Source organism: Arthrobacter sp. ok909 (assembly GCF_900104405.1).
Lineage (GTDB): Bacteria > Actinomycetota > Actinomycetes > Actinomycetales > Micrococcaceae > Arthrobacter > Arthrobacter humicola.
On record NZ_FNJS01000040.1, the window covers coordinates 1 to 40,781 of the forward strand.

Annotated in this window: 38 protein-coding genes, 1 pseudogene and 1 riboswitch; of the genes and pseudogenes, 24 read left to right on the plus strand and 15 right to left on the minus strand. The window is 67.4% G+C overall.

Translation table 11 applies throughout. The features are described from left to right. Both BLR03_RS25040 and ftsY read left to right on the plus strand, forming a co-directional pair. The coding region (locus tag BLR03_RS25040; protein WP_254788636.1) for an HNH endonuclease signature motif containing protein at window positions 1-502 on the plus strand (502 nt) is incomplete at its 5' end. A 109-nt stretch (window positions 503-611) separates the two neighbouring features. Next, window positions 612-1,820: a signal recognition particle-docking protein FtsY gene (gene ftsY / locus BLR03_RS21160; protein ID WP_091256268.1), complete on the plus strand. Its 1,209-nt coding sequence runs from the start codon at window positions 612-614 to the stop codon at window positions 1,818-1,820. An 88-nt stretch (window positions 1,821-1,908) separates the two neighbouring features. Here the strand turns inward: ftsY and BLR03_RS21165 are convergent, their stop codons facing one another. Both BLR03_RS21165 and BLR03_RS21170 read right to left on the minus strand, forming a co-directional pair. Continuing rightward, window positions 1,909-3,540, minus strand: a complete 1,632-nt coding sequence (locus tag BLR03_RS21165) for a hypothetical protein (protein WP_254788637.1) — start codon at window positions 3,538-3,540, stop codon at window positions 1,909-1,911. A 240-nt stretch (window positions 3,541-3,780) separates the two neighbouring features. Further along, entirely contained in the window at window positions 3,781-5,031 is a 1,251-nt protein-coding gene (locus BLR03_RS21170) for an MFS transporter (protein ID WP_091256269.1), read from the minus strand. A gap of 249 nt (window positions 5,032-5,280) precedes the next feature. Here BLR03_RS21170 and BLR03_RS21175 point away from each other — a divergent pair, with 249 nt between their 5' ends. Together BLR03_RS21175 and BLR03_RS21180 are read left to right on the plus strand one after the other, a co-directional pair. Then, window positions 5,281-6,645 (plus strand): ammonium transporter, encoded by a 1,365-nt coding sequence (locus BLR03_RS21175; RefSeq protein ID WP_091256270.1) that lies wholly within the window; start codon window positions 5,281-5,283, stop codon window positions 6,643-6,645. Beyond that, window positions 6,642-6,980: a P-II family nitrogen regulator gene (locus BLR03_RS21180; protein WP_018773460.1), complete on the plus strand. Its 339-nt coding sequence runs from the start codon at window positions 6,642-6,644 to the stop codon at window positions 6,978-6,980. Before BLR03_RS21175 ends, BLR03_RS21180 begins: the two co-directional genes overlap by 4 nt. A 151-nt stretch (window positions 6,981-7,131) precedes the next feature. Here BLR03_RS21180 and BLR03_RS21185 read toward each other — a convergent pair whose 3' ends face one another. Then, entirely contained in the window at window positions 7,132-8,520 is a 1,389-nt protein-coding gene (locus BLR03_RS21185) for a glucose-6-phosphate dehydrogenase (RefSeq protein ID WP_091256271.1), read from the minus strand. Between the two features lie 152 nt (window positions 8,521-8,672). Between BLR03_RS21185 and ffh the strand changes: the two genes are divergently transcribed. Together ffh and BLR03_RS21195 are read left to right on the plus strand one after the other, a co-directional pair. Beyond that, window positions 8,673-10,262, plus strand: a complete 1,590-nt coding sequence (gene ffh, locus BLR03_RS21190) for a signal recognition particle protein (RefSeq protein WP_091256272.1) — start codon at window positions 8,673-8,675, stop codon at window positions 10,260-10,262. Window positions 10,263-10,333: 71 nt separating this feature from the next. Next, window positions 10,334-11,068 carry an alpha/beta fold hydrolase gene (locus BLR03_RS21195; RefSeq protein WP_091256273.1) on the plus strand — a complete coding sequence of 245 codons (735 nt, stop codon included), beginning with the start codon at window positions 10,334-10,336 and terminating at the stop codon, window positions 11,066-11,068. Between the two features lie 50 nt (window positions 11,069-11,118). Here BLR03_RS21195 and BLR03_RS21200 read toward each other — a convergent pair whose 3' ends face one another. The 4 genes from BLR03_RS21200 to BLR03_RS21215 all read right to left on the minus strand — a co-directional run bounded on the left by BLR03_RS21200 (window position 11,119) and on the right by BLR03_RS21215 (window position 14,845). Then, complete coding sequence (locus BLR03_RS21200; protein WP_091256274.1) at window positions 11,119-11,877, minus strand: phosphotransferase; 759 nt, start codon at window positions 11,875-11,877, stop codon at window positions 11,119-11,121. A gap of 245 nt (window positions 11,878-12,122) precedes the next feature. After that, on the minus strand, window positions 12,123-12,566 hold the full coding sequence (locus tag BLR03_RS21205; protein ID WP_368086993.1) for an MBL fold metallo-hydrolase: 444 nt from the start codon (window positions 12,564-12,566) through the stop codon (window positions 12,123-12,125). A gap of 26 nt (window positions 12,567-12,592) precedes the next feature. Next, on the minus strand, window positions 12,593-13,582 hold the full coding sequence (locus BLR03_RS21210; protein ID WP_091256275.1) for a patatin-like phospholipase family protein: 990 nt from the start codon (window positions 13,580-13,582) through the stop codon (window positions 12,593-12,595). Window positions 13,583-13,789: 207 nt separating this feature from the next. Beyond that, window positions 13,790-14,845, minus strand: a complete 1,056-nt coding sequence (locus tag BLR03_RS21215; protein WP_091256276.1) for a DNA polymerase IV — start codon at window positions 14,843-14,845, stop codon at window positions 13,790-13,792. Between the two features lie 322 nt (window positions 14,846-15,167). Between BLR03_RS21215 and BLR03_RS21220 the strand changes: the two genes are divergently transcribed. Then, complete coding sequence (locus tag BLR03_RS21220) at window positions 15,168-16,304, plus strand: hypothetical protein (protein ID WP_139184632.1); 1,137 nt, start codon at window positions 15,168-15,170, stop codon at window positions 16,302-16,304. Window positions 16,305-16,421: 117 nt separating this feature from the next. On the opposite strand, the gene thiC is transcribed toward BLR03_RS21220, so the two are convergent. After that, window positions 16,422-18,254 (minus strand): phosphomethylpyrimidine synthase ThiC, encoded by a 1,833-nt coding sequence (gene thiC / locus BLR03_RS21225; protein ID WP_091256278.1) that lies wholly within the window; start codon window positions 18,252-18,254, stop codon window positions 16,422-16,424. Then, a riboswitch (TPP riboswitch) is annotated at window positions 18,251-18,358 on the minus strand. Its footprint overlaps the gene before it by 4 nt. A gap of 79 nt (window positions 18,359-18,437) precedes the next feature. Here thiC and BLR03_RS21230 point away from each other — a divergent pair. From BLR03_RS21230 to BLR03_RS21285, 12 genes are all read left to right on the plus strand, one after another. Continuing rightward, window positions 18,438-19,523 (plus strand): amidohydrolase family protein, encoded by a 1,086-nt coding sequence (locus BLR03_RS21230; protein WP_091256279.1) that lies wholly within the window; start codon window positions 18,438-18,440, stop codon window positions 19,521-19,523. Window positions 19,524-19,606: 83 nt separating this feature from the next. Beyond that, window positions 19,607-20,482 carry a VOC family protein gene (locus tag BLR03_RS21235; protein ID WP_091256280.1) on the plus strand — a complete coding sequence of 292 codons (876 nt, stop codon included), beginning with the start codon at window positions 19,607-19,609 and terminating at the stop codon, window positions 20,480-20,482. Window positions 20,483-20,806: 324 nt separating this feature from the next. After that, window positions 20,807-21,244, plus strand: a complete 438-nt coding sequence (locus BLR03_RS21240) for a hypothetical protein (RefSeq protein ID WP_091256281.1) — start codon at window positions 20,807-20,809, stop codon at window positions 21,242-21,244. 186 nt (window positions 21,245-21,430) lie between these two features. Continuing rightward, window positions 21,431-21,856 carry a 30S ribosomal protein S16 gene (gene rpsP / locus BLR03_RS21245; protein WP_091256308.1) on the plus strand — a complete coding sequence of 142 codons (426 nt, stop codon included), beginning with the start codon at window positions 21,431-21,433 and terminating at the stop codon, window positions 21,854-21,856. A 1-nt stretch (window position 21,857) separates the two neighbouring features. Then, window positions 21,858-22,100 carry an RNA-binding protein gene (locus BLR03_RS21250; protein ID WP_018773450.1) on the plus strand — a complete coding sequence of 81 codons (243 nt, stop codon included), beginning with the start codon at window positions 21,858-21,860 and terminating at the stop codon, window positions 22,098-22,100. A gap of 120 nt (window positions 22,101-22,220) precedes the next feature. Continuing rightward, window positions 22,221-22,808, plus strand: a complete 588-nt coding sequence (gene rimM / locus BLR03_RS21255; protein WP_091256282.1) for a ribosome maturation factor RimM — start codon at window positions 22,221-22,223, stop codon at window positions 22,806-22,808. Continuing rightward, window positions 22,809-23,630: a tRNA (guanosine(37)-N1)-methyltransferase TrmD gene (gene trmD, locus BLR03_RS21260; protein ID WP_091256283.1), complete on the plus strand. Its 822-nt coding sequence runs from the start codon at window positions 22,809-22,811 to the stop codon at window positions 23,628-23,630. A 236-nt stretch (window positions 23,631-23,866) separates the two neighbouring features. After that, window positions 23,867-24,226: a 50S ribosomal protein L19 gene (gene rplS, locus BLR03_RS21265; protein ID WP_091256284.1), complete on the plus strand. Its 360-nt coding sequence runs from the start codon at window positions 23,867-23,869 to the stop codon at window positions 24,224-24,226. Window positions 24,227-24,343: 117 nt separating this feature from the next. Beyond that, window positions 24,344-25,018, plus strand: coding sequence for a signal peptidase I (gene lepB, locus BLR03_RS21270; RefSeq protein ID WP_091256285.1), 675 nt, complete (start codon window positions 24,344-24,346; stop codon window positions 25,016-25,018). After that, a complete protein-coding gene (lepB, locus tag BLR03_RS21275) occupies window positions 25,019-25,978 on the plus strand; it encodes a signal peptidase I (RefSeq protein WP_254788638.1) in 960 nt (319 codons plus the stop codon). Between the two features lie 10 nt (window positions 25,979-25,988). Next, the gene (locus BLR03_RS21280; protein ID WP_091256286.1) at window positions 25,989-26,654 is read left to right on the plus strand and encodes a ribonuclease HII; all 666 of its coding nucleotides are present in this window, start codon (window positions 25,989-25,991) and stop codon (window positions 26,652-26,654) included. A 92-nt stretch (window positions 26,655-26,746) separates the two neighbouring features. Further along, window positions 26,747-27,073, plus strand: coding sequence for a DUF2469 domain-containing protein (locus BLR03_RS21285; protein WP_018773443.1), 327 nt, complete (start codon window positions 26,747-26,749; stop codon window positions 27,071-27,073). A 166-nt stretch (window positions 27,074-27,239) separates the two neighbouring features. Here the strand turns inward: BLR03_RS21285 and BLR03_RS21290 are convergent, their stop codons facing one another. Next, on the minus strand, window positions 27,240-28,844 hold the full coding sequence (locus BLR03_RS21290) for a hypothetical protein (protein ID WP_139184633.1): 1,605 nt from the start codon (window positions 28,842-28,844) through the stop codon (window positions 27,240-27,242). 349 nt (window positions 28,845-29,193) lie between these two features. On the opposite strand from BLR03_RS21290, the gene BLR03_RS21295 reads away from it, so the two are divergent. From BLR03_RS21295 to BLR03_RS21315, 5 genes are all read left to right on the plus strand, one after another. Then, a complete protein-coding gene (locus BLR03_RS21295; RefSeq protein ID WP_091256289.1) occupies window positions 29,194-29,550 on the plus strand; it encodes a YraN family protein in 357 nt (118 codons plus the stop codon). Then, the gene (locus tag BLR03_RS21300; protein WP_091256290.1) at window positions 29,551-31,098 is read left to right on the plus strand and encodes a YifB family Mg chelatase-like AAA ATPase; all 1,548 of its coding nucleotides are present in this window, start codon (window positions 29,551-29,553) and stop codon (window positions 31,096-31,098) included. Between the two features lie 47 nt (window positions 31,099-31,145). Then, complete coding sequence (gene dprA, locus BLR03_RS21305; protein ID WP_091256292.1) at window positions 31,146-32,333, plus strand: DNA-processing protein DprA; 1,188 nt, start codon at window positions 31,146-31,148, stop codon at window positions 32,331-32,333. Window positions 32,334-32,426: 93 nt separating this feature from the next. After that, entirely contained in the window at window positions 32,427-33,353 is a 927-nt protein-coding gene (locus tag BLR03_RS21310) for a tyrosine recombinase XerC (RefSeq protein WP_091256293.1), read from the plus strand. 415 nt (window positions 33,354-33,768) lie between these two features. Beyond that, window positions 33,769-34,272, plus strand: coding sequence for a DUF3145 domain-containing protein (locus tag BLR03_RS21315; protein ID WP_091256295.1), 504 nt, complete (start codon window positions 33,769-33,771; stop codon window positions 34,270-34,272). 152 nt (window positions 34,273-34,424) lie between these two features. Here BLR03_RS21315 and fabF read toward each other — a convergent pair whose 3' ends face one another. The 6 genes and pseudogenes from fabF to BLR03_RS21345 all read right to left on the minus strand — a co-directional run. After that, window positions 34,425-35,660, minus strand: coding sequence for a beta-ketoacyl-ACP synthase II (gene fabF, locus BLR03_RS21320; RefSeq protein WP_091256297.1), 1,236 nt, complete (start codon window positions 35,658-35,660; stop codon window positions 34,425-34,427). A gap of 177 nt (window positions 35,661-35,837) precedes the next feature. Then, a complete protein-coding gene (locus tag BLR03_RS21325; protein WP_091256299.1) occupies window positions 35,838-36,083 on the minus strand; it encodes an acyl carrier protein in 246 nt (81 codons plus the stop codon). Between the two features lie 197 nt (window positions 36,084-36,280). After that, window positions 36,281-37,342 carry a beta-ketoacyl-ACP synthase III gene (locus BLR03_RS21330; RefSeq protein WP_091256300.1) on the minus strand — a complete coding sequence of 354 codons (1,062 nt, stop codon included), beginning with the start codon at window positions 37,340-37,342 and terminating at the stop codon, window positions 36,281-36,283. Further along, window positions 37,339-38,268, minus strand: coding sequence for an ACP S-malonyltransferase (locus BLR03_RS21335; RefSeq protein ID WP_091256302.1), 930 nt, complete (start codon window positions 38,266-38,268; stop codon window positions 37,339-37,341). The genes BLR03_RS21330 and BLR03_RS21335 overlap by 4 nt, the downstream gene beginning before the upstream one ends. Before the next feature lie 87 nt (window positions 38,269-38,355). After that, complete coding sequence (locus BLR03_RS21340) at window positions 38,356-39,600, minus strand: PucR family transcriptional regulator (RefSeq protein WP_091256304.1); 1,245 nt, start codon at window positions 39,598-39,600, stop codon at window positions 38,356-38,358. A 221-nt stretch (window positions 39,601-39,821) separates the two neighbouring features. Continuing rightward, window positions 39,822-40,781: pseudogene (locus BLR03_RS21345) on the minus strand (pyruvate dehydrogenase (acetyl-transferring), homodimeric type); the annotation flags it as partial.

Here is a 40,781-nt window from a genome sequence, read left to right on the forward strand (position 1 = left end):
TAACAACCATTCCCTGGACAACGAGGCGGACCACCTCCTGGCCTGGGCCGACGGCGGCACCACCGGGATCGCCAACCTGGGCCAGCCGTGCCGGAAACATCACCGCCTCAAACACTCCTCGGCCTGGACACCGAGCGGGGCCTCCACATCCAGCCCGCCGGGCTGGATTTCACCGGCACGGCGCTACTACCCGGCCGAGCACCAGGACTGGGAACCGACCCGCTGGCCGGACCACATCCCGATCACGGCCACAAACACAAACCCACGGGCGGAGCGAGCCGTGCCCACACATCCGGAACATCATCCGGGCCCGGGCCCCACTAGTCGCCCCGGCCAGGATCCCGGCCATCCTCCCGAACCGGAACTGCCCCCGGATCCCTTCCCCGACTGGCACCACTTCACGGCCGGGCACCCATTCCCCGCCGCAAACACCGACGACCCCGGCTGGCCGGCACCCCTCGACGACCCCATCCCGGAAGACCTCCTGTTTCCATTTCTGTGATCGGCTACCTCACGTCTCCGGGCGGTGTCGACGTCTGAGCAGCTCAGAGGTCCAAGCAGAACGAAATCGCTGGCCACGGCCCATTTAGGGTTTGTGAGAAGCTAGGGGAGTGAACGACATCCTCCCCATTATTCTGCCCATTCTCGCTGTGCTGGTGGTCCTCGGCGCGCTGATCCCGGTGCTCATGAAGACCCGGAAGAACGTCAAGAACTATCCCGGCACGCGCGACGCAAACGACCCCGTGCAGGCCCCGGGAGCCGGGACCCTTGTGGAGGACCGTCCGGCGCCGGCGCCTGAACGGAAGGCGCCGGACGGCGTCGAGGTCGAAGGACTCGAAACGGTCGAGGTGCCGGACAACGCGGCCGGCTTGGAAACCGTGCCGGTGGAAACCCCGCTGCCGGTGGCCGGGCGCCTCATCCGGCTGCGCGAGCGGCTGGTCAAATCCAACAACATCCTGGGCAAGGGGCTCCTGGCCCTGCTCTCGGCGGACAAGATCGATGAAAACGTCTGGGACGAGGTCGAGGAAACCCTCCTGCTGGCCGACCTCGGCACCGAACCGACCATGCAGCTCGTGGATGCGCTCCGCGAACGTGTCAAGGTGATCGGCACGCGGGACCCCGAGCACGTCAAGGCCCTGCTCCGCGAGGAACTCATCAAGCTCGTGGACCCCACCATGGACCGCACCCTGCACGTGGAGCGCCACGCCGACAAACCTGCCGTCATGATGGTGGTCGGCGTCAACGGCGTCGGCAAGACCACCACCGTGGGCAAGCTGGCCCGCGTGCTCGTCGCCGAAGACAAGGATGTGCTGCTGGGCGCAGCCGACACCTTCCGTGCGGCCGCCGCCGAGCAGCTGGCCACGTGGGGCCAGCGCGTGGGTGTCCCCACCGTGAAGTCGGACATCGACGGCGCTGACCCCGCCTCGGTGGCCTACGAGGCCGTCAAAGCGGGCATCGACCAGGAAGTCGACGTCGTCATGATCGACACCGCGGGGCGGCTGCAGAACAAGGTCGGCCTCATGGACGAGCTCAGCAAGGTCAAGCGGGTCATCGAAAAGCTTGCCGAGGTGGACGAGGTCCTGCTGGTCCTGGATGCCACCACCGGCCAGAACGGGCTCAACCAGGCCCGGGTATTCTCCGAGGTGGTCAACATCACCGGAATCGTCCTGACCAAGCTCGACGGCACCGCCAAGGGCGGAATCGTCGTCGCCATCCAGAAGTCCCTGGGCGTGCCGGTCAAGCTGATCGGCCTGGGCGAAGGCGCCGATGATCTCGCGCCGTTCGACGCCGAAGCGTTCGTGGACGCGTTGCTGAACTAATCACGCACGGCAAAAAGTGCCCCGGTCCGCAGAGGACCGGGGCACTTTTTTGCTGCTGGTTGTGCTGCGCGAAGTCAGCGGGATGTGGCTAGTACGTGAAGTGCAGCACCGTCACGGTTCCGGCCGTCAGCTTGAACTGCTGCGTCCCAGACTTATAAGCGAAGCCGGGCACCGTGGCACGCTCGGCGAGGGGCTTCGGCTCGGACTTGGCGCCGTCGATCACGGTCTGGTCCTCGGCTTTGTAGCTGGGGCCGCTGAGCTGGGTCATGGTCCCGGTCACCGGCTTGCCCGGCAGGTTCAGGGTGACGTCGGTCTGCGCGGCCTTTTCGGGGTCGTTTTCATTGATGATCACAACGCTGGTGCTGCCGTCCGCGTTCTGCAGCGCGTAGCTGAACGCCAGCCCGCCGCCGGAGCTGTTCAGCTTCATGAACTTGCCGGCCTCAAGCTCGGCCACCATGGAGATGCCGAAGAAGTTGGCCCGGCCGGACATCTGGCCGTTGCCGAACGGGTAGGCGCCGGCGCTGCAGATCGCGGACAGGGGCGGGCCGCCCTTGCAGGTCTGCAGGGAGCTGTGGAAACCGATCCGGGTGATCCCCAGCTGGGCGGCGTTGAGGGCATAGTCTGCCGCCCACAGGGCCGAGGCGTGGGTGCGGGAGGTCTCGTTCGAGCCGGGGCAGGCGGCGATCCCGGTTTCCGGGAGCCATGTCTCCAGGCCCGCGTCCTGGCCGACCTTGAGGGCCGATTTCTGGTAGTCGGCGGCGCGGTCATGCATCAGCTGGCTCATCAGGTTGGCCATGGTGGGCGAGCCCTTGGGGTCGCTGCCGTCACAGCTGTACAGCGGGTAGTTATGGAACGTGAGGATCTTCTTCTGTGGGAGGTCAGCATCGACGAACGGCTGCCACCACTTCTGGTCATAGGCACCCGGGCCTGAGATGGGCACCTTGGGGGCCACCGCGTAGATGGCGTTGGCGTAGTCCTTCAGTTCCCGGAGGTACTGGTCCAGGCTGTAGCCGGTGCCGGTCTTCACATCGTTGAAGACGAAGCCGTTGGGTTCGTTGCCCACCGTGACGCTGAGCAAACGGTCGCCGAAGATCTCCGAGGCGTTCTTGACCATGTCTGCCGCCCGGGCCGGGTCGTAATGGCCCAGGTCCACCGTCAGGCTGATCGTGGCATTCCCGGCCTCAAGAAGAGTCTTCACCCGTGCCAGGTCAGCCGGGCCCACGGCCTTGACCGGGTGGGTCTTGTCTCCCTTGTAGCCGGCGGGGACGGCCTCGCCAGTGGAGGTCCAGAAGAAGCGCCGGTCCACGGAGTTGCCGCCAAAGCGCAGGACAGGCTGGTCGATCTCCTTCAGGAGCTTGACCATCGACGCGTTGTCGGCGCTGAGGTCAGGGTCTGCCAAGTCCGTTGCCTCCAAGGAGATTCCCGTCATCCCCTTGTTCAGGGTCGTGCCCACGAGGTCGCTGGAGACGTCCACCTTATGGGGCTCAACCTTTTCCAGCGGCGACCCGGCCGGCGGACCCGCCTGCTGGTAGTACGTCACCGGCGGCCCCACCTCGGCAGGGCCGGACGCCGGGGCGGATTCGGACGTGGCCGGTGGTGCCGACGGTGCCTGGGTGGGTCCGCCGAGAGCCAGGGGAACCAGCACCGCCGTGGCCGCGAGGACGGCTACGATTCCGGCGCCGGCGATAATCCATGCGCGCTTCTTCTTTCCGGCATTCACTGCGTTCGCCGGATTAGCCGCATGTGCGGGGTTGGCTGGGTCAGGGCTATCGGCTTTCCCGAGGGAAGAGTCGAATCTGGCCATGGGGGATTACCTCCGGAGGGTTGTGGCAAGTGACCCCAGCTTAGCCAAGGGCGGAGGCCGCCGCTGACCAGCGGGTTCGTGCCAGGGCGCCGTCTGCGGTCATTGGCCCCGGGGGCCCGGGCGGGAGACAGTTTGCGGCGTTCCCCGGCGCGCGGGCTAGGCGCGGTTGGCGGTGTGCCGGACAAACGTTTCCCGGGCCGGGAGCCACACAGCGGCGGCGGCCAGCAGCATGCCGCCCGTGATGCCGAAGGCCCAGCCGTAGCCCAGACGGTCCGCCAGCAGCCCGGCCACGACGGGTCCGACGATCGCACCGCTGTCAGAGGCCATCTGGAAGACGGCCAGGACGCGGCCGCCGGAGCGCTCGTTGCCGATCACGTCGGCGATGGCAGCCTGCTGGGCCGGCCCCAGCAGCCCGGAGCCAATCCCCGCACAGGCGGACGCGAGCAGGAACCAGGGCAGCTGGTGAGTGAACCCGATAGCCGCAGTGGCTGTGCCGGTGACTACCAGCCCGGCGAGTAGGAGCGGCTTGCGGCCGAGGCTGTCCGCGAGCCGGCCGGAGAACGTCAGCGCCACCGCGTTGCCGCCCGCAAACACGGCCAGTGCCCAGCCGGCCGATTCCGGACCGGCGCCGAGGGCCACGACGGCGAACAGCGGCACCGTCGCCATCCGCACCCCGAAGGTGGCCCAGCCATTGGCGAAGCTCGAAAACAGGCCGGCCCGGTACGCGCTGTCCCGCAGCGCGTCTTTCAGTTCCATCGCCGGGGCCGTGGCGCCGGGCTCCCGCGAGGCGGCCGGGACGTGGCTGAGCTGGGTCTGCACCACGATGGCCGCCAGCACGAGGGCGGCCGCGTAGGCAAGGAACGGCACCCGGAGGCCGAAGTTGGCGAGCAGGCCGCCGACGATCGGTCCGCAGACGTTGCCGATCAGGAATGCCGAGGCGTAGGCCCCGGAGACGCGGCCGCGGCTTTTCGGCGGCGCGAGCCGGACCACGAGCGCCATGGATGCCACGGTAAACATCACCGACCCCGCTCCGCCGAGCCCGCGGAAGATCAGGAGCTGCCAGTAGTCCTGGGCGAATGCGCAGGCCGCGGTCGACGCCGCCACAATCAGCAGACCGGCAACGTAGACGGGCCGTTCGCCGAACTTCACGATCAGCGCGCCGCCGGCCGGGGCGAAAACCAGCCGCATGAAGGCGAAGATGCTCACGATCACCGCCGCCGCCGTCGCGCCGACGTTGAAAGTGGTCGCGAACTGGGGGAGGACCGGCGCGACAAGGCCAAAGCCGATCGCGATGAGGAAGGCCGCCACCAGCATCACCTTGATGTCCCGGGGAAGCCGGGAACGCCCGTGCGCCACGGCGGGCAGCTTGGGGGCGGCTTCGCCGGCGGGGCGGGAGGTCTTGCTCATAGTGCGTTAGTCCTTGGGGAGAAGCGGGGCCGGCGGGCTGCAGGTCCTAAAGCGCGGGATTATGCGGATGAAACATAACCGTAACAAGTGTGAGATGCACCATTTACGTCCGGGAGGTTCTTGTAACAACCCGGCAATCTAAATCCTCCGCCAGCGAAACACGGTCCCGCGAAACTCGATGTAGAACGCAAATAATGCGTTGGGACCGGCGGACTACTCCGCACCTAATAGCAAGAGAGGACGTAGACCATGGAACTCACCGCAGGTCTCGTTTGGCTCCTGGTCGCCGCGGCACTCGTGCTGTTCATGACCCCGGGTCTAGCATTCTTCTACGGCGGCATGACTCGTGCCAAGTCGGCTTTGAACATGATGATGATGAGCTTCGTCGCCATTGGCACCGTCGGGATCATGTGGGTCCTGTGGGGCGCTTCGATGGCCACGAGCAACGAGGACAACTTCTTCCAGATCTTCGCCAACCCGTTCAGCCACTTCGGCCTCCACGGTTTCACCGAACCGGCTGACCTGCTCAAGGTCGGCTACGCGGCCACGTTCGCCATCATCACTGTGGCCCTGATCTCCGGTGCGGTCGCCGACCGTGCCAAGTTCTCCGCCTGGGTGGTCTTCACCCCGATCTGGGCAACGCTCGTCTACGCCCCGATGGCCTTCATGGTCTGGGGCGGCGGCCTCTTCTCCGCCAGCGGCTGGTTCGGTCAGACGTTCGCGCCGGTCATCGACTTCGCCGGCGGCACCGTGGTCCACATCAACGCCGGCGTCGCGGGCCTCATCCTGGTCCTGATCATCGGCAACCGCAAGGGCTTCGGCAAGGACCCGAACCACCGCCCGCACAACATTCCGTTCGTCATGCTCGGTGCCGCCATCCTGTGGTTCGGCTGGTTCGGCTTCAACGCCGGTGCCGCCGCGACCGTTGAGCAGGCCGGCCTGATCTGGATCAACACCCTGGCCGCCCCGGCCGCCGCCATGCTCGGCTGGCTCGCCGTCGAACGCTACCGCGACGGTCACCCGACGTCCCTGGGTGCCGCCTCCGGTGTGGTCGCCGGCCTCGTCGCCATCACCCCGGCCTGCGCCAACGTCTCCCCGCTGGGTGCAATCGCCCTCGGCGTCGTCGCCGGTGTGGCCTCCGCACTCGCCGTCGGCCTGAAGTTCAAGTTCGGCTACGACGACTCGCTCGACGTCGTCGGTGTCCACCTCGTGTCCGGTGTTATCGGCACCGTGGCAATCGGCTTCCTGGCTACTCCGACCCAGGGCGCCGCGGGCCTGTTCTACGGCGGCGGCACCACGCAACTCGTCGCCCAGTCCCTGGCGGCACTGTGTTCCATCGTCTTCACTGCCGTGATGACGTTCATCATCGCCTTCCCGATCCACAAGCTCATGGGCTTCCGGGTCTCCCAGGAACAGGAAGTCGTTGGTGTGGACCTGAGCCTGCACGCAGAGACCGCTTACGAGTTCGGCGTCGGCGGCCACGGCGGCAGCTTCCAGCCGCTGCACGAACTGATCACCGGCAAGACGGGCGAAGACGCAGTCTCCGCAGCTCCGGTGGACGTCACGTCCAACGGCAAGAAGAACGCAACGGGTAAGGAAAGTGTGGGGGCATGAAACTGATCACGGCAATCGTCCGTCCGGAAAAGCTGGAGGCTATTCGCGAAGGTCTCGAAGCCTACGGTGTGCAGGGCCTGACGGTCAGTGCAGCCAGCGGCTACGGCCGGCAGCGCGGCTACACCGAGGTGTACCGCGGGGCTGAGTACAACGTGGACCTCCTGCCCAAGATCCGGGTAGAAGTCCTGGCCACCGACGAACAGGCGGACGACATCCTCGATGTCATCATCGCCAGTTCGAACACCGGCCGGGCCGGCGACGGCAAGGTCTGGACGATGGATGTGTTCGAGGCCGTCAGGGTCCGCACCGGAGAGCGCGGCGCGGCAGCCATCTAGCTGCTCCCGCTCTGCCGCGGAACGCGGCACTGACACAGCGGTCCTGACACAGCGGGCCGGATGCCCGAAAAGGCATCCGGCCCGCTTCGTCGTTTCTGCGGTTGCCTCCAGCGAGTTGCGCGCTGTGAAGCGGCCGCTGTGTTGGGTCCGCTTAGGCCGGCCAGTCCTCCGGGCCCGAGGTCCCGGCGGGATAGTCCTCCAACGGCACGTGTCCGGCCGCCCAGGACTTCAGCACCGGGTCCAGGATGCGCCAGCAGTCCTCGGCGGTGTCCGCCCGCACTGAGAGCAGCGGATCGCCGGTGAGGACGCCCTCCAGCACTTCACCGTACGGCAGGAGCTCGGAAGCGCTCAGCTCTGCCTGCAGGGTGGCCCGGTCCAGGCTCAGGACATCGCCGGGGCCGTTCACATCGACGTCGAATTTCAGCGTGTCCGGGCCAAAACCGATCCGAAGCTGGTTGGGGGCGTCCACGCCGCTGAACCCCTTCGGCAGATGCGGCACCGGCCGGAACGTCACCACGGCTTCCTTGCGCTTGGTGCCCAGCGCTTTGCCCGAACGCAGGATGAACGGCACGCCCTGCCAGCGCCAGTTGTCGATCCCGAGCTGCACCTCGGCGAGGGTTTCGGTGTCCCTGGCCGGGTCCACCCCGGCCTCCTTGGCGTAGTCCGGGACCTTCCGGCCGTCGATGGAACCGGCCGTGTAGCGTGCCCGGCGGGTACTTTGGCGGTACGGGGCCTTGATGCTGCTGGCGCGCAACACCGTGGCAATGGCATCACGCAGGTCGCGTTCGTCCACGGACGCCGGCGGCTCGATCGCCATGAGGGCCATGATCTCCAACAGATGGCTTTGGATCATGTCCCGCAGGGCGCCGGCGCCGTCGTAGTAGCGGGCCCGGCCCTCCAGGGCGAGGTCTTCGTCGAAAACGATCTCGACCTTTTCGATGTACTGACGGTTCCACACCGGCTCCAGGAACGTGTTCGCGAAGCGCAGGCCCAGGATGTTCAGGACGGTTGCCTTGCCCAGGAAGTGATCCACCCGGTGGATGTGGTCCTCCGGGACCAGCGCGGCCAGCGTCTTGTTCAGGTGCCGGGCCGACTGCTCGTCCGAGCCGAACGGCTTCTCCATCACCAGCCGGGTCCTGGCGGGCACGTCCTCCGGGGCCAGCGCCTCGCACGCGAGCTGGCTGACGTGCGGCGGAAGGGCGAAGTAGACGGCCACGGGGCCCTCCAGCTCCTTCAGCAGCCCGGCGAGCTGCCCGCCGGCTGTGACGTCGAGCTGGTGGTACGTGCTCTCCTTGCGGATCCGCTTCAGCTCATGCTTGCCCTCGGTATCGGCCTGCGAGTTCTCGTCCGCGAAAGACTCCTCGATCCGCTCCAGCCACTGATCGGCCGTCCACGGGTCGGATCCGGCACCGACTAACGTGAGGCCGTCGGCGCGGCCCCGGGCCACCAGGCGGGCGAGTCCGGGGAGCAGGAGCCTGCCGGTGAGATCGCCCGAGGCGCCCAGGATGAGGAGTGTTTTTACAGTTAATTGGCTGGTCACCTAAGCCAGCATGCCATCCTGAAGGCTCATCTTGGTACCCTAGATAGTCGAGTCCCGTTGTCGAGGCGGTTCGTTCAGGCGAACACCAGTCACGACGCTGGCGTGCCGGACCGGCCGCCACCTGTAGATCCACTGAAAGAAGTGCACGGCGCGTGTTCAATTCACTCTCTGACCGGTTGACAGCAACCTTCAAGAATCTGCGTGGCAAGGGCCGCCTGACCGAGGCGGACGTTGACGCCACCGTCCGGGAGATCCGGCGTGCCCTCCTGGACGCCGACGTCGCCGTGCCCGTGGTCCGGGAGTTCACCGGCCGCGTCCGCGAGCGTGCCCTCGGCGCCGAGGTATCCGGTGCGCTGAACCCGAGCCAGCAGATCGTGAAGATCGTCAACGAGGAACTCGTCGAGATCCTCGGCGGCGAGACCCGCCGGATCCGCCTGGCCAAGACCGGGCCCACCATCATCATGCTGGCCGGCCTCCAGGGTGCCGGTAAGACCACCCTGGCTGGCAAGCTGTCCAAATGGCTCAAGGCCCAGGGCCACAGCCCGATGCTCGTTGCCTGCGACCTTCAGCGCCCCAACGCCGTCACCCAGCTGCAGGTGGTCGGCCAGCGCGCCGGGGTGCCCGTCTTCGCCCCGCACCCCGGTGCCACGTCCACCGAACTTGACCACCCCGCCGGTGACCCGGTCGCCGTCGCCCGCGCCGGCGTCGAGGAAGCCAAGCGCACCCTCCACGACGTCGTGATTGTGGACACCGCCGGCCGTCTCGGCGTCGACGCCGACATGATGGAACAGGCGCGCCAGATCCGCCGCGCCATCGTCCCGAACGAAGTCCTGTTCGTCATCGACTCCATGATCGGCCAGGACGCAGTCAACACGGCGATGGCCTTCGACGAGGGCGTCAACTTCACCGGCATCGTGCTGTCCAAGCTCGACGGCGACGCCCGCGGCGGTGCCGCGCTCTCCGTCGCCTCGGTCACCGGCAAACCGGTCATGTTCGCGTCCACCGGCGAAGGCCTGGACGACTTCGAGCTCTTCCACCCGGACCGCATGGCCTCGCGCATCCTCGACATGGGTGACGTCCTCACCCTGATCGAGCAGGCCGAGAAATCCTGGGACAAGGACGAGGCCGCCCGGATGGCGAAGAAGTTCGCCGACCAGGAAGACTTCACCCTGGATGACTTCCTCGCCCAGATGCAGCAGATCCGCAACATGGGCTCCATGAAGAAGATGCTCATGATGATGCCGGGTGCGCAGAACATCCGGCAGCAGCTGGAGCAGTTCGACGAGCGCGAGATCGACCGGGTCGAGGCCATTGTCCGCTCCATGACCCCGCACGAGCGCGTGGCACCCAAGATCATCAACGGCTCCCGCCGGGCCCGGATCGCCCGCGGCTCCGGTGTGCACGTCTCCGAGGTCAACGGCCTGCTGGAGCGCTTCGCCCAGGCCCAGAAGATGATGAAGAAGATGGCCGCCGGCGGCGGCATGCCCGGAATGCCGGGGATGCCCGGCATGGGCGGCGGGGGAGGCGCCCGCAAGGGTGCCAAGTCCGCGCCCAAGAAAAAGGCCCGCTCCGGCAACCCGGCCAAGGCCGCGCAGGAACTGCGCGACGCCGAGGCCCGGCGTGCGGCCGGCGCCAAAGCCCTGCCCACCGGAGCGTCGTTCGGCCAGCAGGGCGGCGACTTCGATCCGTCCCAGCTGAACCTGCCCAAGGGCTTCGACAAGTTCCTCGGCGGCAGCAAATAGCCACCGCCCGCTGATGCCGCCGGGGCTGTGTCGCCGGCGGCATCAGCACTGAAGTGCCATAGGGTTAGACCATGTTCAAGCAGCGCGTAGTCTTCGTCCACGGGGCTGGCAGCTTTGGGGCCGCCGCGTGGCCAAAGCAGCACGGGATGGCGCTGGACTACGACGCCCTGTTCCTGCGCCGGCACGGGTTTGACCCTGTTGCGGAACCGCTTGAATCCGACTTCGCCGCCGACGCCGCAATCGTGCTCGCATCACTGGCGGACGACGGCCGCGGCGAGGCCGGCGGCCACGTGGTGGCCCACTCGCAGGGCGCCATCGCCGCCATGATGGCCGCCGTCGAGCGCCCCGACCTCGTCCAGTCCCTGACCCTGGTGGAACCGGCCTGCCTGTCGTTGACCGCCGAACTCCCGGCCACAGCCGCGCACCGGGCGCTCATGCAGCCGCTTTTCGATGTCCGGCACAACCTCAGCGACGACGACTTCCAGCGCGAATTTATCCGCCGCGTCTTCGCCGCCGACGCCCCGGGGGCCACGACGCCGGAGGCCCTCCGGGCCGCGCGCCGGCTCCGCCTGCAGGCGCCGCCGTGGGACGCCCCGCTGCAGATCGTGCCCGGCGTGCCGACGCTGGTCCTGACCGGCGGCTGGGAACCCCTCTACGAGGAAATCGCGGGCTACCTGCGCGAGACCGGCGCCCTGCACCGCACCGCCCCGGGAGGACACCGCCCCCAGGATTCCACCGAAGGGGACAGAGTCATCCGCTCGTTCATCGGCGAGGTCAGCCGGCTCCAGCACGCCCGGGCTTCCTGAGAACTAGCGATGCTCCTAAGCGGGGTGTCGTTTCGCCTCCGACGGGACTTTTACTCCGTTTGCGAGAGTGCTCGCTCCCAGGCTGTGTGGTTTCGGGCAACATACTCAGCGGCTGCACGCCAATGCCCGCCATGCCCGTTCGCATACATGTCTGCCCAGGGCTGGAGTCCGCTTTCGCTAGAGGAACGGAGAAGCTCGAACATCGCCGCGGTGCGTTTCGCCATAGCGGGTGGTAACGCCTCGCGCAACGCGATGTCGGCGTCGTATCCGTCGACGAGAGCGCGCAGTCTCGCAGCAGCGGACCCCACTGCCTGCCCTTCAAAGAGCATCCCGAAAGACTGCGCGGCGTATGCCAGATCCCACAACCTGGTGCTCGGCCCGGCGCCATCCCAATCGATGAAAACCCGCCGGTCTCCCATGATGAGGTTCCAAGGCGCGAGATCGTTGTGGCACATCAGGTTAGGACTCTCCGCTGGCAGCAGCATCGTCCAAGCGTCCGGGTCGGGAACCGAAATGAATTCGCTGGCATCGTGGATCCGGCGAATCATTCTCCCTACCCGCAGCAGGTCCTCGGGCCCCAGCGGCAACTGATCGAGCGCAAGTGTGCCGCTGACGTACTCAACCATCTGCCGCCCCTGATGATCGCAACCCAGCGGCGTGGGCGCGTCCACTCCACGCTCGCGGAGAGCGCCGAGGTAGCTCTGTACGACCGACGTGTTGTCGATCCAAGGCTTTCGCACTGTCTCACCTATACGCACCACGCGGCCTGGCGCGTTGCCTCCCGTCAATTCCTGCTCGTCATCGCACATCCCAGCAGGCTAGTGCCTGCAAGACTGACGTCCAACCGGGTGAGGTGGGTTGGGACTGTCCAGGATGAATCCCCGCCGTTTCGTCTTTGATATCAACGGCCCTTTCTTGAGGAATCTCCCGAGTTCTTGCCCGGTCCAAAAGGTGTCGACAAACGAGGGCCCCAGGAGGGTCTATCTGCGGCCGCGTCTTGAACGTTCTCGCACAAAGGCCGGCCATGCTGGCCGCGATACTGTTTGAGCAACCGCTAGCCGGGCGTACCGCCGCGGGCCCTTCTTTCGGCGAGACGCTCGTGTTGCCGTGTGTGAACGTCGCTCACCCATTCCCAACCCTCTTGAGCCGAGGGGCCGACGCGCGGGTCGCTCGGATCACGTGCGTCACGCAAGGCGTGCACATATGCCCGATCCTGATCGATCCATGTGTGGACCTGGTCCGTTTTTCCGACGGACCCGTGCCCGGGGATGACGACATCGACGACACCGGCCACGCTCTCCAGCAGGTGCAGCGCGGCGAGGTAATCCTCGATCGGGTCAGCGGTGTCGCTCAGGTCGAGCATTGGAATCAGGACATCGGAAAGCATGTCCCCGGCAACAAGAACCCCTCGTTCCTCGATCAATAGCGCCGCATGGCCAGGGGCGTGCGCCTGATGCTCGAGGATCCGCACAGGAGGGCCATCCCAGGGAATCTGCACAGCCGAGTCGACTGATTTCGCGGGCGTTAGCGCCAGAATGTGGCGAGCTGTTCGGCAAGGGCTCTGCCTTGGTCGTAACCCGCTTGAGCGGCGGGCGGACGCGTTGACAGATCCATCAGATTGCTGCCGAATGCGTTGAGGGAGTTGCTGTCCGGCAAGATCGTTTCGACTCTGCTGCCCCGTGCGCGGAGTTCGTCGGCCTGTGCGGCAAGATGCATGCCCCAGTCCAACGGCGTCCGTGTTCTGCCGCCAAGTGGTGACAGCACCAGCACCCGCCCGTATCCGGCTGCCAGATCGGCATTCTCGTTGCGTCGGTAGCCACCGTCGATGTATCGGTTGTCGCCGATGGCGTAGGGAGGGCCACTGGCGCAGCTAGCGGCGACGGCGTCCGCCAGTTCGACTCCGCTGTCGCGGTCGAACACGACCGGTTCACCGGTATGGGCATCGACCGCCGTGATGAGCACCGCTCGTTGCGGCCAGAGCTGACTGGGCAGCCGCGCGGCGACGGTAGCGCGCCACCGCGTTTGCCCGGAGCCATCCGATGCCGCATCCATGTCGAGCGACGCCGCACCCATTCTGCGGCGCATATCGGCCGCATCCTCAGCGGCGGCGATGATTCTCCTAGTTCTCTCCATATGGTCGCCCGGCCCAACTGGAACGCGTCCACCGACGGATCCGACCGGACCAGTCCGTTGATGGGGCGCAGCGGCAAGGATTTGGGCAAGCAGTTCGGTCGGGGCCGCGCCAGTTATTTGGGCCGCAGCCGTCGATCCGGCCGACGTCCCGATGATCAGATCAGCCTCGGTCACATCCAAACCGGCTTCAGACAGGCCGGCGATGATACCGATCAACCACGCATTGCCTGCCGATCCACCACCACCGAGGACCAATGCTCGCTCACCCGCGGCACGCACCCGCCCTATGGCGTCGACCTGCGGCTGATCCTGGTCGGACCTCGGCCGGTCGGAGGCCGTCGCCGAGGTGAAGTGCAGACCTGAAGAAGGTGTTGTGTTCATGGGAGTCGCCTTTCGCGAATTGCCTGGAGGGCGCTCCCGGTAGCGACTACCTCAGTCGCGCGATCGTCGACTGCAGGGGAGCACCCACTGTGGATACTGCGTTCATGGGTCTCACCTCCTGGCACTGGATCACGATCCCCGGCAGGCTACCACGCCCGCGACGCGGTGCGCCATCGGCATCATGGCGGTTGCCGTGCAGCGACGCCGTCACCAACCGCCACGCGTCGGCGTATGTCCCTTTCGGGCATCGTCGGGCATTGCCATTTCGGCCCGCAGGCCTAAGAGACGGATCGGCCGGCCCGCTTCGATTCCGGCTGCGAGGTCCAGGGCCCGCGCGAGGATTTCGTTCCGGTCGAAAGTCTCGGGAATCTTCCTCGCGTGGGTCTTGGTGAGGAACGGCGCGTACCGAACCTTGAGGGTCAGCCCTATCACGGGCCGTCCTTCGGCCACAACATCCTCAAGGACACGCGCTGTCAGCTCCCTCACGGCGTCGTCCACCTGGGCGGGCTCGGTCAGGTCGCGCTGGAAGGTGGTCTCCCGGCTATGCCCGCGGGCAACCCACGGGGTGTCGTCCACAACGCTGGTGCCGTCCCCGCGTCCGAGCTCCGCGTACCAAGGACCCATCCTGGGGCCGAACTCCGGGACCAGGTCCAGGGGGTCGGACGCGGCGAGCTCGGCGACTGTGTTGATGCCTAGTTTGGCCAGCCGGGCCGACACTTTGGCTCCGATGCCCCACAGGTCCTTGGTGGGCCGACTGCCCATGACGTCGAGCCAGTTCCCGGCAGTGAGACGGAAGACGCCGGCCGGCTTGCCGAAACCGGTGGCGACCTTTGCCCGGACCAGGGTGTCGCCGATGCCCACGCTGCAATGCAGCTGCGTTTGCTCCAGGACAGCGGCCTGCACCTGCCGGGCGTAGGCCTCCGGATTCTCTGTCTCTGTGCCTACAAAGGCTTCATCCCAACCCAGCACCTGCACGGTGGCGCCGGGCTGCGCGCGCAGGGTAGCCATCACCGTTTCAGACGCCGCGAGGTAAGCCTCCGGATCGACGGGCAGGATCACAGCGTCGGGCACTTTCCGGGCAGCAATGCGTAAGGGCATTCCGGAACCCACGCCGAACGCCCTGGCTTCGTAGGATGCGGTCGACACCACAGCTCGTTCCGTGGGGTCGCCCCGACCGCCGACAATGATCGGCTTGCCCGCAAGCTCCGGCCGCCGGAGCACCTCGACCGCCGCGATGAATTGGTCGAGATCGACGTGCAGCACCCACCGGATTCCGCTCACGCCACCAGTCTGCCCTAAACATCCCTGGCAAGCATCGGCTCTCCACCGGGCTTGGCCGCGGGGCCTGCGGCGTCCTACTGCCTCGAATACTGCCTCGAAACCCCTGTGCCTCGGAACGCATGTGAAGCAAGACAACTCACAGCCTCGTTGAGCAATACCAAGCGGTGTAGGGGTACGCCCTCATTCCTGCCCCTGACCTGCGCATTCATTGTCGGAATCGGTGCTTGGGCACTACACTCGGCGACGGGGGATGGGGGTAGCGATGGTCGCTCCGAGTTCAGGGGATCACGTCCGGGAGGATGATTTGCCGGCCCGCATTCGTGCGCTGCGGATGCCCGGCTGGGCTGGCGCGGCCCTCGGTGCGGGCCTGCTGGCGGTCGCGGTCGCGGCGGTCGCCGGCTCGATCCTGGTCAACGAACGCGACAGCACGATCATCGCGGCCTGGGCGGAGGCGCTCATCATGGCGGGGGCAATCATTTTGGCGGTCTTCGGCGCCGTCCTGCTGTGGTACGCCGGCGAGTGGGTCACGCTCACGCCGGACGCGGCGATCGTGACGAAGGCGTTCCTCGCCCGGGCCAGGGTCGATCGCACGCAGCTTGAAGACTTCCACCCCTATCCCCACCGGTACGCCGGCCGTGGGGGCGTCCAGTACCGGATGGTCCCGACCTTCACCTTTAGGGACCCGCATGGCCGGCTCCGGGACCTGCCGCTGCCGTTTCTGGCCTACTGGAACAAGGTTGGGGGCGCGGACGCCCCCCTGCCGCCGCGCGCCGCGTACCTCGAGGCGTGGGCTCGCGCGGCCGGCAGCCCGTACTCGAGAACGGTGTTCACAGCCGCCGTGCCGTACACGCTCTCGATGCACCGACAATCCGTGAGGACGGGTCTGCTGCGCCGGGCACGCGTGGCGGCAATCCTCATCCCGATGGTCTCGATTGGGCTCGGCCTGGCCCTCGGCTTCGGGCTCGGACCGGTCGCCAAAGCCTTCGGCGGGCATGACCGCAGTTTCGACGCCCAAACGAACCGCACCGGCATCCGCGATCTCGACGACGCCCTCACGCCCGCCGTCGCCGCCTACCAGTGGCGTTCGGAGCAGTTCAAGCCCGGCACAAGAGACTTCAGCTTCTTCCCGACCCTGCGGTCACTGCCGTCGGCGCCGTACACGGTCCGATACTTCATCCGAGACCCTGCGCAGCGCGGCACAGACCTCAGTCCCCCGGAGCAGAAGTATGGCCGAATCGTCTCGGAAGGGACGATTTCCGCAAAGAACCCCACGATCGAATTCGCGCTCGACCACGACGCAAGCACCTTCACCTTCGAGGTCTACGTCACCGACGACCGCGGCCACACGACGCTCAACTCCGAGCTCTACAGGAACATCGCCGCGAATCCGGCACGGACGCCGACGCCGAATCCGGCACCGACGCCGGCGCCGACGTCCTGAGAGCGACGGCTCGCGCGGTCGGACCGCCCTCCGTCGCCTCCGGTTAATGCCTCATCAGGGGCGTCCCATGGCCGTCCGAGGCGCCCGCCCGGCAGGGCAGGCGCCCCGGACCGTGGACTAGGCCGAGGCCTGTACGCCCACGGTCGGCTCGGGCAGGTAGACCTTGCCGCCCGCTGCCAGGAATTCGTTGCTCTTCTCCCGCATCCCGGCGGCCATCTGCGCCAGTGCCGCCTGCGAGTCGGCGGAACCATATTCGTCCCGGATGTCCTGGCTGATCCGCATGGAGCAGAACTTGGGCCCGCACATCGAGCAGAAGTGCGCCGTCTTGGCCGGTTCCGCGGGGAGCGTCTCATCGTGGAAGGACTCGGCGGTCACCGGATCCAGGGACAGCGCGAACTGGTCCCGCCAGCGGAACTCAAACCGCGCCTTGGACAGGGCGTCGTCGCGTTCGTGCGCTCCGGGGTGGCCCTTGGCGAGGTCGGCCGCGTGGGCCGCGATCTTGTACGTGATCACGCCGGTCTTCACGTCGTCCTTGTTCGGCAGCCCCAAGTGTTCCTTGGGCGTGACGTAGCAGAGCATCGCGGTGCCATAACGGGCAATCTCCGTGGCGCCGATCGCCGAGGTGATGTGGTCATAGCCGGGTGCGATGTCCGTGACCAGCGGCCCCAGCGTGTAGAAGGGGGCGCCCTTGCAGAGCTCCTGCTGGCGCTCCACGTTCTCCCGAACAAGGTGGAACGGCACGTGTCCCGGGCCCTCCACCATGACCTGCACATCGAACTCCCAGGCCCGCTGGGTGAGCTCGGCCAGTGTGTCGAGTTCGGCGAACTGCGCGGCGTCGTTGGCGTCCGCCGTCGCGCCGGGCCGCAGCCCGTCGCCGAGGGAGAACGAGACGTCGTACTTGGCGAAGATTTCGCAGAGCTCGTCGAAGTGGGTATAGAGGAAGTTCTCCTGATGGTGAGCCAGGCACCAGCCGGCCATGATGGAACCGCCGCGGGACACGATCCCGGTGACCCGGTTGGCCGTCAGGGGGACGTAGCGCAGCAGCACCCCGGCATGGATGGTCATGTAGTCCACCCCCTGCTCGCACTGTTCGATCACGGTGTCCCGGAAGATCTCCCAGGTCAGGGCGTTGGCCTCGCCGTTGACCTTCTCCAGCGCCTGGTAGATCGGGACCGTTCCGATCGGGACGGGGGAGTTGCGGATGATCCATTCGCGCGTGGTGTGGATATCGTCCCCGGTGGAGAGGTCCATCACCGTGTCCGCACCCCACTGGGTAGCCCACTGAAGTTTGTCCACTTCCTCGGCGATGGAGCTGGTCACCGCGGAATTGCCGATGTTGGCGTTGATTTTCACCAGGAACGCCTTGCCGATGATCATCGGCTCGGACTCCGGGTGGTTGATGTTGCTGGGAATAATGGCCCGGCCCGCTGCCACCTCGCTGCGGACCAGCTCCACATCGCAGTTCTCGCGCAGCGCAACGAACCGCATCTCCGGTGTCACGATGCCCTGCCGCGCGTAATGCATCTGGGTGACCGTCCGGCCCTCGACGGCGCGGCGGGGCTCTGGCGGGGCGCCCCGCCATTCCGCGGAGGCGGCACCGCGGCGCACCGCGGACCTGCCGTCGTCGAGCAGATTGCGTTCCCGACCGCGGTACGGCTCCGTGTCACCCCGCCCGGCGATCCAGCCGCTGCGGAACGGGGCGAGCCCCACCACCGGATCGCTGCCCGGGCCGGCCGTGCGGTAGACCCGGAATGGAGGGTTCTCGACGCCTCCCGGCGAGGGTTCCAGCGCGATCTCGGTCACCGGGACGCGGATGCCGTGCTCCGGGTCCGTCGTGAAGGCCAGCGAGTGGGACTTCAGTGACTGCGTCGCGGCAGCCTCGGAGTCGGCAGGCAGGTTTTGGCCGGACTGGTTTTGGATAGGGCTGTGCTGTGCAATTTGCGTATTCACGGAAAATACTCACTTCCTTCGCCGGCATTACCCGGACAGGTTCAACGGTCGCAGGCCGCGTCAGCCCGATCTCAGCCCCTGCAGGGGCACCCGTGTGGTCGTAGATGAAGCTACCACGCGCCGCCGGACGGCTGTCCAGTGTGACGCGGCCGGCGCGGCGACATGGGGACTACCCTTGATGCCATGACCGGCATCATCGAATTCAGCGGCCCCATCCTTACCGGGCCGGACACGGTACGCCACGGCCTCTGGTCCGTCGACGGCCGGCTCACGTTCCACCGGCCCGCCGCCGCGCCGGAGCGCGTGCTGGATGGCTGGGTCATTCCCGGGCTGGTGGACGCACACTGCCACATCGGCCTCGGCCCCGGCGGAGACGTTGCCGAGGACACCGCGGAGTCCCAGGCCGTCACGGACCGCGACGCCGGGACGCTCCTGGTCCGCGACGCCGGCGCTGTCCACGACACCCGCTGGCTCCAGCAGCGCCCGGACCTTCCACGGATCATCCGTGCCGGCCGGCACATCGCCCGCACCCGGCGCTACCTGCGCGGCTTCGCCGTCGAGGTGGAACCGGACGGCCTGGTCGAGGCCGTGCGGAAGCAGGCCCGTGCCGGCGACGGCTGGGTCAAGCTCGTGGGGGACTGGATCGACCGCGACGCCGGCGGCGACCTCGCCGCCAGTTTTCCCGCCGGAAGCCTCAAGGATGCCGTCCAGGCCGCGCACGATGAAGGGGCCCGCGTCACCGCCCACTGCTTCGCCGAGGACACCCTGGATGACATGCTCGACGCCGGGATCGACTGCATCGAGCACGGCACCGGGCTGCTGCCGCGGCACCTCCCGCGCTTCGTGGAGCAGGGCGTGCCGATCGTCCCCACCCTGATCAACATCGCCACCTTCCCGGACATCGCCGCCCAGGCGGAAGCCAAGTTCCCCCGCTACGCCGCGCACATGCGCTCGCTGTGGGAGAGGCGGGCGGAGCGGATCCTGGAAGCCCACGAGGCCGGGGTGGCCATCTATGCCGGCACCGATGCCGGCAGCGTGATCAGGCACGGCCGGATCGTGGACGAGATCTGGGCCCTGCACGCCGCCGGGCTGCCTGCCGCGGCTGCCCTCGGCGCTGCCAGCTGGTCCGCGCGGACCTGGCTCGGCGCGGACGGCATCACCGAAGGGGCCAGCGCCGACGTACTGGTGTGCGCTAAGGACCCCCGGCAGGACCTCGGGACCCTTGCCGGGCTGAAGCATATTGTCCTGCGGGGCCTGCCCACCCGTTAGGAATAAATTGAAGCTTCAAGTAATTTAATACTATGCCAAGGTCACCGAAGCGCCGGTGGCCACCGAACCCCCGGAGAGTTTCAATGACCGCAGAAGCCAGCACCCAGGATCTCCTTCCTGCCACACTCACCATGGGCACCGTGATGCTCAAGGTCGGCGACATGAAGCTCATGACCGACTACTACCAGCGCGCCCTCGGCCTGGACATCGTGGCCGAACAGGACGGCGGACTCTACCTTGGCCGCCGGCAGAAGCCCCTGGTCCATCTGGCCCCCGCCCCGGGCTTGAACCTGCCCTCCCGCGGCGAAGCCGGGCTCTTCCACACCGCCCTCCTCTTCGAGGACCAGCAGTCCCTGGCGGCCACCGTTGCCAGCACAGCCCAGTACGACCCCCAGTCCTTCACCGGCAGCGCGGACCACCTCGTCAGCGAGGCCTTCTACTTCAACGACCCCGAAGGCAACGGCATCGAGCTGTACTGGGACCGGCCGCGGCAGGACTGGTCCTGGGAAGGCAAGAACGTCGTCATGGACAGCCTGGCCCTGCCGCCGCAGCGCTACCTGCAACAGCACCTGACCGAAGAGTCCCTGAGCGGCCAGCGCGAGGCGGCCGCCGGCGTCGGACACGTCCATCTGCAGGTGGGCGACGTCCACGCGGCGCATGAGTTCTATGTCGGCACACTGGGCTTCGAAAAGACCGCGGGCTGGCATGGCCAGGCACTGTTCGTCTCGGCCGGCGGCTACCACCACCACATGGCCATGAACGTCTGGAACAGCCGCGGCGCCGGCCCCCGGCGCGACACGCTGGGCCTGGGCGAGGTGCTCATCGAAGTGCCCTCGGGTGACGACGTCGGTTCCCTGGCCGACCGCCTTAAGGTGGCCGGCGTCGACTCGCACCACACCGGCGCCGAGCTGCGCTTCGAGGACCCGTGGCGCAACCGCATCCGCGTCGCCGTGCGCTAAGAGCACGCTGTTCGCTGAGCACACGCTGTTCGCTGTGCATGTCCAGCGTGCACAACTCCCCGCTGGACATGCACACTGTTCACTGACAGGAGCGGTGGACATGTCCATCGGTCGCGGCCGGGAATGGACATAGCGGCCATATGTCAATTGCTCGCGGTCAGGGGAGGGCATGTCCGCGAAAGGTAATGACCGTGGGAGAGCATGTCCACTGGTCACAGTCAGGGTGGGGCATGTCCCCCGGGGCGCCGCTGCGCTGAAGCGATTAGGCTGAGGCGACGCCAAAAACAGCGGCCAAGCGCCGCCAGACATCTAAGGACTAGCTGCATGGGATTCACCGAAATCTTTGTGTCCACCCACGACGCCGCCCTCAAACGCGCCGGCGCGCTCGAAGCCGGCGGCGCGGCCGCCCCGGACGCCGTGCGCATCCCGGACATCAGCGACTTTGAGGTCGAACGGCTCGGCGACCTCGCCGGAGTGGCCGTCCACGCTCCGGGCGCGGACTACGAACTGGCGATGGTGGACGTGGCCAGCGACTCCCTGCTCGGCGTCCCCTCCGCCATGGTCCGGACGCTCGCGGAATTGCTCAGCTACGAAACCGAGGGGGAGGGCGACGTCCTCGAGGACGTTGCGGCCAACTGGGCCGCCGAGGAGGACACGCCCTTCGGTTCGGACCAGGCCCGGGCTTATGTGCGCCGGATCGCCGAACTGGCCGCCGGAATCGACCCCGCCACCAAGTCCGGACTCTACGTCTGGACGTCCTGACCGGACGGCCGGGCCGTGTCAAGTCGAAATCCTGCCGGTCATCTGGCACAATGAACAGGTACTCGATCTGCGTGGCCCCTCTCTCCGCGTCCGGATCCTGTCCTTTAGAACCCCCTAGTACGGCCCGCCCCACGGGTGCAGAACGCCGGGCTCGACCCCGTTTCAGAAACAGGAGTGACCACAAAAGTGGCCGTAAAGATTCGCCTTAAGCGCTTCGGTAAGATGCGCGCACCGTACTACCGCATCGTCGTCATGGACGCACGCTCCAAGCGTGATGGCCGTGCCATCGAAGAGATCGGCAAGTACCACCCGACCGAAGAGCCCTCGTACATCGAGGTCGACACGGACCGTGCCCAGTACTGGCTCGGCGTCGGCGCACAGCCGTCCGAGCAGGTTGCCGCGATCCTCAAGATCACCGGTGACTGGCAGAAGTTCAAGGGTCTCCCGGGCCAGGAGGGAACCTTGAAGACGAAGGCTCCCAAGGCTGCCTTCGTTACGCCGGAAAAGGGTTCCGTGATCATCCCGGAAGCCATCACCAAGAAGGCCAAGAAGGACGAAGCTGCCGAGGCTCCCGCCGACGCCGCCGAAGCAGAGACCACCGAGGCTGAGTAGATTGCTGGCAGAAGCGCTCGAACACCTGGTCCGCGGGATTGTTGACAGCCCCGAGGACGTCAAGGTCAGTGCGAAGAACAACCGCCGCGGGGAAACCCTCGAGGTGCGCGTTCATCAGGACGACCTCGGACGGGTGATCGGCCGGCAGGGCCGGACCGCACGCGCACTGCGCACTGTGGTTGCGGCGCTGGCGGACGGCGAGCCGGTCAGGGTCGACGTCGTCGACACGGACCGCCGCCGCTAACGCGTTCAGCATTACTTGTCTTTAGCCCGGCCCCTTCACCAGATAATGGTGGAGGGGCCGGACTGTTTTCCGCGCCAACCAACCCCGACCAGCCCCGACCCACCCCGAACAGAGGAACAGATGCAGCTCCAGGTCGCACGAATCGGCAAACCCCACGGCATCCGCGGCGAAGTGACCGTCCAGGTGCTCACCGATGCGCCCGGCGACCGCTTTGTCCCCGGTACGCAGTTCATTGTGGAACCCGCCTCATCCGGGCCGTTGACGGTGTTCAGCGCCCGCTGGAACAAGGACATCCTGCTGCTGGCCTTCGACGAGATCGAGACCCGCAATCAGGCCGAGACCCTGCGCGGCGCCAAGCTGTTCATCGAGACCGAAGACATCGGCGCCGACGACGACGATGAAGGCTGGTACGAGCACGAGCTCGTGGGCCTGGACGTCCGGGTGAGCGGCAACGTGGTGGGCAAGGTCTCCGGACTGCACACGATGCCCGTCCAGGACCTGCTGGTGGTCACGACGGCCGAGGGCCAGGAAGTCCTGGTCCCGTTCGTCGAGCAGATCGTGCCCGAGGTCAACGTGGGGGACAAATACGTGGTGGTCACTCCGCCGCCCGGACTCTTCGAGGTCAACACGGACGAGTCCGCTGACGAGCCGGCCGCCGGGAACCAACCGGCTGGAGAACGCGGCACCGAGGCCGGGAGCAACGCGTAGATGAGAATCGACGTCGTCAGCATCTTCCCGGAGTATCTGGCACCGCTGGACCTGTCCCTGATCGGCAAGGCCCGTCAGGACGGCCTGCTGGACCTGCAGGTCCATGACCTGCGGGACTTCACGACCGACCGGCACCGCACCGTCGACGACACGCCTTACGGTGGCGGCGCCGGGATGGTCATGAAGGCCGAACCCTGGGCGCAGGCCCTCACCGCCGTCGCGGCCGACCGTGCCGGCGACGCTGCGGGTGCCGGGGATTCCGGGGATGCCCGCAAACCGGTGCTGATCGTCCCCTCACCGGCGGGCGAGAGGTTCACCCAGGCCACCGCGCATCAGCTCGCCGAGGAGGACCAGCTGGTCTTCGCGTGCGGCCGGTACGAGGGCATCGACGAACGCGTCATGGAATGGGCGGCCGACCACTTCACGGTGCGTCCCATGAGCCTGGGGGACTACGTCCTCAACGGCGGCGAGGTCGCCGTCCTGGCCATGGTCGAGGCCATCGGGCGGCTGCTGCCCGGCGTCGTCGGCAACCCCGAATCGCTCGTCGAAGAATCCCACTCGGACGGGCTACTCGAATACCCCGTCTACACGAAGCCCTCCAGCTGGCGCGACCGCGACGTCCCTGCGGTGCTGCTGAGCGGCAACCACGGCAAGATCGCCCAGTGGCGCCGGCACGAACAGTACCGGCGCACTGCCGAACGGCGCCCGGATCTCCTGGCCGAGTTCGACGCCGGTACGCTGCCCCGCGCGGACCGGACCGCGTTCGCCGACCTGGGGTACGACATCGTCGACGGGCGCCTCGTGCCGCGTCCCGGCGCCTGAACTGAAGGGATTGGGCTAACCAGCACGAAATGTGGCAAAATTAGTCCTTGTGCCTGCTGGGTTGCGAACCTGCCACAGGGGGAGCGCTACCAACAGCCCGGCACCCCGGTCCCTTCTATTCCTGACAGGGCCGGATTGACAAACTTTCGGCGGACAATTCCGGGCGGCAAATGCCCCCTGGCTTGGCCGCCGTAACCCAACGTGAGTGACCTGTGGCGTTCACCAGGAGTGGATCAATGCATATCCTCGATTCCGTAGACGCAGCCTCGCTGCGCACCGATGTTCCCGAGTTCCGCGCGGGTGACACCATCAAGGTTCACGTGAACATCATTGAAGGCAAGAACTCCCGCGTCCAGGTATTCCAGGGCTTCGTCCTGGGCCGCCAGGGCGACGGCGTCCGCGAAACCTTCACCGTCCGCAAGGTCTCCTTCGGCGTCGGCGTGGAGCGTACCTTCCCGGTGCACTCCCCGATCATCGACAAGATCGAGCTCGTCTCCAAGGGTGACGTGCGCCGCGCCAAGCTTTACTACATGCGTAACCTGCGTGGTAAGGCCGCGAAGATCAAGGAAAAGCGCGACTTCCAGACCGCCAAGTAAGTCCTCCGGACCCAAACGCAGTCTTCCGCCGCGGGTCCACGGACCGTGCCCGGCGTGCCGCCGGAGCTATCCGCAACAGCGCACTTTAGTTCACGACAGCGCCAAGGGATACGGAACATGGAACAGCCAAAACGCCAGCCCAGGAAACCGGGCTGGCGTTTTGCGTTGCTGGCCCTGGTGCTCGCGGTGGCCATCAGCGCCGTGGTCCGCTCGCTGTGGGTGGATGTCTACTACATCCCGTCCGCGTCCATGGAACCGCTCCTGCTCACCGGGGACCGGATTCTTGTGGAGCGCACCGGCCCTGAGTCCCTGAACCGGGGCGACGTCGTGGTCTTTGACGGACGCGGCTCCTTCGCCCCGCTGAACAGCGGCAACGGACCCGTGGTGGACGCCCTGGCCGAAACCGGACGCTGGCTGGGCCTCGCCGGCAGCGACACCACGTACGTCAAGCGTGTGATCGGCCTGCCCGGAGACCGCGTGGTGTGCTGCGACGCCAATGGCCGGCTCACAGTCAACGGCCAGCAAGTTGCGGAACCCTATGTGTACCCGGGGGACACCCCGAGCGAAATGAAGTTCAGTGTTGAGGTGCCGGCCGGGCGGCTGTGGCTCATGGGGGACCACCGCTCCCTCTCGGCCGATTCCCGGAGCCTCCTCGGCGCCCCCGGCGGCGGCATGGTGCCGCTGGAACGCGTCATAGGCCGGCCGGTACAGATCATCTGGCCGCTTGATAGATTTGCAGCAGTAGCGCGGCCCCAACCGGCTGCGACAACGACGACGACGAACGGACAGTAGATGCCCGAGACCGAACCGCGCACTCCTGATCCGCAGGGCCAGGACCTACCCCGGGTGACCTCCTCGGCGATCCCCGACGAGCAGGACCCCAGCGGCGGAGCGCCGCGCGCGGACCGGCCTGATTCTGACCGGCTTGATTCTGACAGGCCTGATTCTGACCGGTCTGATTCCGACAGTGCCGTCGCTGACGGGGCTGCCGTGGCTGCCCACGAGGAGCGGCCTGCCGGGCCTGCCCACGCCGGGAAGTCCTCCCGGCGGGCCAAGCGGGCCAAGGCCCGTGAAGGGCGCAGCCCCCTCTTCCTGTGGCTGAAGGAGGTGGCCACCGTGGTCGTCGTGGCGGTCGTGCTGTCCTTCCTGATCAAGACCTTCCTGTTCCGGGCCTTCTACATTCCCTCCGAATCCATGGTCAACACCCTCGACGTGAACGACCGCATCTTCGTCAACCTCCTGGTGCCGCAGCCCATCGCCCTCCAGCGCGGCGACGTCGTGGTGTTCCGGGACAGCCAAGGCTGGCTCGCCCCCGCAGCCCCGAAGACGAAGGGCCCCTTCACCTGGGTGCAGGACGGGCTGACGTTCGTGGGCCTGCTCCCGGACAATTCCGAACAGCACCTGGTCAAGCGCGTCATCGGGCTCCCCGGCGACCACGTGGTCTGCTGCGACGCCGGCGGACAGCTCACCCTCAACGGCGCGCCGCTGGACGAAAAGTACATCAATCCCGCCGAGATTCCCCAGGTCCGCGACTTCGACGTCGTCGTGCCGGCCGGCAAGGTCTGGGTCATGGGCGACAACCGCAACCACTCCGCGGACTCACGCGCCCATATGGACACCAACGGCGGATTCGTCAACGAGTCGGACATCGAAGGCCAGGCCGCCGTCATCGCCTGGCCGCTGAACAGGATCTCGGCGCTGGACAACTATCCTGGCGTGTTCCGCAGCGTGCCCGCCCCGGCCGGAAAGTAAGCCGCCCGCCATGTCCGACGCCCCCACCCTCGACTACGAACGCCGCTTCCGCCGCTCCGGCGCGCGGCTGCTCGCGGGCATCGACGAGGTCGGCCGCGGTGCCCTCGCCGGCCCCGTCAGCGTGGGGATCGCCGTCGTCGACCTGCAACGGCAGAAGCTCCTGGCCGACGTCCGGGACAGCAAGCTGCTCAAGGTCGCGGACCGGGAGCGGCTGGTACCCGTGGTCCGGGACTGGAGCGTGGCGTCCGCCGTCGGACACGCGTCCGCGAACGAGATCGATGAGCTCGGTATCATCGGCGCCCTCCGGCTGGCCGGCAACCGCGCCTGGTCCGCCGTCCTCGCCGCCGGCGTCCGGCCCGAGGTCGTCCTGCTCGACGGCAGCCACAACTGGCTCTCGCCCGATCTCCAGCCCTCCCTGTTTGACGAGGCTCCCGCCGAACCCGGCTGCGACGCCCCGGTGCATACGCTGGTGAAAGCCGACATGCAGTGCCTCAGCGTCGCCGCGGCCAGCATCCTTGCCAAGGTGGAGCGGGACCGGATGATGAGCGAGCTGCACATCGAATACCCGGGCTACGGCTGGGGCGAGAACAAGGGCTACGGTACCGCCGCGCACAAGGAAGCACTCCGTGCCGCGGGTCCCACGCCTTACCACCGGGTCAGCTGGCAGCTGCTCTAGCGTGCCACGGCCGCACTCCGGTCCCATTGCGACGGCCGGCGCGGACCGGACTTGTGGCGCGCGGCCGGCGCCGGATGGTGCAAGATGGAACCATGAGTGCCGAGGACCTTGAAAACTATGAAACCGACATGGAGCTACAGCTCTACCGCGAATACCGCGACGTCGTCGGGCTGTTCAGCTATGTGGTCGAGACCGAGCGGCGTTTCTACCTTGCCAACCACGTAGACCTGCAGGCCCGCAGCGCCGACGGAGAGGTCTATTTCGACCTCACACTGCAGGACGCCTGGGTGTGGGATGTCTACCGCTCCGCCCGGTTCGTCAAGAGCGTCCGGGTCATCACGTTCAAGGACGTCAACGTCGAGGAACTGCCGCGCAGCGAGGAACTGGCCCTGCCCAAGGTCGAGGACCTCGGCAACTGATCCGTCGCATGAGCCTTTGCGGCATCCTGCGCGGCTGCCAGGCGGCCTCCGCGACTCTTCCGCCACAGACTCTTACTTCGCGGCCGGGACATCGCGGGCGTTGAGCCCCGAGATCAGGTGACGACGGTGCCCCGTTCGCTGCGGTGGGCGACGGGGCACCGAAAGGTCAGGACTCGATGGAGCCGTTCATGGCCGACTGGGTGAGTTGGATATCCAGAGCCCGCATGTTGCCAATGGAAGTGCCGGCTGGCGCCTTCTCAACGGCCCAATCCAGTGCGTTTTGATCGAGCATCCACGAATCGGGTTCGTCAAGGAAGGCTGAAATGTATTGGGCCGCGTTCGTGGCAAATGCTCGACCTTTCTCGGATCGAGATATGTAGACGCTGTTGGCAATGTACCGACGCCAAGGCGCAAGCATATTGATACCCGACGATGCCGCCAGGACGACGTCGAATCCGGATAGAGCTGTGCCTGCCTGAGATATAGGGGAAGTCGGGTAGAGATCGACATCCTGTACCCACACATCGGTCCCGAACTTGTCCATAACTTGCCCTGCGACCAGATAGCGTGCGCATGCGAAGTACGTGATTGGGTTGCCTACTTCCGGGGGAAGTTGGGAAGATGACCACGAGAGGCTTGGCGGCATCGAGGTTCGATGGCTGAACCCATGAATTGTCCTTGAGAGATCTTCTGCTTCCCTGATGAAGGCCCGAGCTTCAGCGTCCGAAGCGACGAGGTGGAAGTGAAGATGGAGCTCAGGTTCCGCGCAGGCGTAGAAGAGAATTCGTGCCATGTAGCGGCGGAGAAATTCTATGTTGGCTGAATAGAGGATGGTTCCCGTCGTTGCCTCAGGGATCTCGGCCCCATGCCAAGAGATCGGCACGTTCTTCGCACCTGCAATTGTTTCCGGCAGCCCGTACGTGAAACTTCCCATGTCAAGGTAGAAGGACTTCACCAATTGCTGGCCGGACGAGAGAGCGGCCCGAAACTCTCTAAGAGCCGCGGTCCGGCCTTCAAGAACACTCAGAACCTGACCGCGCAGAATTCGAGATGACGTGCCCGGATGATTGAAGGCCAAGGACGTCTCGAGCAGATCGCGCAAGTCAGCCCTCAGGGAATCAGAGACCGGGCCGTCGGAGGGCGACGTGACGTGGAAAATCTCCCGCTGAGTCGAAGCTCCGTGTCGCTCCAGAACCGCGTGCAATTCTTTCATGACAGTCAGGCTGACCATGACATTTCCGGGCACCGAGTCAGAATGGGCGGCCTGTACCGGGTATAGCTCGCAGAGAAGCGCCAAGCGGCTGTTCGACGGAATGCGATGTATCCGCTGAAGCCTCCGGAGCACATCGTTTACGATGCGCACAAGCCGGCTTTGCCATTCGGAGTCACCAAAATACTCCCAGGTCGTAAGCGTCTCCAGCATTTTTGCGGCCTCTGCGTGTGTCGCAGCCTGAGCGGGTTGGCGCAGCCAGCGCTCAAGTTGCGCGACGTGCTTCAAAGCGTCCACGCGGACGCGGGGAGTTAACGGTTTAGATTCTCCGTCTGGGTAAATCTCGTCCACCCAGGCAACCGTTTGATTCGCCGGACCGGGTAGGGCGTCGTTGGATATCTCGAGCTGGTTGCCGGCTATTACTTTTAGACTCCGGCTTTCCTTTGAAATACGGTCCCTGAGCCGCAGCACATAGCGGTTATGGAGCGAAGGAGCTACGCGAGTTAAATCCACTGTCAGCACATTGCTGCTTTCTGTCGGCCATGAAAATTTCTTTGGCAATCCTTCAACCCCGTACCGTGACACAATGCCTCGCTGTACGAGAAATATGTTGCGGAGTTACGTTCATCCTCGGCGAAGGTGGTGGAGTGATCGCTTGTCTGTTGCAAGCCTAGGGACAGGCCCGCTTGGCCACAAATTGAGCTTTCAACGGTGAGAGAACCTGTCGGCGCGTGACGCTCGTACCCCGGCGATGCGTGGCTATGGACACGACGTCGGTGGTCGTCACGGCGGCCTTGTCCTTGCCGGCGAGGTCTGCGAGGCCTCTTCGCCGTGTCCGGAGCGCCCGGACTTTTCCACATAGCCGCCAGACACCCTGTGCCACCTGGCTGGGGCGCTGCACGCTGGAGGCATGAGAGCTAAGGATGTGCTGGGCCGGCGCGGGGAGGACCTCGCCGCCGGGTATCTTGAATCGCTCGGTATGCAAGTGCTGGAGCGCAACTGGCGCTGCTCTGAGGGCGAGATCGACATTGTCGCGCTCGACGGCGACGCCGTGGTCATCGCCGAGGTGAAAACCCGTAAATCCCTCGCGTACGGCCATCCCTTCGAGGCAGTCGGCGCGGACAAGCTGGCCCGGCTTCACCGTCTGGCGTCGGCGTGGTGCCGTGCCCAGGGGCTTGGTGCGCCGCCCTGCCGCGTGGACGTAATCGCCGTGATCGACGACGGCACCGGCGAGCCCGCCGTCGAGCACCTCAAAGGTGTGAGGTAGGTGGGGCTGGGCCGGAGCTATTCGGTCGCCCTGGTGGGCCTCAACGGCTACATCGTGGAGGTCGAGGCCGACATCGGACAGACCCTGCCGGCGTTCGTGATCCTGGGACTGCCGGACGCCTCGCTCAACGAGGCCAAGGAACGGATCCGCTCCGCGGCCCAGAACTCGGGAATCCCGCTGAGCCGCCGGAAGATTACGGCCAACCTGATTCCGGCTTCCCTGCCCAAGCGCGGCTCGGGCTTCGACCTCGCCATTGCCATGGCCGTCCTGCTGGCGGCGAATGACATCCGGTCCACCGGCCGCACCGTCTTCATCGCCGAGCTCGGCCTGGACGGCCGTCTGCGGCCCGTGCGGGGCATCCTTCCGGCGGTGATGGCCGCGGTGCGGGCCGGCTACCCGGAGGTCGTGGTGGCCCGGGCCAACGTGGCCGAGGCCGAACTCGTCCCGGGTGCACGGGTCCGCGGCTACGCGACGCTGGCCCGACTCGCGTTCGACTGCGGCGCGGATCCGCAGGACCTCGCCCTGGACTTCGAGCCCGAGCCCGAGGACGCCGACAGCCCCGGTCCCGGCACCGGTCCCGCGCTGGCGCCGGACATGTGCGATGTCTCCGGGCAGGCCGCGGCGCGCCGTGCCCTGGAAGTGGCTGCCGCGGGTGCCCACCACCTTCTGCTGACGGGGCCGCCCGGTGCCGGGAAGACCATGCTGGCCGAGCGGCTGCCCGGCCTCCTGCCGGACCTGGGCGACACTGAGGCCATGGAGGTGACCGCCATCCACTCCCTGTGCTCGCTGCCCTCGGGCTCCGTGCAGCTGCTGCGCCGGCCGCCCTACGAGAACCCGCACCACACCGCGACGGCGGTGGCCATCATCGGCGGCGGGTCAGGGCTGCCGCGTCCCGGGGCAGCGTCCCGCGCGCACCGCGGTGTGCTCTTCCTCGACGAGGCCCCCGAGTACGACCGCGGCGTCCTGGACGCCCTGCGGCAGCCGCTGGAAAGCGGCGAGCTGGTCATCCACCGCTCGGCCGGGGCCGCGGCCTATCCCGCCCGGTTCCAGCTGGTCCTCGCGGCCAACCCCTGTCCCTGCGGCAAGGCAACCGGGAAGGGAGTGGACTGCATCTGCACACCCACCATGCGCCGCCGCTACCAGGCCCGGCTCTCCGGCCCGTTGCTGGACAGGGTGGACATCCAGCTCGAAGTGGAGCGCGTCTCGCTCGCCGGCTTCGGTCAGCCCGCGGCCGAGGAAGGCACCGCGAGCATCGCAGAGCGCGTCCGCGCGGCCCGGGCCCGTCAGCTGGAGCGGTTGCTGCCCTTCGGGCTGGAAACGAACGCGCAGGTGCCCGGACGGCTACTGCGCGGAACCCTGCGGCTCAGTGCACCCACCACGCGCGTCCTGGACTACGCCCTGGAACGCGGCGTCCTGACAGCCCGCGGCTACGACCGCGTGCTGCGCCTCGCCTGGACGCTGGCGGACCTGTCCCGGCACGACGTCCCGGACACGGACGACGTCGGCCAGGCGCTGGGCCTCCGCCAGGCCGCGACGGCGGCCCCCTGAGCCCGGGCAGGACCCCGCACCCCGAACGCCACCCGAAAGGAAGCATCATGAGCGACGACGAACGAACCGCCCGGGCCGCCCTGTCCCGCCTCTTCGAGCCGCAGGACGCCGCGGCCTTGGCCCTGGTGCAGGCCGCGGGAGCGCAGGACGCCCTGAGGATCGCGTGCGGCCGGCTCGCCGCCGGTCCGGAGCTGGAACGGGAGATCACCGCGATCCTGGCTGAGAGCGGCTCCGGCAGCAGCTGGTCAGGGTTGGCCGGGGCGCTCCAGCGCTGGGCACCGCGCATCCCCGACCTCGCGCCGGAACGGGACCTGGCCACCATGCGCCGTCTCGGCGGACGGATCATCATCCCCTCAGATGAGCTGTGGCCCCGGCAGCTGGCGGACCTCGGACTCCAGGAGCCCGTGTGCCTGTGGTGGCGCGGCCTCGAGCAGGAGCTGCCGCCCGCGGCCAAAGCCATCGCCCTGGTGGGCTCCCGGGACAGCACCAGCTACGGCGCCTCGGTGACGGGTGACCTCGCGTACTCCCTGGCCCAGCGCGGCTTCACCGTCGTCTCCGGCGGCGCCTATGGGATTGATGCCCATGCCCACAGGGCCGCGCTGGCCGGAGGCACGGGCGCCCTGCCCACCATCGCGGTCATGGCCGGGGGAGTGGACCGCTTCTATCCCGCCGGGAATGAGGGCCTGCTCCGGGCGGTGGCGGACCACGGCGCCGTCCTGGCCGAAGTCCCGCCCGGATCCGCACCCACCCGCTACCGGTTCCTCCAGCGGAACCGGCTCATTGCGGCCCTGGCCTCCGTCACGGTGGTGGTCGAGGCCAGGTGGCGCTCCGGCGCCCTCAACACGGCCCACCACGCCGAAAGCCTGGGCAGAGCCGTGGGCGCCGTGCCCGGATCCATCCACAGCGCCAACTCCGCCGGCTGCCACCGGCTGCTCCGGGAAGGCGGGGCCGTGTGCGTCACGGACGCGGGGGAAATCGCCGAGCTCGCCTCCCCGAGTGGTGAGGCCCTGCCCCCGGACAAGGGCGGCCGGACGGAAGTCCACGACGGCCTCACCCTCGAGGACCTGATCCTGCTCGATGCGTTGCCCCTGCGGACCACGAGCCCGGTCGAGAAGCTGGCCGTGGTGGGCGGCTTGAGCGTGGAATCGGTCCGTGCCGGACTTGGCCGGCTCGGGCTGCTTGGGCTGGCCGAATCCCGCCACGGCGGCTGGAAACGCTCCGGGAAAGCGACCTGACATGGCCGCCGACGCCCGCATGCACCGGCCGGTATGCCGCGGCTCGCCGCACGGCTCCTGAGAATGCCCCCGGAATACTGCCACAGTAGGAGGGTGTCTACACAGGATCTCCCCGCCGCACTCGACGGCGCCGCCGCACGCTTCGGCCGCTACCTGGAAGCTGAGCGGGGGAGGTCGGCCCATACGGTGCGGGCCTATCTCTCCGACGTCGAAAGCCTACTGGCCCATGCCGCGACCGAGGGGATCCAGGACCTGGCCGGGCTGGAACTCGGAAGCCTGCGGCGCTGGCTTGGCGCCCAGAGCGAGTCCGGCAAATCCCGCGCCACCCTGGCCCGCCGCGCCGCCACCGCCCGGGCGTTCACCGCATGGGCCGTCCGCGAGGAGCTGATCGACGCCGATCCCGCGCTGCGGCTCAAGGCCCCGAAACGGGAAAAGTCCCTGCCCGGAGTCCTGCACCAGCAGCAGGTCCAACGGCTCGTGGACGACGCCGAAGCCGCCTCCGCCGAGGGGGAACCGCTGGCCCTGCGCAACCGCGCCATGCTCGAACTGCTCTACGCCACGGGCGTCCGGGTCGGCGAACTGGCCGGTATGGATGTGGATGACCTCGACCCGGACCGTAGGACTCTGCGGGTACTCGGCAAGGGCAACAAGGAACGCACGGTGCCCTACGGGCTCCCGGCGGCGCTCGCCGTCGACGACTGGCTCCGCCGGGGCCGGCCGGCCCTCGCCACCGGGTCCAGCGGTCCGGCCCTCTTCCTGGGCGCGCGCGGCGGCCGGGTGGACCAGCGCCAGGTCCGCAGCGTGGTCAAGGACATGCTGGAGAGGCTGGGGGACACCGCCGCCACCGGCCCGCACGCGCTGCGGCACTCCGCTGCGACGCACCTGCTCGACGGCGGGGCAGACCTGCGGGCCGTGCAGGAAATCCTCGGCCACAGCAGCCTTGCCACCACGCAGATCTACACCCACGTGTCCGTGGAGAGGCTCCGGCAAAGCTACCAGCAGGCGCACCCCCGGGCCTGAGCCCGGCTTCCAGCGCGACGTCCGTGCCGGCCGGTACAGGGGCCGCCGCGTGGAGTGACAGCATCCGCGCCCCAGCGTCCTCACGGGCCCGATGATCCGCCCCGCCGGCCTTCGCCGTCTGCCTCGTCAGCCCCGCCGGGCGCTCCCTTCGCGGTCTCCGGAGACGAATTCGGCGCGCCGAAAAGGACGCGCCGAATCGCACTGGCGTAATTAGGAGGGGTAGGGCAGAATAAAACTCACGCCCGGGAAGTTTCAAGTTGAACTTGAAGCTGGAATGCACCACGTCCCAGCTTCGAACCCGGTTGTATATTAGTAGTCTGGCAGGGACCGCCGGCACAATTTCGGATCCGCGCAACAGACAGACATCCAGGCAGAGGTCGTTGGGGAAGACGTACCTACAGCTATGGAGGATGGAATGTCTGTTGCACTGACCCGCGGTGTGTTGTTCGTTCACTCGGCCCCGACTGCCTTGTGCCCCCACGTCGAGTGGGCCATAGGGTCTGTCGTGGACAAGCGGACGGATCTGGAGTGGACCCCGCAGCCTGCCGCGCCCGGAATGTTTCGGGCCGAGCTGTCGTGGACCGGTACGCCGGGCACGGGGGCTCAATTGGCGTCCGCTCTTCGCGGCTGGGCCCACCTGCGTTATGAAGTGACCGAAGAGCCGAGCCAGGGCGTCGACGGCGGACGCTGGTCGCACACCCCGGAGCTGGGGATCTTCCATGCCACCACCGACGTCCACGGCAACATCATGGTCTCCGAGGACCGCATCCGGTACGCCTACGAATCCGGTGCCGGCGACCCTTCGGCGGTCTACCACGAGCTCTCACTCGCCCTGGGTGAGGCCTGGGACGAGGAACTCGAGCCGTTCCGCCACGCCGCCGAAGGCGCCCCCGTGCGCTGGCTCCACCAGGTCGGCTAGGGGCCGCCAACACCAGGCGCACCACCGCAGCACTTCCATAGCTAGGCGCCAAACACAGATGGCGGCAATGTCCACGAGGAACATTGCCGCCATCTGTCATTCGGGCCAGCCTCATTCGGGCCAGCTGCCATTCGGCCGGGGCCGTGCAGCAACTACACGCTTCGTACCGCGATCACGGCGTTGTGTCCGCCGAAGCCGAACGAGTTGCTCAGCGCCGCGATGCTGCCGGCGGGCAGGTCGCGGGCCGTCGTGACGACGTCGAGCGGGATTTCCGGATCCTGGTGCTCGAGGTTGATGGTCAGCGGCGCCTTGCGGTCGTAGACAGCCATGACGGTCAGCACGGCCTCCACCGCACCGGAGGCGCCCAGCAGGTGCCCCATCTGCGACTTGGTGGCCGAGACCGCCACGCTGTCCACGTGCTTGCCCAGGGCGGCCTTGAGCGCCGTGTACTCGGGCTTGTCGCCGACCGGGGTGGAGGTGGCGTGCGCGTTGACGTGCACCACGTCTTCGGGCTGGATGCGGCCGTCGAACATGGCAGCCTTCAGCGCGCGGGTCGCGCCGAGGCCCTCGGGGTCCGGGGCGGTGATGTGGTACGCGTCGGCGGTGACCGAGGTACCGGCGAGTTCGGCGTAGATCCGGGCGCCGCGGGCCAGGGCGTGTTCCTCGGCTTCGAGCACCAGGGCGCCGGCGCCTTCGCCCATGACGAAGCCGTCACGGTCGCGGTCGTAGGGGCGCGAGGCGTGCTCGGGATCGTCGTTGCGGCGCGAGAGGGCCTGCATGGAGGCGAACGCGGCGATCGGCATCGGGTGGATCGCGGCCTCGGCGCCGCCGCAGACGACGACGTCGGCCTTGCCGGAGCGGATCAGGTCCAGGCCCATGTGGACGGCCTCAGTGCCGGATGCGCAGGCGGAGACGGGGGTGTGGGCGCCGGCACGGGCGCCCAGGTCGAGGCTGACCGCGGCGGCAGGTCCGTTGGGCATCAGCATCGGAACAGTCATGGGCAGGACGCGGCGGGGGCCCTTTTCACGCAGGGTGTCCCAGGCATCCAGGAGGGTCCAGACGCCGCCGATCCCGGTGGCGAAGGCCACGGCGAGGCGGTCGTGGTCGATCTCGGTGATCCCGGAGTCGGCCCAGGCCTCGCGGGAGGCAACCACGGCGAACTGGGTCGAGGGGTCCATGCGCTTGGCTTCGACACGGCTCAGGACCTCGAGGGCCGGGGTGGAGGCGCGTGCGGCAAAGTGAACGGGCAGTTCGTACTTTGCCACCCAGTCGTCCTCGAGCGTGTGCGCGCCGGAGACGCCCTTGAGCGCGTTCTTCCACATCGTGGGGACATCGCCGCCGATGGGTGTGGTGGCACCCAGCCCGGTAATGACTACTTTGCGTGCCATGGGATCACTCTCTGTCGGTGCGCCTGCCGTGTCCGGAACCGTGAAGGGGATGGCCGGGGCCTGCGTGGGGAAATCTCTGGGGTTGTGCACTTGATGGTGGTGCTGGCGGTCCGGTCCGGGCGCTGCTGGAGCGCCCGGACCGGCCACCGGGTCCGCCGTTGCCGGCGGAAGCCAGACTTAGGCCTGGGCGTTGGCGATGAAGCTCACGGCGTCGCCGACGGTCTTGAGGTTCTTGACCTCTTCGTCGGGGATGCGGACGCCGAACTTCTCTTCGGCGTTGACCACGATGGTCATCATGGAGATGGAGTCGATGTCCAGGTCTTCGGTGAAGGACTTGTCCAGTTCGACAGCCTCCGGGGCCAGGCCGGTCTCTTCGTTGACGATTTCAGCCAGGCCGGCCAGGATCTCTTCGTTGTTAGCCATTGATGGCTCCTTTTCTAGTTGTTGCCCTTGGCTGCCGGTGAAATGCCGGCCGTCGGGGGCGGAAATGATTCAAACCGAGGGATTCGGCTTGGTGCGGGAAATGCGTGCTGTGCAGAGCGTGGGGGCAGATAGTGAACCTCATGCTCTGCAATGGTGAAACCGGTGAAACGTATTTAATTCGGGAAGGCGGCGGCTACCTAGGGAAGCACGATCACCTGGGCGCCGAAGACCAGTCCGGCTCCGAAGCCGATCTGCAGCGCCAGCCCGCCGCTGAGCTCGGGGTTTTCCTCAAGCAGGCGGTGGGTGGCAAGGGGGATGGACGCCGCGGAAGTGTTGCCGGCGTCGGCGATGTCGCGGGCGATCTTGACGGTCTCGGGCAGCTTCAGCTTCTTGGCCATCTCGTCGATGATCCGCATGTTGGCCTGGTGCGGGATGAAGGCGGCGAGGTCCTCGGCCTTGACGCCGGCAGCGTCCAGGGCCTGCTGGGCCACCTTGGCCATCTCCCACACGGCCCAGCGGAAGACGGTCTGGCCGTCCTGGCGCAGGGTGGGCCACAGGGAGGCGTCCGTTACGGCGGCTTCCTCGGCGCTGACAGCGGCGCCGCGCTTGCCGGTCAGGGCGAGCTCGCGGATATCCAGCATGGAGTGGGTCATGCCGATGGCGTCCCACTTGCTGCCGTCCGAACCCCAGACCGAGGGGCCGATGCCCGGCGTGGCGGACGGGCCGATCACGACGGCGCCCGCGCCGTCGCCGAGCAGGAAGGAAATGGTCCGTTCCGTGTTGTCGATGACGTCGGAAAGCTTCTCGGCACCGACCACCAGGACGTAGGTAGCCGCTCCGGAGCGCACCAGGGCGTCGCCCTGGGCGATGCCGTAGCAGTAGCCGGCGCAGGCCGCGGAGATGTCGAAGGCCGGGGCCGGCGTCGCGCCGAGGCGGTCGGCCAGGCTCGCGGCCGCGGACGGGGTCGCGTAGGGGTGCGTGACCGTGGAGACGATCACGGCGCCGAGCTGGGAAGCCTCGATGCCGGCCTTCTGCAAGGCCTCACGGGCGGCGCCTTCGGCCATGTCGATCACGCTGACATCGGCGGGCGCGCGGTGCCGGGTGATGATGCCGGTGCGCTGGCGGATCCATTCATCCGAGGAATCGATCCACTGGCACACGTCCTCGTTGGTCACGATGACGCTGGGCCGGTAGGCGCCGATACCCATGATGCGGGTGTTTTCCTGCACGGGCGCCTGCTTCAGAGTGGGAACGCTCATGCCCCTCCCTCCAGTTCTGCAAATAGGGCCAGGGCCGCGGAAAGATCGTCCGGGGTCTTGACGGTGACGGTCTTGACGCCGGGCATGCCGCGCTTGGCGAGGCCGGAGAGTGTTCCGGCGGGAGCCAGTTCAATCAGGCCGGTCACGCCGCGCTGCACCATCGTCTCCATGCAGAGGTCCCAGCGGACCGGGCGGGAGACCTGGGCAATCAGGCTGTCGACGGCGGCGCCGCCGTCGGTGACTTCCGCGCCGTCGAAGTTGGACAGCAACGGCACTTGGGGGTTCCGCGGGTGCAGCGACGGCCGCAGCGCCCGCAGGGCGGCGCCGGCCGGGGCCATGTGCGAGGTGTGGAACGCGCCCGCAACCTTCAGCGGAATGACCCGGGCCTTGGCCGGCGGGTTCTCGGCCAGGGCCTTGAGCTGCTCCAGCGTGCCGGCGGCCACGGTCTGGCCTGCGCCGTTGACGTTGGCCGCGGTGGCGCCAGAGGCCTCAATGGCCGCCAGGACGTCAGCCGGGTCGCCGCCCACGACGGCGCTCATGCCGGTCGGGGTGGCGGCAGCGGCGGCGGCCATGCTGTTGGCCCGTTCGCGGACAAACGTCATGGCTTCGGTTTCCGTCAGGACACCGGCCAGCGAGGCCGCGGTGATTTCGCCGACGGAGTGGCCGGCCAGGATGACCGGAAGCGTGCTGAGTTCGACGTCGAACAGTGACTTTGCGGCCACCAGGCCCGCGGCGACGATCAGGGGCTGCGCGACGGCAGTGTCCTTGATGGTTTCCTCATCGGAGGTGGTGCCGTGGGCGGTGAGGTCGATGCCTGCTATTTCGCTGAGGGAGGCCAGGAGGCCTGCGACGGGTGGTAGTTCCAGCCAGGGGGCCAGAAAACCAGGGGTCTGGGAGCCCTGTCCAGGGCAGACGATTGCAAGCACGTATCCAGCTTTCCAAATTACTGCGTGAACATTCGTGTTTTCATGCACCAAGCTCACTGGGTCAGTTTGTAGGAAGTCTACAACGATTCAGGACCCGTTGCGGGGAGGCTGCCGCTCTGCGGGGGCCTTCGGCGGGGTCGAAAGCCGACCCACCACGAGGGCGGTCTGGAGCACGAACGCCTCCCGCGGCAGGAGCGGATCCCAGCCCGTGACGTCACACACGCGCTTGAGCCGGTAACGCACCGTGTTGGCATGGACGAAGAGTTCGCGGGCCGTGGCCTCCAGCGAATGGCCAAGCTCGAGGTACGTGCCCAGGGTCTCCACAAGCCCGTTGGAGGCGGCCAGCAAGGGACGGTAGATGTTTTTGACCAGCGAGCGGCGGGCGGCGTCGTCGCCGGAGATCACGCGCTCGGGGAGCAGGTCGTCGGCCGCCACCGGACGCGGCGCGGAGGGCCACGCCCGGGCCGCGGTGAGGCCGGCGAAGGCTGACTGGGCCGAACCGCTGGCCTCGAGGAGGGAGCCCGCCTCGGGGCCATACACCACCGGGCCGGGGGCAAAGAGTTCGCTGAGCTTCAGATACGCGGTCTCCCGGTCCTGGAGTCCGCCCAGGATGAGGATGAGGCGGTCGCCCTGAATCCCCACGAGCGCGTCCTCAGCGAAGCGTCCTGCGGTGCGGCGCAGTTCGCTGACGTAGCTGGCGCTCGGCTCCGACGGCGAATTCCCCACCATGACGGTGAACCGTTCCTGCGCCTTCCAGCCCAGGGCCGCGATCCGGGACCGCAGCGCGTCCGTGTTTTCGCCGCGCAGGATGGCATCGACAATCAGGGCCTCCAACCGGGTATCCCAGGATCCACGGGATTCCGCGGCGCGGGCATAGACGTCGGCGGCGGCGAAGGCGACCTCCCGCGAGTACCGCAGAACGGCCTCGCGCAGCGCGCCCTGGTCCGCTTCCGGGGCGATGACCGGGACCTGGTCCTCCACGACTTCCACGACGATCCGGATGAGCTGGAGCGCCTTTTGGAGGCTGATGGAGCGGGTTAGTTCGGTGGGGGCGGTGCCGAAAACGTCGGACAGGATCCACGACGGCGAACTCGGCCGCTCGTACCACGTCACGAACGCCGCGATGCCGTTCTGGGCCACCATGCCCAGGGCGGAGCGCTCGTCCGAGTTCAGCCGGCTGTACCACGGCAGGGACTTTTCCAGCTGGCGCAGTGTCGTCGTCGACAACTGGCCCACGCTCGCCCGAAGCTTCTTGAGGGTCTCAGCCTTCTCCGGAGTCATCGCCCGCGAGGCCGGCTTGCGTTTTTCGGGAGTGGTGATCGGCTCTGCCATGCATCGAGCATACGGGGCGCGCCGCCCAAGCTCCATTTGTGAGAAGGCTACAACTGCCGTTGTCCTGCATCACACGGGCCCGCGCCGGGATCGCGGTGAGGCCATGCCCCCGGAGAGACGGGAGGACGACACCGGTTAAACGCCCGACGGCGGCCCCCACCAATTGGTGAGGAACCGCCGTCGGGCGCTGTGCCTGGCCTCGCGGCCGGAGGGGCGTCCGGTTAGGAGTCGCCGCCCGCGTTGCCGGTGGTGCCGGCGTTCACGTTGAGCAGCCGGTACTTCTCGATGGCCTGGGCCGGTGCCTGGGCGTCGACTTCGCCGCGGCGGGCCAGCATCTGCAGGGAACGGACCACTACCGAGTGAATGTCGTTCTTGAAGAAGCGGCGTGCAGCGGCCCGGGTGTCGGAGAAGCCGAAGCCGTCCGCGCCGAGCGAGGCGAACTCGTTCGGAAGGAACTGCCGGATCTGGTCCGGCACGGCCTTCATGTAGTCGGTGACCGCCACGATCGGACCGGTGGCACCGGCGAGCTGCTGGGTCACGAACGGGACGCGGGCGGGCTGGCCCGGGTTGAGGAAGGCCTCTTCCTCGGCGGCCATGGCGTCGCGGCGCAGTTCGCTCCAGGACGTCACGGACCACACATCGGCCGAGACGCCCCAGTCCTCGGCAAGGATCCGCTGGGCTTCGAGGGCCCAGGGGACGGACACGCCGGAGGCGAGGATCTGCGTGCGCGGGCCGTCGATCTTGGCCGGTGCCAGCAGGTAGATGCCCTTGGTGATGCCTTCGACGTCGAGTTCGGCCGGCGCGGCCGGCTGGAAGATCGGCTCGTTGTAGACCGTGATGTAGTACATCAGGTTCCGGTCTTCGGAGTCGGGTCCGTACATTCGCTCCAGGCCGTCGCGCATGATCACGCCGATCTCGTAGCCGTACGCGGGGTCGTAGGTGACGACGGCCGGGTTGGTGGCGGCGAGGATCGGGGAGTGGCCGTCGGCGTGCTGCAGGCCTTCACCGGTCAGGGTGGTGCGGCCGGCGGTGGCGCCGATGATGAACCCGCGGGTCATCTGGTCCGCGGCGGCCCAGAAGGAGTCGCCCGTGCGCTGGAAACCGAACATCGAGTAGAACACGTAGATCGGCACGAGCGGCTCGCCGTGCGTGGCATAGGAGGTGCCCGCGGCGGTGAACGC

Excerpts from the sequence above, each read along its gene's own strand:
- BLR03_RS21170 (WP_091256269.1), bottom strand. The coding sequence starts at position 5,031 with ATGAGCAAGACCTCCCGCCCCGCCGGCGAAGCCGCCCCCAAGCTGCCC.
- BLR03_RS21175 (WP_091256270.1), top strand. The coding sequence starts at position 5,281 with ATGGAACTCACCGCAGGTCTCGTTTGGCTCCTGGTCGCCGCGGCACTC.
- BLR03_RS21180 (WP_018773460.1), top strand. The coding sequence starts at position 6,642 with ATGAAACTGATCACGGCAATCGTCCGTCCGGAAAAGCTGGAGGCTATT.
- BLR03_RS21195 (WP_091256273.1), top strand. The coding sequence starts at position 10,334 with ATGTTCAAGCAGCGCGTAGTCTTCGTCCACGGGGCTGGCAGCTTTGGG.
- BLR03_RS21200 (WP_091256274.1), bottom strand. The coding sequence starts at position 11,877 with ATGTGCGATGACGAGCAGGAATTGACGGGAGGCAACGCGCCAGGCCGC.
- BLR03_RS21210 (WP_091256275.1), bottom strand. The coding sequence starts at position 13,582 with ATGAACACAACACCTTCTTCAGGTCTGCACTTCACCTCGGCGACGGCC.
- BLR03_RS21230 (WP_091256279.1), top strand. The coding sequence starts at position 18,438 with ATGACCGGCATCATCGAATTCAGCGGCCCCATCCTTACCGGGCCGGAC.
- BLR03_RS21235 (WP_091256280.1), top strand. The coding sequence starts at position 19,607 with ATGACCGCAGAAGCCAGCACCCAGGATCTCCTTCCTGCCACACTCACC.
- BLR03_RS21240 (WP_091256281.1), top strand. The coding sequence starts at position 20,807 with ATGGGATTCACCGAAATCTTTGTGTCCACCCACGACGCCGCCCTCAAA.
- rimM (WP_091256282.1), top strand. The coding sequence starts at position 22,221 with ATGCAGCTCCAGGTCGCACGAATCGGCAAACCCCACGGCATCCGCGGC.
- trmD (WP_091256283.1), top strand. The coding sequence starts at position 22,809 with ATGAGAATCGACGTCGTCAGCATCTTCCCGGAGTATCTGGCACCGCTG.
- rplS (WP_091256284.1), top strand. The coding sequence starts at position 23,867 with ATGCATATCCTCGATTCCGTAGACGCAGCCTCGCTGCGCACCGATGTT.
- lepB (WP_091256285.1), top strand. The coding sequence starts at position 24,344 with ATGGAACAGCCAAAACGCCAGCCCAGGAAACCGGGCTGGCGTTTTGCG.
- lepB (WP_254788638.1), top strand. The coding sequence starts at position 25,019 with ATGCCCGAGACCGAACCGCGCACTCCTGATCCGCAGGGCCAGGACCTA.
- BLR03_RS21280 (WP_091256286.1), top strand. The coding sequence starts at position 25,989 with ATGTCCGACGCCCCCACCCTCGACTACGAACGCCGCTTCCGCCGCTCC.
- BLR03_RS21285 (WP_018773443.1), top strand. The coding sequence starts at position 26,747 with ATGAGTGCCGAGGACCTTGAAAACTATGAAACCGACATGGAGCTACAG.
- BLR03_RS21295 (WP_091256289.1), top strand. The coding sequence starts at position 29,194 with ATGAGAGCTAAGGATGTGCTGGGCCGGCGCGGGGAGGACCTCGCCGCC.
- dprA (WP_091256292.1), top strand. The coding sequence starts at position 31,146 with ATGAGCGACGACGAACGAACCGCCCGGGCCGCCCTGTCCCGCCTCTTC.
- BLR03_RS21315 (WP_091256295.1), top strand. The coding sequence starts at position 33,769 with ATGTCTGTTGCACTGACCCGCGGTGTGTTGTTCGTTCACTCGGCCCCG.
- fabF (WP_091256297.1), bottom strand. The coding sequence starts at position 35,660 with ATGGCACGCAAAGTAGTCATTACCGGGCTGGGTGCCACCACACCCATC.
- BLR03_RS21325 (WP_091256299.1), bottom strand. The coding sequence starts at position 36,083 with ATGGCTAACAACGAAGAGATCCTGGCCGGCCTGGCTGAAATCGTCAAC.
- BLR03_RS21330 (WP_091256300.1), bottom strand. The coding sequence starts at position 37,342 with ATGAGCGTTCCCACTCTGAAGCAGGCGCCCGTGCAGGAAAACACCCGC.
- BLR03_RS21340 (WP_091256304.1), bottom strand. The coding sequence starts at position 39,600 with ATGGCAGAGCCGATCACCACTCCCGAAAAACGCAAGCCGGCCTCGCGG.